This window comes from Staphylococcus sp. MB377 (genome assembly GCF_001922505.1).
Lineage (GTDB): Bacteria > Bacillota > Bacilli > Staphylococcales > Staphylococcaceae > Staphylococcus > Staphylococcus haemolyticus.
The window spans coordinates 1-57,671 of the sequence record NZ_MAON01000044.1 but is presented as its reverse complement, the minus strand read 5'-3'; the positions used below and the strand labels follow the sequence as shown (position 1 = coordinate 57,671).

The window sequence follows — 57,671 nt, the reverse complement described above, 5'->3', positions numbered from 1 at the left end:
AATTGATGAAGATAAACTTCAATCATTTATCGAAACTAACGACAACTTAAAACGTTATGAATTTGATTTAAAACTTATCAATGAAAAACGACCACACATTTTAGATGCCGAGCAAGAGAAATTACTTACTGAGGCTCAAGATGCCCTATCTACACCAAGTAATGTGTACGGTATGTTTAGTAATGCAGATTTAGAATTTGAAGATGCAGTAGATAAAGATGGTGAAAAACATCCATTAACACAAGGAACTTTTATCAAATATTTAGAATCTGATGATCGCGAGTTACGTCAATCAGCATATAATAATTTATATAAAGCTTACGGTGCTTATAATAATACTCTAGGTTCAACATTAGCAGGGGAAGTTAAGAAGAATGTCTTTAATGCTCGAACACATAACTATAAAACAGCTCGTGAGCGTGCGTTAAGTAATAATCATATACCAGAAGAAGTTTATGATAATTTAGTAAAAACTGTGCATAAATATTTACCGTTATTGCACAGATACACGAAACTAAGAAAAGAATTATTAGACGTTGATGAGCTGAAAATGTACGATTTATATACGCCAATGGTTAAGGACGTTAAATTCGAAATGCCTTATGAAGAAGCAAAAGAATGGATGTTAAAAGCGTTAGAACCTATGGGTGAAGAGTACCTTGATGTAGTAAAAGAAGGTTTGAATAATCGATGGGTCGACGTTTATGAAAATAAAGGCAAACGATCAGGCGGTTACTCATCTGGTGCACATTTAACTAACCCATTCATTTTATTAAATTGGTCAGATACTGTATCTGATTTATATACGCTAATTCACGAATTTGGTCATTCAGCACATAGTTATTTCAGTCGTAAACATCAACCATCTAATTCTAGTGATTATTCAATCTTTGTTGCTGAAGTTGCATCAACTTGTAATGAAGCATTACTAAGTGATTATATGGATAAACATTTAGACGATGAACGTCGTTTATTATTATTAAATCAGGAACTTGAAAGATTCAGAGCGACTTTATTCCGTCAGACTATGTTCGCAGAATTCGAACATAAAATTCATCAAATTGAAGAAGCAGGCGAACCATTAACTGCAACACGTATGAATGATGAATATGCTAAATTGAATAAACAATACTTTGGTGATGTTGTTGAAACAGATGACAATATTAGCAAAGAATGGTCAAGAATCCCTCATTTCTATATGAATTACTATGTATATCAATATGCTACCGGATATAGTGCAGCACAAAGTTTAAGTCATCAAATTTTAACTGAGGGTAAACCTGCAGTTGAAAGATATATTAATGAATTCTTGAAAAAAGGAAGTTCTAATTATCCAATTGAGATTCTGAAAAATGCCGGTGTGGATATGACTTCACCAGAACCTATTGAGCAAGCTTGTGAGGTCTTTGAACAAAAATTAGATGCTTTTGAAAAACTTATGAAAGCTTAGAATGACTGTATCCGTTTACAATATGTCAAGTTTGTGACAATTTTGAAATAAGGGGTCTTTAATATTGAAATACCTATATTAGCGTGTTATATTATGAGCATGAAATTAATCACATAACAAACATACCCCTTTGTTTGAAGTGAAAAATTTCTCCCATCCCCTTTGTTTAGCGTCGTGTAATCAGACACGGCGTTTTTTTATGCTCTTTTTTAATAACTACCACTATCAATTAATTCCCCATTGTTGATAAATTTTATCATTGTACTTCGACGCCATTACTATACATTGCAATTGATTTATATAACAATAATAGAAACAGAGTCGTTCAATTTTAAATTGATGGGTACACAAAAATAAGCCATCCAATGCATGAATATAATCATCATTGAATGGCTATTGTTAGCTATCCTATATTCTAGGCATTTTTGATTGCCAAAAATCTCCTTCAGGATATTGAAGTTTTTCTACTTTTTGTTGTAACGCCAATTTCTTAAGTTCTTTTGTCATTAACTTTTCGGGCCACTCATATATGGTCAATAGTTCTTCCATAGTAACGAGTTGTTTCTTTTGAATATAATGCTCAATTTTAGGTGGAAGATTTTTTTCAATTGGCGTACCCATTAATTCATTAATAATATATGTGTAAATGTGATATGGATATAATCCTTCTACTTTCAGGCCTTCCTCATGAATATCTTCACTGAAAAATACGAGTGAAGGTGCTTGCTCAATTTCCATTTCTCGAGCAATGTGTAAATCTATTTTTAAACTTTCGGTTAATTTGCTTTTTTGTAAATCTTCTTTGAATTCATTGTAATCTAAACCTGCATTAATGATGCAGTCACAAATCATTTCTTCCGTAATAATATCCTTCTTAGGAATAATTTCATTTTGCATTAAATGGATGAAACGTTCCGCTCTTAAACGACCTTGTAATTCAGCCGCTTTATAAGCTAAGGCGATATTATCAAAATCAGATGTACTTTGTGCTTGGCACTTAGTAAGTACTTTCAATGAAGGGTTTAGAATATGTCTGATACGGATATATTGATTATATTCAATTCTTAATTTAGAAATAATCGCTGATAATTTAAAGCAATCTGTATTAAATGGATCAAAAAATGAATAAATTTCAATTTTATTTACAGGTGACAGATTAGCATCTTCACGACTTCTATTGTCTACAATTTTTAGTTCTTCAGCCATGTTTTACTCACCTTCAATTATATTTAGGAATTTACCATGTGGTTTGCGGTTAGACGTAAACGTTCATATAAATAGTCTCCAACACCAGCTGGAAACTGTGCTTCGGTTATTGCAGTATGCATATTTTCTAACCATGCATCTCTCTCATAAGTTGTAATTTTAAATTCCATATGTCTTTTTTTTAACATCGGATGTCCATGTTCTTTAGTATATAGGTTCGGTCCACCTAGAAATTGAGTGAGAAATTGCTTTTGTTTTCTACTCGTTTCAGCAAAATCTCCAGGGAACAAATGATTGATTCTGTCATCTTTCTCAACTAGAGCATAGAAATGATCAATCATATTATAAAGTGCTGTTTCACCTATAATATCGTATGGCGTTTTAGACATAATATCACCAATTTCCGTTAATATATTACTAATATAACATGAATTTTTACATTTAAAAGTAATTTGACTTTTTACAGCGACGTACTGCTACTTGTCAATTTGATTCTTATAGTCAAAGAAACGTTGAACTTTATTGTTAGGTACGGTGTGCTTAAGATTAAATTCTTCTAATAAACTATGGAATTTTTTCAATCCATTGTTATAGTCAGTAACTTCAAATTCTAACTCATAATCAACTTTGTCGAAATAATCACTTCGATCTAATACTAACAATTCATTTTTATAGTTCGTTTCTAAACGAGCTGTTCTCAATGCGCCTAATATAGTTAATTCATTGTCATTAATACCATATGATTCGACAATTTCTCGTATATCTTCTGGTAGTGAGTTATTGGATATTATATCACCTGTTTTAGGTATATATTTGACCATATGATTATATTCCATCAAACCTACGTCGGCTGGCACTTTTAAGGTCATTTCATATGTGTCGTTTTTAACACGGATTCGTAATGCAGATTTATGATCTCGCAATATGAAGTTAGGAGTATCAATATAGTAGTTTATTTGAATAAAAGGTTCTTTATGTTCAAAAAAAGTATATTTAAATTTATCGTACACATCTTTACTTAGTAATTGTTTGAATTCTATTTCATTATTTGCTGCCATAATTTGCACCTCTAAATCCATTTATTTTAGTTCATTATGACTGAGTTATATAAATATTTAAAGTAATTATATATGAATGAAAGAGTAAATCTGAGTACATAAGTATAGTTTATAAATTGATTTGATTTGTCACAACATAATGAGCTTCGTTCAATAGTGTATAGACGAGTAAGAAGTGCATTTCAAACGTGTGTTATACAGTTAAATTATGTTAAACTAATAAAGAATAATAAGGAGGAACAAGCATGCGTATTTATGTAAATGAAATTAAAATTAAAGATGATGGCATTTATTGCTACTCAGAAGATCCAACTGATGGATTAGTAGAAGTAGGACAAATGCTTGTTGATAGTGATAATTACGGATTTGCCTACTTATTAGATGACGGACAATCATATGATTACTTGATTTTCGTTCAAGAAACATGGTCCATGTTGCATGAGAATAGAGGCAAGAAACTAATAGTAAACGATGACTTGGTTTTAGAACATTTTCAAGAGGAATTAGATTACATACTTGAGAATGTTGAAGGAAATAATAACTATGGTAAGGAGTTTGTTTCAGCTGTTGAAGAAACTTTTGACCTAAAGTGAAGCGGAGTGAAACAATATGAATCAATGGGATCAATTTTTAACACCATATAAACAAGCCGTTGATGAATTAAAGGTAAAATTAAAAGGTTTGCGTAAGCAATATGAAGTTGGAGAAGATGCTTCACCCATTGAATTCGTTACTGGTCGAGTAAAACCAATTACGAGTATTATTGATAAGGCGAATAAAAGGGGGATACCATTTGATAGACTACGTGAAGAGATGTACGACATTGCTGGTCTTAGAATGATGTGTCAATTTGTGGACGATATCGATGTGGTTGTTAATATGCTTAGACAACGACAAGATTTCAAAGTGATTGAGGAACGTGACTACATCAATAACACAAAACAAAGTGGTTATCGTTCATATCATGTGATTATTGAATATCCAATTGAAACATTAAACGGTCAGAAAGCTATTTTAGCGGAAATACAAATACGAACATTAGCAATGAATTTCTGGGCTACAATTGAGCATACATTAAGATATAAATATGACGGGGATTATCCAGCGGAAATTCAGCATCGTCTTGAGCGTGCAGCTGAAGCGGCATATCTTCTAGATGAAGAGATGTCTGAGATTAAAGATGAAATTCAAGAAGCACAGAAATATTATTCTCAAAAACGTGCAAAAAAACATGACTAATGAGGTGTGGGGATGCGTTATACTATCTTGTCTAAAGGTGATTCAAAATCCAATGCTTTAAAGCATAAAATGATAAATCATATGAAAGATTTCCACATGGTAGAAGATTCCGTTAATCCAGAAATTGTTATTTCTGTAGGTGGAGATGGAACTTTATTACAAGCCTTTCATCAATACAGCCACATGCTTTCTCAAGTGGCATTTGTAGGTGTACATACAGGACATTTAGGTTTTTATGCTGATTGGTTACCTCATGAAGTTGAGAAATTAATTATTGAAATTAATAACTCTGAATTTCAAGTCATTGAATATCCATTATTAGAAATTATTGTCAGATACAATGATAATGGTTACGAAACACGTTATTTAGCTTTAAATGAAGCAACAATGAAAACGGAAAATGGTTCAACACTTGTAGTTGATGTGGGCATTCGTGGTAAGCAATTTGAACGTTTTAGAGGTGACGGTTTATGTATATCAACTCCTTCAGGTTCAACTGCTTATAATAAGGCATTAGGTGGAGCACTAATACATCCCTCACTTGAAGCTATGCAGATTGCAGAAATAGCCTCTATCAATAATAGAGTATTTAGAACAGTGGGTTCACCACTTGTTTTGCCAAAGCATCATACATGTTTAATTACACCTGTTAATCATGATACCATTTTAACAACAATTGATCATGTTAGTTTAAAACATAAAAATGTCAATGGTATTCAGTTTAGAGTGGCTAATGAGAAAGTGCGTTTTGCTAGATTTAGACCTTTCCCATTTTGGAAAAGAGTACATGATTCTTTCATTGAAAGTGAAGATGGACGATGAAATTTGAATACGTGATACAGCATAATGAAATGCTTAAGTCTTTTTTGCAGCGTCATCAATATTCTAAAAAGACAATTAGCGCCATTAAACATAATGGCGCTTTAATTATTAATAACAGTCATGCAACTGTCAGAAAAATGATGATGCCAGGTGATGAGTTAACTATTGCGTTACCTGATGAAACACCTAGCTCATATTTGATTCCATCACGTAATCCAATTGAAATATTGTATGAAGATGATTATTTAATTATTGTGTCAAAACCAAACTATTTAAATAGCACTCCGTCAAGAGAACATCCGCACGATAGTTTGATAGAACGTGTACTTTATTATTTAAATGTTGGTCAGTTAATCGATACATTGATCGTACCGCATATTGTTACACGTTTAGACCGTAACACTAGAGGCATTGTAATATTTACTAAGCATGGGCATATCCATCATTTAATGACGACGAGTGCAATAGATAAAAGGTATATGTGTGTATGTTATGGTCAAATGCTATTGAATGGTGTTATAGAAGAACCGATTGCTAGAGATAGCCAGAGTATTATTACTAGGAAAGTTGATGCTTCAGGAAAATACGCAAAGACTTCATATGAAACAGTAATGGCCAAACCTGAAGCGAGCTTATGTGAAATTAAATTACATACTGGAAGAACGCATCAAATACGCGTTCATTTTAATTATATAGGACATCCTCTTGTTGGTGATGATTTATATGAAGGAAGTCATCCTGAAATTCATACGCAATCTTTACAATGCTATAAAGTGACATTCATACATCCAATTTATAATAGAGAAATTGAGATAGAAATAGATTATAAATGGCTACAAAACATTTTTGCAGAATTATAATAAGATTTGGAGGTGTTGACGTTGTCATTAGAAACAGAAAATAATGACTATAATACTGACGAAGTGTATAACCAAAATTTGTTAGATGATCTATTAAAACAAGACGATATTGATCGTTTTAGAGAAGAATTTCTAGCAATGCACGAATATGAACAAAGTGAATATTTTGAAGACACTACGAATGAAAATAGACAAAAGATATTTGAATTTTTATCACCTCAAGAAGTAGGGGAATTCTTTGAACAATTAGAAATAGATGATGAAGCATATGAGGACCTTTTTGATACGATGAATGCACATTATGCTAGTAAAGTTTTAGAAGAGATGTCTTCGGATAATGCTGTAGATATATTAAATGAACTTTCGAAACCGAAAGTAGCTAGTTTGCTAACGTTAATGAACCGTGACGATGCTAATGAAATTAAGCATCTATTACATTATGAAGAAGATACAGCTGGCGGTATCATGACGACGGAATATATCTCATTAGATGCCAATACTCCAGTTAAAGAAGCATTAATGTTAGTAAAAGAACAAGCACCAGATGCCGAAACGATTTATGTTATTTTTGCCATTAATACCGATGGACAATTAGTTGGAGTATTATCTTTAAGAGATTTAATTGTAGCTGAAAATGATGCATATATAGAGGATATAATGAGTGGGCGTGTGATTAGCGTTAATGTAGCAGATGACCAAGAAGATGTAGCTCAAAAGATGAGAGACTATGACTTTATTGCAATGCCAGTAATAGATTATCAACAACATTTACTTGGTATTATTACAATTGATGATATTCTAGATGTTATGGATGAAGAGGCAAGTGAAGACTACTCTCGTTTAGCTGGGGTATCTGATATTGACTCAACAAATGATTCTGTTGTGAAGACTGCTACTAAACGATTACCGTGGCTTATCATTCTTACATTTTTAGGAATGATTACCGCTACTATATTAGGTGGTTTTGAGGCAACATTATCACAAGTTGCATTATTAGCTGCATTTATACCTATTATTAGTGGTATGTCCGGAAATTCTGGTACACAATCACTTGCGGTGTCTGTACGTAATATCTCTACTGGGGAAATTGATGAACAAAGTAAATTTAAGGTTGCATTGAGAGAAGCGGGAAGTGGCTTGCTTTCAGGATTAGTTTGTGCCACTGTTTTATTTATTATCATCGTTGTTATATATAGACAACCATTTTTAGCACTAATAGTTGGAGGCAGTCTTACTATTGCAATGACGGTTGGTACGTTAGTTGGTTCTATGATTCCGTTATTTATGAATAAACTGAATATTGATCCAGCCGTAGCCAGCGGACCATTTATTACAACAATTAATGATATTGTAAGTATGTTAATTTACTTTGGTTTAGCAACAACATTCATGTCATATTTAACATAGGGGGACAAAATGGAGTTCTTTTCACTAGTCATTGTAGTTCTAGCAGCATTTTTTACACCAATTATTATAAATAGACTGAACATCAATTTTTTACCAGTGGTTGTAGCCGAAATCATCATGGGTATTATTATTGGACAGTCTTTCTTAAATCTAGTACATAAAGATAGTATGCTTAATATATTATCAACGTTGGGCTTTATCTTTTTAATGTTTTTAAGTGGTTTAGAGATTGACTTTAGCACTTTTAAAAAAGATAAGAGAAATCGACAAGGTACGAACAAACATGAAAAAGATGTACCAAGCCATCTTAATTTAGCGCTAACCGTATTCGCATTTATTATGATTATATCAGTAATATTAGCTTACGCGTTCAAATGGTTAGGACTCGTAGATGATGTGTTATTAATGATAATTATCATATCAACGATATCACTAGGTGTCGTAGTGCCTACTTTAAAAGAAATGAATATAATGCGTACAACTATCGGTCAATTTATATTATTAGTAGCCGTATTGGCTGACCTAGTAACGATGGTACTGTTAACTATTTACGGTGGTATCAATGGTAGTGGTAATGGTTCAGTTTGGCTTTCAGCAATTTTACTTGTATTTACTGCTATTTTCTATATACTAGGCGTTGTATTTAAGCGTATGAAATTTTTACATCGCTTAATTGGTGGTACTACACAAATAGGTATAAGAGCAATCTTTGCATTAATTATTCTATTAGTTGCACTTGCAGAGGGTGTAGGTGCTGAATATATACTAGGCGCATTCTTAGCTGGTGTGGTTGTATCCTTACTGAAACCAGATGAAGAATTAGTGCATACACTCGATTCATTTGGATACGGGTTCTTTATACCAATCTTCTTTATTATGGTTGGTGTTGATTTAAATATTCCGTCATTAATTAAAGAACCATCATTATTATTAATTATTCCAGTGCTCATTCTAGCTTTTATTATTTCAAAATTAATTCCAGTTTTCTTTATTAGACGTTGGTTTGATAATAAGACAACGATAGCATCAGCATTTTTACTTACTTCAACATTATCATTAGTTATAGCATCTGCTAAAATTGCAGAGCAATTAAATACAATATCATCTGAAATGTCAGGCATTTTGATTTTAAGTGCAATCATCACGTGTTTGTTTGTACCGATTATTTTCAAGAAAGTGTTTCCAATTCCAGATGAGGCTAATCGTAAAATTGATATTGCATTAATTGGCAAGAATCAATTGACGATTCCAATTGTGCAAAACTTGTCACCACACTTATATAATGTGACATTATATTATCGCAAAGATTTAGGAGATAAGCGTAATTTATCTGACCATATAACTGTTGTAGAAATAGCGAATTATGAAGAACAACTCCTAGAAAGATTAGGGCTATTCAATCAAGACATCGTAGTTTGTTCTGCTAATGATGATAGTCTTAACCGTGATGTGGCAAAATTAGCCAAAGCACATGATGTTAAACGCGTAATTTGTCGACTTGAAAATAGTAACGAAGATGAAGAAATGAAAGGTGAAGGTATTGAAGTATTCAGTAATTTCATTAGTAATAAAATCTTCCTACAAGGCTTAATTGAAACACCAAATATGTTAAACATTTTAAGCAATGTTGAAACATCATTGTATGAAATTGAAATGTTAAATCATCAATATGAAAATATTCAACTACGTAATTTCCCATTTGGTGGAGATATTATCTTCGTTCGAATTATTCGTAATAATGAATCAATCGTGCCTCATGGTGATACACAACTTAGATACAAAGATAGACTTATCGTAACGGGTTCAAAAGAATACGTAGATGAATTAAAATCAGATCTAGAATTTTATTATTGATTTAGAAAAATCAATAACAGGCGTCAGGGGTGGGACAGAATTCTTTTTAAATTCATGGTCCCACCCCAACTTGTTTATCTTGTAAAATTTCTTTATAAAAATCTTTCTTGCTAGGGCACCGCTCGAGAGGATGACTATAACTGAGAATACGCAATTTTTTGGCTCTCTCAGTTCAGTCAGCTTCTGCGAATTTGAAAAATAGCATCATTATATTATTTATGGACCAAGCTCTCATGTATGACCAGGTAATAATATTGCTTTATCATTATGAAGCAAAAATGGTAAAATGATAACGTTAGATTAGTCTACATTGTTTGTACAGTGAGATTAAGATATAAAAAACGATGATTAAGGAGTTATTTCGAATGATTAATCTTGAAAATAAAACCTTCGTAATTATGGGTATTGCTAATAAACGTAGTATCGGATTTGGTGTTGCAAAGGTATTAGATCAATTAGGGGCTAAACTTGTTTTCACATATCGTAAAGACCGTAGCCGCAAAGAATTAGAAAAATTATTAGAACAATTAAACCAAGAAGATCCAAAATTATATCAAATCGATGTTCAAAAAGATGAAGATGTAGTAAATGGTTTCGCTAAAATTGGCGAAGAAGTAGGCAATATTGATGGCGTTTATCACTCTATCGCATTTGCAAATATTGAAGACTTACGTGGACGTTTCTCTGAAACATCACGTGAAGGTTTCTTACTTGCGCAAGATATCAGTTCATATTCATTAACAATTGTTGCGCACGAAGCGAAGAAAATAATGCCAAACGGTGGTAGTATTGTTGCAACAACATACCTTGGTGGTGAATTTGCCGTTCAAAACTATAATGTAATGGGTGTAGCTAAAGCAAGTTTAGAAGCTAATGTTAAATATTTAGCTTATGATTTAGGCCCAGACAACATTCGAGTAAATGCTATTTCTGCTGGTCCAATTCGTACATTAAGTGCTAAAGGTGTTGGTGGTTTCAACACAATCCTTAAAGAAATTGAAGAACGTGCACCATTAAGACGAAACGTGGATCAAGAAGAAGTAGGTAAAACAGCTGCTTACTTATTGAGTGATTTCTCAAGTGGCGTAACTGGTGAGAATATCCATGTAGATAGTGGTTTCCACGCAATAAAATAATAAATTAATTCAATTACTTGGTGTGTATAGCACCAAGTTTTTTTGTTTACAAAAAGAAGTGAACTTGAATGCATTGTAAATTCAAGTTCACTCCTGAAACGTTTTTTAAATTTATATTAATTTAGTCTTTAACGTCGCTATTAACTTTATCAATAATGCGTTGACGATATTTAAAGACATTGCTCGCAATAGTCTTAAGTACTGCATAGAGTGGTACGGCAATTAAAATAAGTGTGAAACCACCTAAATCTCCTGCGGCTAAAATAACAACAATTATTGTAAGTGGGTGAATACTTAAAGATTTACTCATAACATTTGGTGTAATCACATTACCCTCAAGTTGTTGAGCGATTAATGTAACAACACAAACCCAAATAAATGTAGTAGGACTATCTATGATACCGAGCACAGCTGCAGGTGCAAATGATAACCATGGTCCTAAGAAAGGTATTAGGTTAGCTACACCAGCAAATAGTACTAATAAAGGTGTATATGGTAAACCAATAATGGTATAACCAATATATAAAATGACACCTAAAATAACACTTACAGTCACTTGTCCTTGAATGTATGATTTTAATGTGAAGTTTAAATCTTTCATTAAGTCGACTACAAATACTTTACGTTCTCCCTTGAAAAATTTAGCAAGAGCAGGAATAAATTTTTCATGATCTTTTAACATGTAAATTAAGAAGAACGGTACCATGATAAGTAAGAAGACAGTTGAAATAAATGACGTTAAGTATGTAAATGAATTAGCCAAAATTCCAGTCATACTATCACCAATTGATTTTACAGCAGAATTAATTCTATCTGTTACATCGCTTGGAAGTTTATCCATTTGCGTAAGTGAGAAGTTAACAATTTGTTCAGCTTCTTTTTGCAGTGATGGTGTTGCTTTGATTAAACTATTCACGTTAGAGATAATAATTGGTGCTATAAATGCGACTACGATAGCAATAATAGCAATTAAACCAATAAAAATTGTAGTGATACTTGCCCAACGCGGGAAACCCCACTTTTCAAGAATACTTTGGAAAGGTAAGCAGATATAGAATAAAAATCCGCTAATCATAAATGGAAGAAATACAGAACCGATAATGGTTACAATAGGTGCAAAAACACTTTGTACTTCCATAAACAATTTAATTAGCACGAACAAGATAACTAGGGCAATTCCTGTTCGGAACCAAACTTTGTTAAGCATAAGCTTACGTCCTCCTATTTTCATTTGATCATTATTTAATTAGTATATATCAATTAAGACGCGTTAAAAAGGGAAATTTTGACTTCTAGAGAGATACACTGAGATTAATGAAGTTCATATTTAATATTGTAATTAATAAATATAGAGCTACATTTTGAAAAAAGTGTTATAACTATGTATAAATTACCAAATTTCGTGAGTATGAAACATTAGATTTTTATCAGAGATTTAAAAGTCATCATTATCTTGATACAATAAGTATATTCTATTTAGGGGGCGTCAATATTATGTCGAATTTCAAATCAGGCAAAATTAATAAATATATATTACATAGTAATATCTTAGAAAGAGATGTTACATTATCAGTATATTTGCCTGAAGATTACTCTGAATTATTTAAGTATCAAGTCATTATATGTTTTGACGGGCTAGATTTTTTAAGATTTGGAAGACTTCAACGTGAATATGAACGGTTGAGAAGAGAAGATGAAATTCAACGAGCCATTATAGTTGGATTTCATTATGAAGATGTTGATAAACGTAGAGAAGAATTTCATCCACAGGGTACTAGAAGTCATAAAACCGTACAAGCTATTGGTAAAGAATTGCTGCCATTTATTGATAAGACGTTTCCAACTTATAAAGTAGGTAATGCCAGAATTTTAATAGGAGATAGTCTTGCTGGTAGTATAGCACTTTTAACCGCATTGACTTACCCAACTATTTTCAGTCAAGTAGCAATGCTTAGCCCGCATTCAGATGAAATTGTAATAGATAAATTTAATAAGTGTATACAATATAGTGAATTGTCTATTTGGCACGCTATTGGTTTAGAAGAAGAAGATTTTGCTTTGCCAACAACTGGAGAACGTGCAAACTTTTTAACACCAAATAGAGATTTAGCAACAGTCATTAAAGACAAAGAGCTCACATATCATTATTTAGAATTTGAGGGTGGACATAACTGGAAATCTTGGAAACCGCTATTATCAGACATACTTAAATATTATTTAAGCGATGAAGTAATTACACAAGAGTCAAATGAAGTTTAATTACTTGTATTTTTAATAGTATCATCAATGCTAAGATTTAATTGAGATAATTAAATGTACAATACTACGAAATAAAATGTTTAGATAATGTAAACATTTTCAAAAAATTCTGCTAACTAATAACGTAATATATAGAATTTTGCTATAATAGTAATATGTTAAACAAAGGAGGAATTTCAATGAATATAGGATTAGCATTAATTCCGTCAAAATCATTTCAAGATGAAGTGAATGGTTATCGTAAACGTTATGATACTGAGTATGCACGTATCATGCCTCATATTACGATCAAATCACACTTTGAAATCAATGATGATGAATTAGATTCAGTAAAAGAAGAAGTTAAAAAAAGATTAGAAGGTTTTGGACCTGTAGATGTTCATGCTACAAAAGCTTCAAGCTTTAAACCAACTAACAATGTAATTTATTTTAAAGTTGCTAAAACTGATGAATTAGAACAACTTTTCAATTTATTTAATACTGAAGATTTTCATGGTGAAGCTGAGCATCCATTCGTGCCACACTTTACGATTGCTCAAGGTTTAACAAGCCAAGAATTCGAGGATATATTTGGTCAAGTAGAATTAGTAGGGGTAGACCTTAAAGAAAAAATTGAAGAACTATCATTATTACGCTATGACGAAGAAGAGGATAAATGGAAAGTGATTGATTCTTTCAAGTTAGCGTAAAATTAAATAATATGTAAAATAAAAATCTAGCTAATGTACAATGTATGATGTACATTAACTAGATTTTTAGTATTTTATCTACTTTTTATTAGAAACGATTTGCTTTGCCTCGATACTTTACAAAATAAACACCGTAGAATATCGCTAATACTAAAAAGATTGTTGCAGAAAAATAAAATGTATTATTTAAACCATTAGAAAACTGAGCGATTAAGCCTCCAAATAAAGGACCTATCATAGAACCAAATCCTTGAACACTATTAAATACGCCCCAAGTTTCTTCTTGTTCAGCGGGTTCAATTTGCCCTGCCATAAATGTATTCCATGCAGGCAATAATATCCCATACATTAAACCTATAAATATCGCTACAATCCAAACGATAAGGATATTTGTTACTAAAGATAAACCAAAGATAAACGCTGTGAATAGTATAAAGCCTGTAAAAATAACTGCATACATAAAGCCGTTACTATTTTTATCAATAATCTTAGATAAAAATAACATTGCAAAGGCACAACCGGCGCCACCTATAGCGATGGCAATGGTGTACTCAATAGTACTTACGCCTACTACCTTTGTAGCATATGTAGGTAGTATAGGTAGTAATGCTGAAATAGAAGCACCTTGTAATAAAATACCAGGGAATAACACTAAGTGACGTTTCATAACATTAACGATTTGTTCTAATTGTTCACTAACAGGTTTAGTATTGTAATTTGTTAATTTAATATCAACAAAATAATACAATACCCATGCAATGACTACAACAAGTGACATCATAAATGCAAATCGAGTAGGATGTAATTTAACTAGAACATTCATAAATGCCCATCCTACGAGTAATCCTAATAACCAAGCAAAGTAAACATAGCCCATTTGTTTACCACGTTGTGCTTCCTCTACACTAGATAACATGATAACCCATATAGGACTAACAGCAATACCCAACATGATAGCACTCAAAATGATAACTATTGGATTAGTTGGGAACCAAATGACTAAGAATAAACTAATAAAAGCTAATAAAAAACCTAAGGTTAATACTAGCTTAGTACCAAATTTTTTCAAAAGAAATCCGATGACAAAATTCGTTGCCGCATCGGATATAAAGTGAATTGATAATGCCGCTGAAGTCACTGCAACAGCAATAGAGGTAACGGTTGGTAAATAATTAACGTAACTTAATACATACATTCCCCGTGCAAACTCCATTAAGAACAAAATAACGAGCATTATCTTGAAGTTCTTACTAATTCCTTTATTACTTAACGAAGAATCTGGCATATAAAGGAACCTTTCCATATATTTCTTGTTGTTGTGATGAACTGTCTAAGATATTTAATAAATCGGTACATAGTCTATAAGTTGAATGGTTAACCTTTTCTTCAGTCATTTTATTAGTCATAGCTTGTAAGCGGTACTCGTGATTTGTTAAATCAGAAACAATATCTATAGCTTCTTCAGGTGTATTCGCGATTTTGCCATATGATTTATCTTGGAAATATAATGCATTTTCAAGCTCTTGACCTGGAGCCGGATTCAAGAAGATCATTGGTAAACTACGTGTTAAACCTTCGGAAATCGTTATGCCACCTGGTTTTGTAATCATAAGTTGACTTGATGCCATCCATTCATTCATATGTTTTGTATATCCTAGAATAAGGACATTGTCATATGATTTAAATTGCATTTCTAAAGTACGTTTTAACCCTTTGCTACGACCACAAACCATTACGATTTGTGATTGTGGACTTTTCTGAAGGATGTTATCAATCATATAGTCAAATCCTTTTGATACACCAAATGCCCCGGCAGACATCAGAATAGTTGGTTTATCAGGATTTAAATTATGTTTCTTCAACCAAGCAACTTTATCGATGTCAGATTCAAATTTATCGGAAATAGGTATTCCAGTCACTTTTATATCAGAAGCAGGGATACCAACATTTACGAAATCACGTTTGGTATCGTCAGTAGCTACATAATATCTATGAGAGTTAGGCGTTATCCAGTTTTTTTGTAGACGGTAATCTGTCATAACAGTTGCGATTGGAATATTTATGTTAAATTGCTCTGTTAGCACTGACATTACTGGAGTAGGGAATGTCAATAAGATTAAGTCTGGTTTTTCTTTAAGTAGTAGATTGATTAATTTATTTAATCCATAATATTTATAAAAACATTTATCTAATTCATCAGGGCGACTATAATAAAAGTTTTTATACATATTTCTAAAATACTTAAAGCTATTGATATACCATTTTTTGCAAATAGAAGTTAAGATTGGGTGTGCTTCCATAAACAAATCATGCTCAATAACTGATAGATGAGACAAGTTCATTTCATTGAGTTGATTAACAACACTTTGTGTCACTTGTAAATGTCCATTTCCAAATGAGCCGGTAATAATCAATATCTTTTTATTTTGAGTAACCATTAATAGTCACCCTCCATTAATTTAAATTTAAAACACGCAATAACGCATTCTGATTTAACTATAGTAGCAATAAACATACTTGCATAGTTATCATAATATATATACCCTTTTTTGAAAGTATAAAATTCATTTATAGTGCATTATAGCATATTAAGGAATTTAACATCATCTTTATATAACTATCCTAGCATTAATAGATTTAAAAGTATTGAATTAAAGTGATATATATAGGAAATTTTAAAATAATTAACTATTAATTAATAATTCCTTCAATTATATTAATGAAATCTTTAGTTTGAGGTGTAAAACATATCAAGTTCGTATTAAATCTAATCAATATTTTAATGATTATAAATTTATCAACAACTTCAAAACGTGTATAATAAAATTATTGTAAAAAAAGGAGCGATACATTTTGAATGCGAATGAGTTGTTCGAAAAAATACGAGTTAAACAAGTAATAGGTACTTTAGATATAAATGTTACTGATATCACTACAGATTCACGTACCGCTAGTGAAGGGAGTATATTCGTCGCATCAAAAGGCTATACAGTTGATAGCCATAAATTTTGTCAAAATGTTGTTGATCAAGGTGCAAAAGTCATTGTGGTTAACCATCAACAAGACATTAACAGTGACGTGACGCAGGTTATCGTACCAGATACATTAAGAGTTGCTAGCCTGTTAGCACATACTTTATATGATTATCCTAGCCATCAATTAACTACAATAGGTGTAACAGGCACTAATGGCAAAACTTCAATTGCTACTATGATTCATCTTATTTATAGAGGTTTAGGTAAAGGAAGCGCATATTTAGGAACAAATGGTTTCCAAATAAATGAACATAAAACTAAAGGTGCCAATACAACACCAGAAACAGTGTCTTTAACTAAAAAGATTAAGCAAGCGGTTGATGAAAATGCGGAAGCTATGACTATGGAAGTATCTAGTCACGGTTTATCACTAGGGCGATTAAGAGGTGTAGAATTTGATGTTGCGATATTCTCAAATTTAACTCAAGACCATTTAGATTTTCATGGCACAATGGAAGCCTATGGACATGCTAAATCATTGTTATTTAGTCAACTGGGAGAAGACTTATCGAAAGAGAAATATGCAGTTTTAAATAATGATGATGATTTCTCCAAATATTTAGCATCAGTTACACCATATGAAATATTTACATATGGAATAGACCATGACGCTCAATTTATGGCTAAAAATATTCAAGAATCTTTACAAGGTGTTCAATTTGATTTCGATACGCCTATAGGTACATACAGTGTTAAAACACCATATGTAGGTAAATTTAATATTTCAAATATTATGGCTGCCATGATTGCCGTCTGGAGTAAAGGAATATCTATGGAAGATATCGTCAGAGTAGTTGAGAATTTAGAGCCAGTTGAAGGGCGTTTGGAAGTTCTAGATCCTTCGCTACCAATTGATTTAATTATTGACTATGCGCATACTGCTGACGGAATGAATAAACTTATAGATGCAGTAAAACCCTTCGTGAAACAAAAATTAATCTTTTTAATTGGAATGGCTGGAGAACGTGACTTAACTAAAACACCTGAAATGGGCGCAGTAGCTTGTAGAGCAGATTACGTAATATTTACGCCAGATAATCCTGCTAATGATAATCCAAAAATGTTGACTGCTGAACTAGCAAAAGGCGCAACTCATGATCGTTATGTTGAATTTGATGACAGAGCTGAAGGGATCAAACATGCCATTGATATAGCTGTACCGGGCGATACAGTTGTATTAGCTTCTAAAGGAAGAGAACCATATCAAATCATGCCTGGACATATTAAAGTGCCACATAGAGATGATTTAATTGGACTTGAAGCGGCATACAAAAAATTTGGCGGTGGCCCAAGTGAAAATTAAACAATTATCTATAAATGACGAAATTGTTAATGTTTACTTTTATATAATTGAAGATAAAAATCAAATCATGTTGGCTATTCCAGATATATTTTGGTCAATAGAACTTGATTTGGATATGGACAGTAATGAGGTTAAGGAAGAATTGGTAATGCAATTATTTGCTTTTATCGAGGAAAATGAAGCAAACAAAATTGCTTCGAATTTAACAAACTGGATTGTGAATGATTTTAAAGGAGATTAATAGATGAGTTTAAAAGAAGAAGTTGAATCAAGAAAAACGTTTGCCATAATATCTCACCCGGATGCTGGTAAAACGACACTGACTGAGAAGTTATTATATTTTAGTGGTGCAATTAGAGAAGCGGGTACAGTTAAAGGTAAAAAAACAGGTAAATTTGCAACTAGTGACTGGATGAAAGTGGAGCAAGAACGTGGTATTTCAGTAACGAGTTCAGTGATGCAATTTGACTATGATGATTACAAAATTAATATATTAGATACACCAGGACACGAAGATTTCTCAGAAGATACTTATCGTACTTTAATGGCAGTAGATAGTGCAGTGATGGTTATTGACTGTGCTAAAGGTATTGAACCTCAAACTTTAAAGCTATTTAAAGTTTGTAAAATGAGAGGAATTCCAATTTTTACATTCATTAATAAATTGGACCGCGTAGGTAAAGAGCCATTTGAATTATTAGATGAGATTGAAGAAACATTAAACATTGATACTTACCCTATGAACTGGCCAATTGGTATGGGTCAAAATTTCTTTGGTATTATCGATCGTGAGTCTAAATCTATAGAGCCATTTAGAGATGAAGAAAATGTTTTACATTTAGATGATGATTATGAACTACAAGAAGAGCATGCTATTCGTAATGACAGTGCATTTGCTCAAGCTATCGAAGAATTTATGCTTGTAGAAGAAGCAGGTGAAGAATTTGATAATGATGCGCTATTAAATGGTGAATTAACACCCGTATTCTTTGGTTCTGCATTAGCTAACTTCGGTGTTCAAAACTTCTTGAATGCATATGTTGATCATGCACCGATGCCTAATGCACGTCAGACAAATGAAGAAGTTGAAGTAAGCCCATTTGATGATGAATTTTCTGGATTTATTTTCAAAATTCAAGCTAATATGGACCCTAAACATCGTGATAGAATTGCATTTATGCGTGTTGTTAGCGGTGCATTCGAACGTGGTATGGATGTAACATTACAACGTACGAGCAAAAAACAAAAAATTACGCGTTCAACATCATTTATGGCTGACGATAAAGAAACTGTTAACCATGCAGTAGCTGGAGACATCATTGGTTTATATGATACAGGTAATTATCAAATTGGAGATACTTTAGTTGGTGGCAAGCAAAAATATAGTTTCCAAGATTTACCTCAATTCACACCGGAAATATTTATGAAAGTTTCAGCTAAAAACGTAATGAAGCAAAAACATTTCCATAAAGGAATTGAACAGCTTGTTCAAGAGGGAGCAATCCAATATTATAAAACGCTTCACACTAATCAAATTATTTTAGGTGCCGTTGGTCAATTACAATTTGAAGTGTTTGAACATCGAATAAAAAACGAATATAACGTTGATGTTGTTATGGAACCTGTTGGTAGAAAAATTGCGCGTTGGATTGAAAACGAAGATGATATTCAAGATAAAATGAACACGTCTCGTTCAATATTAGTGAAAGATAGATATGATAATTTCGTCTTTTTATTCGAAAATGAATTTGCAACACGCTGGTTCGAAGAAAAATTCTCAGAAATTAAATTGTATAGTCTTTTATAAGATTATGATTGAAAATAATGGGTATTTAAAAATATCTCTTTAAATAGACAATTTGTTAAACGTTAATTGTTTATTTATATTAAGTATAGTGTATAATACACTTAACAAATGAATACCTATGACAATCTGTCAGAGGGGAGTAACTTGAAGACCATTAACTACTTGATGGTTAGCGCTTTATCGTCATTACGAAGTATTATCTTCCGGTAAAGTGGGCATTTATTTGCTAAGTGAGACCTTTGCTATTATTTAGCATAGGTCTCTTTATTTGTATTAAAACAAAAAGGAGCTGTCCACTATGGATCCGAGTTTAATTTTACCTTACCTATGGGTAATTCTCGTTCTTGTATTTTTAGAAGGGCTATTAGCAGCTGATAATGCGGTTGTAATGGCTGTTATGGTAAAACATTTACCACCTGAACAACGTAAAAAAGCGTTATTTTATGGTTTGCTAGGTGCATTTGTATTCCGTTTTCTTGCCTTATTCTTAATTAGTATTATCGCAAATTTCTGGTTTATCCAAGCACTTGGTGCCGCGTATTTAATTTTTATGTCAATAAGAAATCTCTGGCAATTCTTCCACAAAAAACATGAAGATCAACCTGAGGGTGACGACCATCATTTTGACGAGTCTGGCGTAGAGAAAAAAGTCGGACCTATGCAATTTTGGGGCACTGTTTTAAAAGTTGAATTTGCAGATATAGCTTTTGCAATTGACTCAATGTTAGCAGCGATGGCAATTGCTGTAACATTACCTGAAGTTGGCATTCATTTTGGTGGCATGGACCTAGGTCAATTCTCAGTAATGTTTATTGGCGGAATGATCGGTGTTATTCTAATGCGTTTTGCCGCTACATGGTTTGTTGACTTACTAAATAAATATCCTGGATTAGAAGGAGCTGCCTTCGCAATTGTAGGTTGGGTAGGTATTAAATTAGTTGTTATAGTACTTGCTCATGAAGATATAGGTATTTTACCTGAAGATTTCCCTCATAGTACATTATGGCAAGCTATCTTCTGGACAGTTATGATTCTTTTAGTCGTAATCGGTTGGTTAACGTCAGTACGTAGCAACAAGAAGAAAGCCAATAAATAGTATTAAATAAGTGATTCGAGCCTTTTAGATTTGATGTGTATCATCAAGTTTAAAAGGCTTTATTATTATAAATTGTGCAATTTAGTGATTTGATAAGAAAAATTCAATTTTGAACCTTCAATTCATTGCTAATTGGCGATATTGATATTAAACTTTAGTTAATGAATAAATTAAATAATGCCACAACCACAAAACATAATTTAACGTTAGCATGATAGATTGTGAGTTAGTCGATAGGAGTGGACACCTTTGGATAATGATAAAAAACACGTAATACCACGTGAACAGTATCGTCGAAAACGACATGAGTATTTCCATAATGAAGAACGCGAAGAACGATTAGAACGTGAGAGAGAACAACGTGAGAGACTTGCCAAAAAAGAGCAAGAACAAGCAAAAGTTAATGAAGAACGTGTTAAAGATAACATGCGAAAAGCAAGAATTGAGAAATTAACACAAGAAGAAATTCACCAGCAACAACATCTAGCTAAATTACGATCTGATAATGAATCTGATCAAGAATTAAATGATACTAACACGCATCATTTAACACTACCTGAAGAGCAACAACTAAAAAATGAACATAAAGAAAATAATGATAAGGTAACTAAACCTACTGACGAAGTGGAAAAACAAGAGAAAGAAGACAATAATTTTACTCCTTCCAAACATGCTGAAATAGAACCCAAATATAGTAGAGTTGAAAAGAATAAAGGAAAACAACAAGTTAATATTAATATAAGTGAAGTTAATCATCTTGATAAAAGTGAACAAACTAAAAAACAAAAAGAGACTAAATCATCATCGAAAGACGTTTTAGAAATAAATGAAAGTCGAAAAATTGAACAAAAGGAACAAAAAGCAAGTTCTAATGAAAATTCTAACCAGGAATTAAATTCACATACTAAAGATAAAAGCAATGAAGTTGAAGATAATCAAGACATAAAGAGTGCATCTAGTCAAAATTTAGCTCATTCTAATAAGTCAGAAGAAAATGAACACTCAGAAGATAAGCCTAAGAGCAATGATACGATGGACAAAGTAAAAGACTTTTTAAAATTGCATTGGCTTAAAATAGTCATAGTAGTTGCAATCATATTAATTGTTATACTAATTAGTGCAATTATCTCAACGATTAATCAAAATAGTAGTATTGAACAAAGTAGTAACAATGATACGAAATACACAACAACAATGAAGAATGCAGAAACAGCTGTTAAATCAGTGGTAACAATTGAGAATGACACACCTAAGAACATAACAACACAAACAATTGATAAAACAAATACAAACTCAAATAATGAAGTTGGTTCAGGTGTCGTCTACAAAGCTGTAGACGATACTTTTTTTATTTTAACCAATACACATATAGTTGGAAGTAATAAAAGAGTAAACATTACATATGATGATGATAAAACAGCTACTGCTACAGTTGTTGGGAGAGATATGTGGTCAGATATTGCAGTGCTTAAAGCAACGATAAAAAATAAAAACGTGCAGCCAATTAAAATAGGTCATTCAAAACATTTAAAGCTAGGTGAATCCATCCTAGTTGTTGGTAATCCACTTGGAAATGATTTTAAAAATACAGTGACGAAAGGTATTATTTCCGGATTAAATAGGGCAGTACCTGTCGACTTCGATAAAGATAATAAGAATGATGAATTGGTTAATACATTTCAAATTGATGCTTCAGTTAACCCAGGTAATTCAGGAGGTGCTGTCGTCAATAGAGTTGGAGAATTAGTAGGCTTAGTATCGTTAAAAATAAATATGCCTAATATTGAAGGCATGGGCTTTGCAATTCCAATTGATGATGCACGAGAAATTGCTGAGGAATTAGAGAAAAATGGTGAAATTCAATATCCTAATACTGGTATTGGAATTAAAAATGTTTCAGATTTATTACCTTATGAAAGAAATTTATTAAAAGTGCCCGAAGATGTTCAAAACGGAATCGTAGTAGAAATGTTAAAAGAAAATGGTTTAGGTAAAAAATCAGGTTTAAAAATTGGTGATGTAGTTGTAGAATTAGATAGTAAATCAATTCAAAATAATTTACAGTATAGACAAATAATTTTTAATCATAGACAAGACTTAAAAACATTGTCGGCTGAAATTTATAGAGAAGGAAAATCTCAAGATATAAAAATAAAATTGAAATAATGTTGAGGTGACAAATGAGTGTCTATTTTCAGTAAGTTATTTAAAAAATCTAGCCCTCAACAGGGGATAGTTTTATATTATTTGATAGCCATAGTTGTCGCTTTTTTATTATTAAACCTCCCATTTGTGCATAAACATGGTGTTGATGTTAGCCCAATCGATACGCTATTCGTTGCTGTATCAGGGATTAGTGTTACTGGACTATCTCCCGTTAACATAGTAGATACATATTCAACATTTGGCCAAATTATTATATTAATCATACTTAATATAGGCGGTATTGGCGTCATGGCGATTGGTACAGTACTATGGGTTGTGTTAGGGAAACATATAGGTATCCGCGAACGCCAATTAATTATGTTAGATAATAATAAAGATACAATGAGTGGAACCGTTAAGCTGATATTAGAAATCATCAAAACGATATTAACAATAGAACTTATAGGTGCATTGTTATTAGCTTTTTATTTCTATAGAGATAATCCAGATTTAAAAAATGCACTCATGCAAGGTTTATTTGTGTCTGTCTCTGCTACAACTAACGGTGGACTAGATATCACAGGGCAATCATTAATACCTTACGCTAAGGATTATTTTGTTCAAACGATTGTCATGTTTCTAATCGTATTAGGATCAATAGGATTTCCTGTATTACTTGAAATCAGAGCATATGTAAGGAATAGAGTCAGTCATTTTAGATTTTCACTATTTACCAAAATAACTACATGCACATATCTATTTTTATTTGTTTTTGGTGTTTTAGCCATATTAGCATTAGAACATCACCATGCTTTTAAAGGATTAAGTTGGCATCAATCCTTATTTTATTCATTATTTCAATCTGCAACAACACGTAGTGCTGGATTACAAACCATTGATGTAACAAACTTTAGTGATGCAACGAATGTAATTATGAGTATCCTCATGTTTATTGGTTCATCTCCAAGTTCAGTTGGTGGTGGTATACGTACAACTACATTTGCGATACTAATTCTCTTTGTAATTAATTTTAATAATAATGCTGAAAAAACAGCTATAAAAGTATTCAATAGAGAAATACATGTAGTTGATATTCAACGTTCATTCGCCGTATTTACTATGGCGTCAATTCTAACTTTCGTAAGTATGATTGTTATTCTCGCTACTGAAAAAACAAATTTAACATTTCTACAAGTATTCTTTGAAGTCATGTCAGCCTTTGGAACATGTGGTCTATCTTTAGGTGTTACAGACGATATTAGTGGACTTACTAAAGTAATACTAATGATATTAATGTTTATAGGTCGTGTTGGTTTAATTTCATTTATTATTATGATAGCTGGACGTAAAGAACCGGATAAATACCATTATCCTAAAGAACGTGTTCAAATTGGTTAAATAGATTAGCATTCACAGAAATTATTAATTCTGAGAATGCTTTTTTGATTAGAAATAAATAGCAACTACAGATTAATAAATGTTAAACTAGCTTTAAATAAGGGGTGTGTAAATTGGAGAAAAATGAACATATAAATATAGATATCTTGGCAACATCCGATATGCATAGTCATTTTATGAATGGAGATTTTGGATCAAATATATATCGTGCTGGTACCTATGTTAAAAATATTAGAGAAAACAATGATAAAGTCATTTTATTAGATAGTGGGGGAAGTGTAGCTGGCTCATTGGCTGCGCATTATTATGCTATTGTCGCACCCTATAAACGTCATCCTATGATTAAATTAATGAATGCTATGCAGTATGATGCTAGTGGTATAAGTCCGGATGATTTTAAATTTGGATTATCATTTTTGACTAAAGCAGTATCACTATCAAGGTTTCAATGGTTATCTGCGAATATAGAATTTGCATTAACAAAGGAACCATACTTCTCAACACCTTATATAATTAAAGAATACGATAATGTTCGAATCGCAATTGTAGGTTTAACTGCAGATGGATTAATGAAAAACGAATTCGCTGAAATGGAGAAAGAGGTTAGTATTGAAAAAGCACTATTATCTGCTAAACGCTGGATTAGATATATACATGAAAGTGAACATCCTGACTTCTTAATTGTAATCTATCATGGAGGACTATATAAAATAAATCAAACGAATACAAGACATAGAAAAGGTTCTCATGAAGCGGAAAAAATAATGAAGGAAATAGGTGTGATCGATTTAATGATAACAGCGCACCAGCATCAAACGATTATAGGTAATGATTTTGAAACAGTGTATGTTCAAGCAGGACAAGATGCTCAAGAGTTAGTACACGTCAAAATTAAATTTAAAAAACGTACGAACTCGTTCGAAAAAGAAGATATTGAATCTACAGTAATTAATTTAAGTGAGTATCCAGAAGATCAGGAATTACTTGAGACAACGTATTATGATCGTAAAGCCTTAGAACATTGGTCAAAGGATATTGTTTCAGAGAATAAAGTCGATTTACAAGTTAATGGCTTGGAAGACTTACTAAGTAGTCCACACCCATTTATACAATTATTACATGATAGTCTACATTTAGCCTATGAGAATAATATTACTTGTATTAACGTGCCTAAAAATGGCGAAAAGGGATTAAAAGGTATAGTGACTAATGAGGGTGTCTATAATGCTTATCCACATCCTGATAAAGCAATAGATATAACACTTAGAGGCCATCAAATTAAAAAGATGCTTGAATATACTTATTCTTATATTCAATTTGAGCAAGATCAATTAAGTATGACTATTATTGATGAAACATTATGTACATTGTGGCAAGGATTTGATTATGAGGTAGATATGTTAGCGCCTCGTTTTGATAGAGTTAATATAAAAAATATTGAGTTAGATGAAAAGTATAGAGTTACAATGACAGATTATTGTTATAGAAATTATCGTCAATACTTGGAAGATGAATCAATACTTCATTCCACATATGATCGACCGATGAGTTCACTTATCGCTGAAAAGCTAAATCAACCTAATTATTATTTAAAGTTGGACTCTAATTTTTCAGTAACGTATTAAAAATAGTACTCATATAAGTAAACGTATTTAAATTGTAACTTACTTCAAAAAAACTTTTCTTAGTTAAAACTAAGAAAAGTTTTTTATCCATGAAATATTAATAATAGTATAATTGCCACAATTTGTCCTAAAGAGGTAGTTACGATGCGACGCGTATATTGATAACTCAATGATAATACTAATTGAGCTACAAAAATAAATGCTACTATCCACCATTTATCTAAATAAATAAATAAAGAACTAGAACATAATGCAGTAATCAAGATGATTAACCAAGTAGGCAATTTAAATTGAGTCAGTTCTTTTTGCAAAACAGTTCTCATGTATAACTCATGACAAGGAATTACAAAAATTAACGTCACTAACATTTGCCATTTGAAATAAACACCTGTTCTTGATAATTCTTTAATAAGTTCTGCATATGTTATTTGTGGTGAAAGTAATGAAAAAATTAATTGTATTATAACCAAGACGATACCTGTAGCGATACCAACTCCGATAGAAGTTAAAAGTCTTTTAGATTCTATGTCCCTTTGGTAAAATACATAACTAATGCCTGCAATTAACATAATACCAGTGTATAGATACCAGTATTCTTGATGCTCTCCCCACATAACAAATAAAATCAAATGGAATACAATGAAACTTGCTATAAACCAAATTAAAGCTTTTGATATATTTTTCATTTTAATGTATACCTTCTTATTCAACGATAGTATATCGTCTATGATTAATAACTGTTTTTTCTGGTAAGTCTAATTCATTGAAGTTATCCATAATTGTTAAGTCTACAATAACTGAATTGTCATTAATTTTCTCAACACGGCCTCTTAAACCGTCATAAAATTCTACGATATTTCCTACTTCTGCAACAGTCATACGGAGTCCTCCTAAATTCATAACTAGGCTATATTGTACTAAAAATTTGCATAATAATAAACAAATATATGCTAAAAATGGCAAATAATATTTTAATTATGAAAATAATGTCAAATTTGAGTAAATAATTGGCAAAATAACTAAATATAAGGCATAACTAAACTAAGGGCATATACGAGAGAGTCAAAGGAGAGATATAGATGAAATTTGTAAGCAATAATAATATTATTGATCCTACAATTAACCTTGCCATGGAAGAGTACGTGTTAAAACATTTACCTTCGGATGACAGTTACTTTCTATTTTATGTAAATGGACCGTCTATCATTGTCGGAAAAAATCAAAATACTATAGAAGAGGTTAATAAACAATATGTAGATGAAAATAACATACATGTTGTACGCCGTATTTCAGGTGGTGGCGCTGTATATCATGACCAAGGAAATCTAAATTTTAGTTTTATTACAGATGATGACGGTAATAGCTTCCATAATTTTAAAAAGTTTACAGAGCCAATTGTACAAGCACTTCAATCAATGGGTGTAGATGCTGAAATGACTGGTCGTAATGATATTCAAGTAGGGCAAGCTAAAATTTCAGGGAATGCCATGGTTAAAGTTAAAGATAGAATGTTTAGTCACGGTACATTAATGTTAAATAGTGACTTGGGAGAAGTACAAAATGCATTGAAAGTTAATCCTAAAAAAATTCAATCTAAAGGTGTTAAGTCAGTGCGTAAGCGTGTAGCAAATATCGATGAATTTTTAGAAGAATCGATTTCAATTGATGACTTTAAACAAATCATTCTAAAAACAATTTTTGGTGAACATGAAGTTGAAGAATATAAGTTAACAGACGAAGATTGGAAGAATATAGAAGCATTAAGTAATGAGAAATACCGTACCTGGGAATGGAACTACGGTCGAAATCCTAAGTATAATTTTGAACGCGATGAAAAATTTGAAAAAGGATTTGTACAAGTCAAATTTGATGTTAAAAAAGGCAAAATTGAACATGCTAGAATATTCGGAGATTTCTTTGGTGAAGGTGATGTAACAGAGTTGGAGAACGCACTTGTAGGTGTGTTGCATGATTACAATCACATTAAAGAAGCAATGGAAGAGTTTGATTTCTATCATTATTTCGGCGCTATTGAAAAAGAAGATATTTTAAAATTGATGTCTTATTAATATAACTAAGCGGCTATATAGGATTTAACCTATAGCCGCTATATTTTTATTTATTTAAATGATCTATAGCATATTGCGCTTCTTCTTGCGTGAACTTTTCACCGTAGCTAGAAGTGAGTTGATCATAAATTGCATCATTAGACATATCTTGTTGATTTGCATAATCCTTAGCTTTTTCTAAAGCATTTTTCTTATAATCAACTTTAAGATTATCAATTGCATATTGAGCAGCATCTTCTGGGAATTTTTCTCCTGCATCAGATGTTAATTGATCATAAATACCTTGTTTAGACATGTGCATAACATCAGAATATGTCTTAGCTTTATTAAGAGCCGATTTTTGTTCTCTAGTAGCATCAGAATCATTTGAACTTTGTTGCTCAGTATTATTAGAATTAAGACTATTATTAGAATTACTAAAAGAAGCAGTACAAGCTGATATTCCTATTATGATAAGGATTAATAAAACTAGGCAACCACCACAACCACCACATCCCCATAACCATCCTTTTTTCTTATTGGACTTATGCTGTTGGTAATCTTGAAATTGTTGCCATTGTCTTTGCGCTTCATTGCTCTCAAAATGTCGATCAGCCATTATTTAACATTCTCCTTTAAAATTTATATTTTATACAAATAAGTATATTATATAAATTAGACATATGGAACGAAATATTTTTAAATTTTAAAGTTTTAATATTTTAAATTAATGTAAGTTTTAACATTAAATTAATGCTAAAGAGTAAATTAATAATTTAATAGATAATTTATTTGAAAATGCAAAAGGAGTAAATTAGATTTTATGAGTGGAAAATAGAAATGTAAAAAACCCTCCAATAAATGGAGGGTTTAAAATGACGGAAACGGAGGGATTCGAACCCTCGCGCCGCTCTCGCGACCTACACCCTTAGCAGGGGCGCCTCTTCAGCCAACTTGAGTACGTTTCCATATGGCTCCGCAGGTAGGATTCGAACCTACGACCGATCGGTTAACAGCCGATAGCTCTACCACTGAGCTACTGCGGAATAATATGTATTTATATAATGTATCTCTATGAGCACAAATATTATTATATCAATAAACTTAAAATTTGCAAGGGATTATATTTAAAAAATATACGGAACATTTACACTATATTAATATAAAAGTCCCGTATGATTTAAAATTAAACGTAAAACTATTTATCTTGTAATAGTGAATAATGTGAAAGTGCTTCGAAAATATTTAAAGTCGTTTTTTCATAATCAATTGGCATTTCTGGATTGTTTGACTTCATACGAGATTGTTTATCGACCATGTAATAATAAAAAATGCAGTTAGAGTATTGGTGCCAAATACTGTGGTAGGAAACATTAAGTGTTAATGTTTGATGATTTGCAAAAATAATTTTACATTTTCGATTTTTAAGAGGCTTAATTTCATGTACATAATGCATATTAATCCACATGTTTTCTTCTAAACGGTCTGAATGCGTAGGGAAAAAATAAGTGGGGAAGAGAGGAGTCAATAAAATAGGTGGTTTACTAGTAATGCCGGCAATTCGTTGTGTTTCGGATTTCTTACTAATATAGCTATTACCATAAAATTTACATGAGCGTTCGACGATTTTTTGAGTTTTGAATGGGCTTGAAACTATTGTAGAATCATATTTCCATATTTCAGATCCTTTTGTTTGCTCATAATCATCAATGACGGGTTTGATTATCATATCTCCTTTTCGAATAATATATACAGTATTTTGGCTTTGAGAAATATTTGTCATCTCTTAACCTCCTTAAATTTATATCATTATTAAGCGCTAAAAACTCAACGATTAATAATATAAATTTATTATATAAAATTTTTATATGTTGTCAAGGTAATCATTACATATAAAATTACACTTATTTTTGCGAAAAGTCAGAATATTCTATTGATTTAAAAAATATAAGCTTGTATACTATCCTTATACAAAAAAAGAAAGGCAGTGATTACAATGAATCACAAAACGAATGTCAAAAATACGACACTAGAAGATTTTGTAACGACAGTTAATGATTTAGGCGTTGAGCTAGTCATTGAAGAGGCGCTTCGTCAAGGACGAAAGAAACAGTTAATGAAATTGATTGATGATGCGTTGATTAATAAGAACCAGGAAGATTTTATTAACTTTACTAATGAATATAAAAATCTGGAGGCATTTCTCAATGAGTAAATTAGGATCCTGTAACTCATTATAAAAGGTCTATTCACTACTTAAATCAAAGTTAGCGAATAGACCTTTTTATATTTTATTTTTGACCACCGTTTGATTTTCCCTCAATTTTATTACGAATCCATTTTACTAAATATCCTGTTATAACAATTCTAAGTACGCGTTTGATAATATTCATACTAGCTTACTCCTTTTTTTATGTTTATTTGAGTTTACCCGTTCTACACATTATTAAAGATAATTTCTAAAATTACTGATTAAATTTTTGGATGGCGGTTATTTGGTATAAATATATAGCCATTTTCATCAGCTTTAGTTGTAAAGATTATGATAATACCATGGATAATTGAAATAATGGTTGGAATAGTAGTCCAAAAGAACACTAAATGAAGCACGCCTTGCCACACTTTGTCTGCGTAAAATTTATGAATGCCGACACCACCCAAAAATAAAGAACATAATACATATAATGTTTTATTAACTCTCATAACTATGTTACCTCCTTAATCTCATATTTTAAGCATTTCAAAAATTAAATCAAATATTACTGAGGTGATTGAAAAAATGATTATAATTACAATTAAAATGTTTTAATTTGCTGCAATTAATTTATTAATATTTGTAAATTTTATATAATAAAGTTAACAAATTTATGGAGAGGAGAATGGTAAATTGATCAGAAAAGCACGTCCGAGCGACAGTAAGCAAATAGCGGAATTATGTTATATCATTTGGCATGATATGGAACTAGATATTGTACAAGAAATCACTAAAGAACGTGTTATTCATGCAATTGAAGAAAGTATAGTCAATATTAATTATAGAACGAATTATAATAACATTTGGGTATATGAGCAAGACAATCATGTTGCAGGATGCATCATAGCATATAAGGGTGATAAAGAATTAGAGTTAGAAGCAGCATGGAATAAATTGCCGTTGGAAGAGGACATAAAAGCAATAGGTACGCCATTACCTTTGAAAGAATCTAAAGATGATGAATGGTACATTGAGGCTGTTGCAACATTCTCGGAATATAGAGGACAGGGTATTGCAACTAAATTATTTAATTATCTAATATCTACATACCCGGATAGAAAGTGGAGCTTAAGTTGTGACTACGATAATCCAAGAGCTAAGAAATTATACGAACGTTTAGGTTTTAAATGGACTGAGGATATAGAGTTGTATGGCCATCAATATTTACATATGGTCTATTCATCATAGGCAAAAAATAAAACGGAGGAGACAGAAACTATAATTAGTTTCATTGACTCACTCCGTATCATCTTACAATGAAATATTTTAAATTTATCTGAGGATATATTAAATGCCACCTAATAGGGCACTAATATAAATACCTAAAGCGTATAATACACCAAAAATTGTGTTTGTTTTTCCAGTTGCAGCCATAGCAGGCATCATACTTGCAGGTGTATCATTCTTTTTGAAACGACGAATGGCTTTAACTGGCATAGGGAATGATAACAAGACAAGTAGATAAAATAGTGAACCACCATCTACAAATAATGCAGTATAGACAACGAAAACGTATGCAATGATATACATAACTGTCATAAATGTAATTGAGGCGCGTTTACCTAATAAAATAGGTAGAGTTTTACGTCCACTCGCTTGGTCTTTGACTCTGTCGCGTATATTATTAGCCATGTTAATTAGACCAATTGTAATTACTATTGGAATACTAATCCAAACCACAAAGCTATTGATATTGCCAGTTTGTATGAAGAACGCTAATAAAATAATAATCATACCCATGAATAAACCAGAAAACAGTTCACCAAAAGGCGTCCAAGAAATTGGCATTGGACCACCTGTATATAAATAGCCAATTGCCATACAGACGATTCCTACTGGAATGATCCAAAATGAACTATTCGCTGCTAAAAAGATACCAAGCAATGCAGCAACGATATAAAAAGCAATTGCTAGATTCATGACAAGTTTTGGACTCATACCATTTCTTACGATAGCACCACCGATACCAACGGAAGTGTGATCATCTAAACCTTTTTTAAAGTCATAGTATTCATTAAACATGTTTGTTGCAGCTTGGATAAGTAAACAAGCGATTAACATTGCAATAAATAACATGAATTTGATGTTATCTTGACTACCTAATAAAAAAAGTTTTGCAGTTGAAGTACCAACTAAAACTGGTACAACAGCAGCAGTTAAAGTATGAGGTCGCATCAAATGCCAATATTTTCTAACAGTAGAATATTGTTGATATTGATTTGCCATAATTTAATCTACCTCTTATTGTATTTTTTTAACATATGTATTTTAAAGGAATAGTAAATAAAGGTCAATCAAGGTAAAATATTTCTCTAGAAGATTAAGCAATTATGCCACCATAAATAGTTAAAAATGATACAATATTGTAATGAGAAAAAATAGATAATGAAAGAAGTGAAATGAATGGCTGCGAATATAAAGGAAGATGACATTATTGAGTCAATATATGAAAGTAACAAAAGCTGGGTATCTGTTGAAGTGAAAATTGATAGAGAACTTACACCTGATGAATTATTCAATTTAACAGAATCTCAGGCAGGAGATCGCTTTTATTTTCGCTTAAATGATAATACGTCTTCATTTTTCGGCTATCATGCTGTTCAAAGATTCAAAAATAACTTTGATAATAAGCAATCGATCTTTCGTGAGTGGGAAAAATTTAAAAAAGATATTGAATTGGTACACCCGGATATAGAAAAGCATCATTTGAAAGTCATTGGTGGATTTCAATTTTCTAGCCATAAATCTGATGATGAATGGCGTGAATTTGGCATTAATCATTTTGTGATACCTCAAGTTTTAATATCAAATATCGGACAAACTACTTATCTGACATATACAGTTGAAAGAGCCCAATTTGATATTGAACAGTTTAAAGAAGTAGTAAATTACTTTGAAGAAACTCAAATTGCTAAAGCTGAACCTGTTGAAACAATGGGGAATATCTTACGAATGGAAGATATCTATGTTGATGAGTGGAAAGAACTCGTTAGTGATGCGATTGCTCAGCTTGATGAAACTAAAAAAATCGTTCTTGCAAGACGTCGTATGATTAAATTTGATAAACCAATTAATATACCTTATGTGCTTAATCGAGCATTACAAAGTGAAAGAAACAGCTATTTATTCATTTTAGAATCCAATCAATCTGTATTCTTTTCACAAACGCCAGAACAACTTTTAAAAGTAGAAGACGGTGTTCTATCTACAAAAGCTGTAGCTGGTACAATTAAGCGATCTAACGACATAGACGAAGATGAAAGAAATATACAAGCATTTCTAAAAGATAAAAAGAATTTAGGTGAACATGATTTTGTAGTTAAAAGTATTCTAGATGACATAACGCCTTATGTTGATAATATTGAATATAATCATTCACCTAATATTTTAAAAAACGACCATCTATATCATTTATATACTCAAATTCAAGGTCAGTTAAAAAACAATTCCTTTATAGGATTAATTGATGAAATGCATCCTACACCAGCTTTAGGTGGCTACCCTAAAAATGAAGCACTTAAATTTATTGAAGAAAATGAATTTGGAACACGAGGCTTATATGGCGCACCAGTTGGTTATATCGACATGAATGATGATTGTGAATTTATTGTAGCAATACGCTCAATGTTAATAAAACAAAATCAAACCACGTTATTTGCAGGGTGTGGTATCGTAAAAGATTCTGACCCTGATAGTGAGTTAGCTGAAACTGCAGTTAAATTTTCACCGATGATGAATGCTTTAGGAGTAGTGGATAAGAATGAATCATAATGACGCACTAACAAAACAAGTATATACATTTGCTTCGGAGTTATATGCCTATGGCGTACGTGAAGTTGTAATTAGTCCCGGCTCAAGATCAACGCCATTGGCCATTGCTTTTGAAGCACATCCTAATATTAAGACATGGATACATCCTGATGAACGTAGTGCAGCGTTTTTTGCTTTAGGCTTAATAAAAGGTAGCGAACGCCCTGTAGCTATTTTATGTACCTCTGGCACTGCGGCGGCAAATTATACACCAGCAATTGCAGAGAGCCAAATCAGTCGTATACCTTTAATTGTATTAACAAGTGATCGTCCACATGAATTAAGAAGTGTGGGGGCACCACAAGCAATTAATCAAGTTAATATGTTCGCAAATTATGTTAATTTTCAATTTGATATGCCTGTAGCAGATGGTACTGATTACGTGCTAGACGCAATTTATTATCAAATGCAAATTGCAAGTCAGTATCTATATGGTCCACATAGAGGTCCTATTCATTTTAATTTACCATTTAGAGAACCATTAACACCTAACTTAGAAAGACAAAAGTGGCTAACATCTTATTCTAAAAAGCTGCCGCATTATCAAAAAAATATTAATGTTCAAGACATCAGACATATATTAAAAGAGAAAAAAGGGTTAATAATAGTTGGTGATATGCAACATCAAGCTATCGATCAAATACTTACTTATGCGACCGTGCATGACATACCTATACTTGCAGATCCATTAAGTCAATTACGTAAGTATAATCATCCAAATGTGATTACGACATATGATTTATACTATCGTGCAGGTCTCGACTTAGATGTTGATTTCGTAATAAGAGTTGGTAAACCTGTTATCTCAAAAAAATTAAATCAATGGCTTAAGCGCACAAATGCATATCAAATTTTAGTGCAGAATAATGACAAGATAGATGTATTTCCAACGCCACCGAGTATTTCATATGAAATATCTGCAAATGATTTCTTTAGAAATCTTATCGAAGAAACAGCTGTCGATCGAAAAGACTGGATAAACATGTGGCGAACACTTGAATCACAGGCTAGAAATACAATCGATAAACATATGACAAATGCAACAGATGAAGCGGCATTTGTAAAAATATTAATTGATAAATTAACTAAAGACGATGCTATTTTTGTAAGTAACAGTATGCCAGTTCGTGATGTCGATAATCTACTTTATAATAGTGAAGTTGAAGTATATGCTAATCGCGGTGCAAATGGTATCGATGGAGTTGTATCAACTGCTATTGGAATGGCTGTACACAAGAAAATCACTTTGATAATCGGCGATTTAGCATTCTACCATGACATGAATGGTCTTTTAATGGCTAAAATTAATAATATTAATTTAAATATTGTTTTACTTAATAATGATGGTGGCGGTATATTCTCATATCTTCCACAAAAAGCATCTGCTGAAGCATATTTTGAACGTTTGTTTGGAACGCCGACTGGATTGAATTTTGAGTATACAGCCTTGCTTTATGATTTTACATTCAAACGATTTAATAATGTGGCAGATTTCACTCAAGAAAAGCTATCACATATGAATTCACATATTTACGAAATGGTAACAAATCGAGATGACAATATGTCACAACATCAAATTCTATATAAGAAATTGAGTGGTATTCTAAATGTTACACTATAACTTCTATCAATCACAAAATAATTCAAATCAGTTATTAGTACTTTTACATGGCTTTATTAGTGATAGTCGTACGTTTAATGATGATGTTCAATATTTTTCACAAGAGGCTAATGTTCTTACAATCGATTTACCAGGGCATGGACAAGATCAATCACCAATTGATGTAACTTGGGACTTTCCATACATTACGACACAATTAGATGAGTTATTAGATATATACAAATCTTATGATATTACTTTACTCGGATATTCAATGGGTGGCAGAGTGGCATTGTATTATGCGTTGTACGGGAAATGCTCTTTGTCAAAATTGATAATTGAAAGTAGTTCTCCAGGAATTAAAGATGAAAATAATCGACATGAGCGTCAACAAATAGATGCAGCAAGAGCAAAAGTATTAGATATTGCTGGGTTAGAGGTATTCGTTAATGATTGGGAAAAATTACCATTATTTTATACGCAATATGAACTAGATAAAGATAAAAAGTCGGCTATAAGAGAAATGCGATTATCCCAAGATCCACATAAATTAGCAAAAGCTTTGCGTGATTATGGCACTGGTCAAATGCCTAATTTATGGGAACAAATTGGTAATATTCAAATACCTTGCTTTATTTTAACTGGTGAATTAGACCAAAAATTTGTGAAAACTGGACAAGCTATGAATAAGGATATGAAATACAGTCAAATCCATACTTTTTCAAATGTAGGTCATACAATTCATGTGGAAGATAAAGCGGAATTTGATACAATAGTATTAGGTTTTTTAAAGGAGGAGCAAAATGAATAGACAGTGGGAAACACTTAGAGAATATGATGAAATAAAATATGAATTCTACGAAGGAATTGCTAAAGTAACGATTAATAGACCTGAGGTAAGAAATGCATTTACACCTAAAACAGTAGCTGAGATGATTGATGCATTTAGTCGTGCACGTGATGATCAAAACATTTCTGTAATCATCTTAACGGGTGAAGGTGACAAAGCATTTTGTTCTGGCGGTGACCAAAAGAAACGTGGACATGGTGGCTATGTAGGCGAAGACCAAATCCCACGTTTAAATGTATTAGATTTACAACGTTTAATCCGTGTCATTCCTAAACCAGTTATCGCAATGGTTAGAGGTTATGCCATCGGTGGTGGTAACGTATTAAACGTAGTATGTGACCTAACAATCGCTGCTGATAATGCTATTTTCGGACAAACAGGTCCTAAAGTAGGTTCATTCGATGCTGGTTATGGTTCTGGTTACTTAGCAAGAATCGTTGGTCATAAAAAAGCACGTGAAATTTGGTACTTATGTCGTCAATATAATGCACAAGAAGCTTTAGACATGGGCTTAGTTAATACAGTGGTACCATTAGATCAAATCGAAGATGAAACAGTTCAATGGTGTAAAGAAATTATGAAACACTCTCCAACAGCTTTACGTTTCTTAAAAGCTGCTATGAATGCGGATACTGATGGCTTGGCTGGATTACAACAAATGGCTGGAGATGCTACATTACTTTACTACACTACTGATGAAGCTAAAGAAGGTCGTGACGCGTTTAAAGAAAAACGTGATCCAGACTTTGATCAATTTCCTAAATTCCCATAAATCAGTAACGGTAATATAAAAAAGTATAATTTTAGGACACTTATATAGTGATAAACTGATTGACAGTTAACCACTATTTTAAGTGTCCTTTTTTAATTAAAGTTATATACTGTAATTTGCTTTTAAGAATCTTTCTAATCGACGCATACCCTCTTTTAAAACATCCATGTCATATGCATAAGAGATACGAATATAACCTTTACCCATATCGGTGAATGATGATCCGGGAACCATTGCTACGTGTGCTTCTTCAAGCACTTTGACGCAGAAATCGAAATCATCAGAAGTATAGTTACGAATACTTGGGAATATATAAAAAGCGCCTTCTGGTTGAGCATCCAATTCGAAACCCAATTCTTTTAATTTACTTACTAAATAGTTACGACGCTCTATATAAGCTCGGTTCATATATTGAGGCGCATCTAATCCTTCATTAAGTGCAGCAATACATGCGATTTGTGACGGTACATTTGCACATATACAATTATATGCATGCATAAATGTTAACTTTTCAATTAGGTACTCAGGACCTAGTAAGAAGCCTATACGAATACCGGTAGCGGAGTGAGACTTACTTAACCCACCAATAAGTAATAGTTGATCACGAATTTCCTCAAATTCTGCAAATGAGACATGATTACCTTTGAAAGTATTTTCTGCATAAATTTCATCGCTAATAATAAAAATTTCTTTTTGTTTCAAATAATTTACAATGTCTTTTACTTCATCACGTTCTAATATCACACCAGTTGGATTCGTAGGATAATTAAGCAAAATTGCTTTTGTTTTATCAGTGTAATGTTGCGCAATTAATTCTGGAGTGATTTTAAATTCTGTATTTGTAGTATCTATATAAATAGGCTTACCACCTAATGTTTCAACTAAAGGAATGTAGCCTGCATAAATAGGTCCTGGAATTAATATCTCATCTCCAGGTTCGATAATACTTCGCAATGACGTATCAAGTGCTTCACTCGCACCATTCGTAATAATGATTTCCTCTTCACTATAATAAAAACCGTACTTATTTTTGAAATAATTACTTATTGCCTGTCGAGTTTCCGGCAATCCCTTATTGTGTGAGTAACTAGTTTTATCTTCTTTAATCGCATTGATGTATGCCTCTTTTACCATATCTGGCATAGGAAAGTCGGGTTGACCAATCGTTAAATTCACACAATCATCAATGTGCTTCATACGATTAGAGAACTGACGTATACTTGGTGCTCTTAAAAATTTGGAATTCGTATTTAAAGATAGTTTCATTTTTTACACCTCAAAAAACCAAATTATAGTAACTTTAAATGTTACTACAAAATTTTAGAATAATCTTATAATAACATATTTTTTAGTCACCATAATTTGGTAAGTCCTTTTGTATTTAACTTTTCATTATCCTCTAAAAGAAGAAGGTTTCTTTAAATTAATCAAAGGATTCGTCCATTTACAAACAAGGTTCGTCGATAGTAAATATACAATTAATACTGAAATGAGAATTAAATAACCGTAAGTGAATACTGATATATGATCTTTAAAAGGATATATTTCCAATCCTCTAACTATACCTATAACTAAACCATGTAATAAATAGACGTACATTGTGCGATTTCCTATATAAGTATAAACACGTTTATGATTACTCATTAAATTGAGGAATGAGAACATAGCTACAAAGATAACGAAGTATAGCAATAGTCTTTTCAATGGGCTGTACACATTTTCATTATTATTTTCAAGTGAAGTATAGGGACTACTACCTAAAAGCCAATCTGAATTGATTGGGTGTATATAGTAGACGATGAAAAATATAATAAGTACAATGATTGAAATTAGCCTTAATTTTTTATTTCTCAATAATTGAGTATGAGCTCGCGTTGTTAAATAACCAACATAAAAAATCGGGAAAAATACGATTGTTCTTGAAATACTCATATAACCATTGATATCATCAGAAAAACCTGCAAGTATTGAAATAATCAAAGCGACAGGTAATACATAATATGCTTTATAGCGACGTACTATGACAAGGATGACATGGAAACAAAATAATGTAAGTAAGAACCACAAAGCAAATACAGGATTAAAAGGGTCCATTTGAATTGCATCACTTTTACCAGTTACAAAATAATAGATAGAAAAGAATGCATAAAATATAGCGTAAGGTGCAATTAACTTTTTAGCTACATTCTCTAGGTAATGTGGTTTATCTAAATGTTTCGCAAAGTATCCAGAGATAAATAAAAACGATGGCATATGGAAACTATAAATTAACAAATATAATGCAGATAAGTATTTACTTTCAGAAGTATAAGGTTGAATCATATGACCGAATACGACTAAAAAGATAAGGATGGCGCGCGCGTTATCGAAAAAGTAATCTCTTTTTGTATCCATCGACATACGATTGTCTCCTTTTTTAATTAATAACTGTATTTAATTTAGTATATATTAACATTGAAATGCAACAATTTAGGATGAAATGTTGGGTAATAACTATTATTTGTATGTAAATTCTATTTGATTTTAAAAAAATAGATTTAAATATGAATAGTATTTGCATAATAGGAAGAGCAAGTTATCACATTAAAGGAGTGGATTAATATTAACACGTTAAAAGACATCATTAAGCTGATACATCCAATGGTAGGTGGGAGTATCATCGGTCGAATCATAGCAAAGGAATCACAACAGGACTACAAAATTTTAGAAAACCACCATTTTCTCCACCTACAAAAACATTTCCGATTGTATGGCCAATATTATATTTATTAATGGGCGTTTCTTATTTAATCACTACTAAAAATAAAAAAAGACAACTCGAATTAAAGTGACACATTATACGCAGTTAACTTTAAACTATTTGTGGTCGATACTTTATTTTAAAAAGAAAGTAAGAGGTATTGCATTAATTGAAAGTATCATGTTGTTTATCTCAGTAGTTGCTAATGCAGTATCAATGTTTAAAATACATCGAGTGACTGGATTATTACAGATTCCATATGTACTTTGGTCTGCATTTGCAAGTTATTTAAATGCAGGTAATTATTACCTTAATAAGGACAATCCAAACTATAAATAGCAATGGAATATATCAATGATTCATAGTTTAAATATATATTCAGCGAGATGCTTTAAAACTTAATGAAATTAAAATTGAATTATTTAGAATTGTATTGTGACAAAATATTGAAAGTACATGACATATAAAAAATCATAGTATAATAGTATTATCAATTATAAATGTGGAGTAGAACAACAATGTATAATCAACTAGAAAAACTTATTACACTAACTAATAATGACCTTAATTTGGTTAATAGACGTTTTGGACAGCGTACAGATATTACAAATGATCAATTAGAACTATTGAGAATTTTATATAGTTATGATCGATTGTCGCAATATGATTTAACGATGAAGATTAGTAGAGAGCAATCCATTGTATCTAGATGGATTAAGAAATTAGTGCAAAAAGGATATATAACTAGTCAACAGTCTCATGAAGATTTACGTTGCAAAGACTTATGCCTAACAGAAGAAGCTCGTAATTTGATTCAACAAATCAATACGGCAAGATGTGAGTTAATAGAAGCGCGTTGTCAGTGTCTAAGTAAGGAAGAAATACAAAGTTTAAATCAACTATTAGATAAGCTAAATAGTCGTCACATATATATTTAAATAAATGAGTCCTATTGTCTTAATGAATTTAGCCAAATGATCATTATAGCGATAGGGCTTTTTTAGTACAGTTAAATGGGCACAAGAATATAATTTTTAATTGAATATTTAAAATTGTACGAACTAGCAACATATATATAATAAAATAATTATAAAAAGACAATTTCTATAGTGTATCAATAGAAATTGTCTTTTTAATTTGTCCAAGAACTTAATGTCCTAGAATCTTGGTTATTCAAATGAGAATTTTATGTCTCATTCATTTTATTAGTAAATATAGTTATTTATTTGCTATAGCTTGAGATATCAAAATATTTACCAACAGCTTTAATTTCATTATAAAGTTGTTTTAAATATTGAGCGTTAGAATTAGCCCAATTAATATCAGTTGCATATTGGTGTGTAGCAGGGTGGTCTGGATTCCAACGCATTTTATATAGCGTATTTTGGCCTGCTTTAATATAGTCTTTACCTATAAATTTAGCACCACCAATAATCGCTTTAGATACTGAATTCCAACCAGCTTGCTTAGCATAATTAATACCTTTATATAGTGGATTAGCATCAAAAGCGGCTATACCAAATACATTATGATATTTTGTAGCACTATTAGTAGTAACATAGTTATTTACGATGTTTGCACCTTTAGCTAATTGAGATTGACCATTACCAGTTTCAATTAATGCATGTGCAATTAAGTAAATTTCATTGATACCTGAAGTAGCAGCAGCTTGACTGAATGCTTGACCTTGATTTTCAAGAACACCTTTACCTTTAAGTAATTGATTCAAACTTGCTACAGAAAGATTTTGCGGGCGATCTAAGCGTAAGAATTGGTATTTAAGCGTATCATCTTTAGCTAATTTTTCTGTGTTCATAGCGTTTTTAATTTCACTATAAGTTGCGTTTGACCAACCATAACCATTTCTTTGAACTTGTGGTGGAGCCCCGTACGCATTTTGTTGAAGTGATACAGCTTGATTTAATGTTCTATATGATTTTGAATATTTAACTAATTCTTTTTTCAAATCAGTATCTTTAATCCATACATATTTGCCATTACTTAATTTACCATAATACCAAGTTTTACCATTAACGACTTTACGAATTGTTACTTGGAAAATTTGTTCATTAAAAGCTTTTAATGAAGTTGCTTTAGCTGTACTAGGGTCATCATAGTAATAACCATTAGTTGTGTTGATAATAAATTCATATTGATATTTTTCACCATTATCTGATGAAGTATTTGATGAAGTTAAGTCATTCTTAGCAATCCAACCAGTTTTACCGTTAACAGTACCGTATAGATAAGTTGTGTTTCCAATAACAACTGATTTAGATACTTTAATTGATTTATTAGCTAAATCTTTATTATCTAAACGTTGTTGGTTTGTACCCCACGCAATTGAGTATAGACCATTATTTTTGTTGTTAATTTTATAAGTACCTGATGTTTTTTGTTCAGAACTAGAGTTTTGAACTTTCAAGTCTTTGACATTGAACCAACCTAAAGGTGTATTTGTCGTAGTATTTTGAAGTAACACATAAGTATTACCATCAATTGTTTTTTCTTTAGAAACGTTGAAAGTACGATTAGCATACTTAGTTGCATTTTTACCTGTTTTATCATAAACAGTTGCACGTGCACCGCTGTTGTTCGCATTAACTTGAGCTACTTTTGACACAGTTTGAGTTGATGCAGTAGATGGTTTAGTAGCTTTAGTGTTTACAGCAAATTTAGCATTTACTTTAGGTGTTTGTTTAACATCAGTTGATTTAATCCAACCCCAAACATTGTTGATTACACCGTGTAAGTACGTTTCGTTACCAACTTTAAGGTTATCAATTGATTTTAACTGTTTACCACTTGAAGGTACTGTAGCTTTAACTTGTTTAGCTGTTCCCCAAGGTGTGTCGTAAATATTTGCATTTCCATTAATATCGTAATAAGTGGCATTAGTTTTGTTAGGTGTTGTAGTTTTAACAGAAATTTCTGAAACAGGTACCCAACCACGTGAAGTATTACCATTATAATCAGAAATTAAGTAATAATCTTTATTGTTCAACGTAGCTTTCTTAGTTATGTTGTACGTTTTTCCACCAATAGTTGCGTTAGCTTTCACATTTTTATCATAAACAGTTGTATACGTTCCTTTATTCTTAGTAGAAACCTGACCTAATGTATTCTTAAGATTCGATACTTTTAAAGTATTATCTACAGTAGGTGTTTTACTTTCAGAAGATGGTTTAGTTATATTAGATAGAAATGCTTTGCTAACCCATCCATTTTTACCATTTAAAGAGCCATATAAATAAGTGGCTGTGCCAACTTGTTGAGACTTTGTTGCTTTAAATGGTGCTGTATTAGATTTTAAAACAGTTCCAGCTACTTGATTATAGTTACCCCATGGCACTGTATATAGCGTAGCACCTGATTTTATATTATATGATTGGTTTATTTTTACAGGAGATTTTACTGTATTATAAACGGTTTCTCCTTGCTTAACCCAACCGTACACTTTACCACTATTGTAGTCAGATAATAGATAATACTTATCTTTACCAAGTGTGGCAGATTTAGTTACAGATAAAGTGTTATGAACTTGGTTGGTAGCTTTACCTTTATCATCATAAACTGTTGTGTAAACACCACTATTATCAGTTTTAATTTGAGCTAAGCCACTATTTGACTTAACAGTTAATTTTGGTGATGTAGTAGTGGAACCATTATTACTTGAACCACCTTTATTGGTATTAGATGAGCTACTACTTGAAGTAGTACCCCAAGGTGCTACTTGGCCTGTTTTAATTAAATATTTTTCATTAATTAAATCGTATAATTCATTATAAGTATAATTATGGCTTTGTAGGTAAGCGTGTGGGTCAGAATGGTCTGTACCACCTAGGAATCGACTAATTGCATAGTGAGTCCAAACTGTACCTTGACCATCATTTTCAGCACTATTAGGTGTTAATCCATAATATTGTAATTGTGTTGCAGCATAATCTGCATAGTTATTCATTGATTTAGCGAATGAAGCATAGTCATGTGTATGAACAATTTCAACATTTATAAAACGATCATTAGCATTTGGACCCGCACCCCATGATAAGTAGTCAGTAGGGGCAGTTTCTATAATACGGTTACCGTCTACAAATGCATGAACGAAAGCTGAGTTGTAATTGTTTTTCATGTAATTAATTTCACCATCAATAGTTGAGTTATCATTAGCCGTTTCATGAACTACAATACCTTCAGGTTTACCTACACCATTACGATATCCATATTTAGGGAAATAAGATGAATAATTTTCTTCGATTTTAGATGCTTGTAAGTTATTCGAACGAATATAATTGTTGATTGATGAACTTACTTGTGGTTTATATTTCGGTAAAGATGATGTAGTTGCTTTAGCTGCATAACGTTTAACTGTTTTTACTGAAGTTGCTGGACCACCTTTGCCACCAACAGATCTAAATTCAGAATAACCTGATTGAGTACTGTTAGATGTAGATGTTTGAGTTGTTTTTGATGCTGATGCATTCTTAGTATTAGCTTCTTGTGATGTTTTAGCTTGATCTACGTTTACTTGAGTTGCATTATTATCATTATTACTATAAGTACTAACTTTCTTATCACTGCTTTGCTTAGACTCTATTTGGTTGTTAGACTGAGTCACTTGATTAGATTGTGATGGAGTAACAGATGATGAATTCAATTGATTTTTATTTGATGAAGTTAAACTATTCTCTTGTTGTGAGTTAGAACTACTTTCATCAATTTGATTATTAACATATTGTGTAGTGTTTTGATTAATATTAACAGATGTATCATCATTTGACTGAACTTGAGATGATGGTAAAGTGTTTTTAGAAGCTTGCAATGTTTTCTTATTAGCATCAGTATTACTTTGTGTGTTATTGATATTAGTATTTTGATCAGATTTATTTGAAGATGAAACTTCTTGCTTGCTATCTTTAACCTTAGCTAGCTCACTATTTGAATTAGTAGCGTTTGTGTTAGCAGTACTTTGATTTTGCGTACTTTGTTGATCTTGTGAAGTCTGTTTTGTTGTAGTTAAATTATCTAATTTAGCATCATACGTTTTGCTTTCTGTAGCAACAGATGCTTTAACATCAGAAGGATTTTGATACGTTTGTACCCCTGATACACTTTGAGCTGAATTAGTTACTTCTTTTTTAGCTTGCTCAGCATTTTCTATATTCTGTTGATCATCAATAACATTATTTGTATTATTCGAATTTTGATTCACTTCAGCTGCATGTGCATGTTGTGAAGTAAATGCAGCACCAAATAATGTGATCGCAATCATCGAAGGAAATTTTAAATTAAACTTTTTGGTCATTTTGTTACTCCTCGTTATTATTAATATTACAAATTCATTATAGTATTTAAATTAAGGCTATGATTAGATTTAACTTATTTGTAAACTAACTTTAATACTTTCTTACATATAGTAAACAAATTATGATTTTACTAAGGAATACATTACGAAGCACAGATAATTTAAAATACATTAGTTTAAGCTACTATTAAAAAAATGAGATAGTCTATTTAATTAATTACAAGTACTCTATGAATTTAGAATATAAATAGTTTAAATATTCTTATACATTTTTATATGATCGATATTTTCCTCAATAAAAACTGGGCCCGTTTGAATATAATCTAGTTTCTCATAAAAGCCTTGAGCTTGTACTTGAGCATTTAAAACTAATTGATTGTATCCCTTATCTTTTGCAAAACGTTCAATAGCGTGCATCATTGTTTTGCCATACCCATCTTTTCTATAAGGTTTTAAAATAGCAACTCTTTCTACTTTTGCTGCGTTGTTATAAGGTCTAAATCTCGCACATGCAAAAGGTACATGATTTTTGTCGTAGCCAATAATATGTGTAGATTCTTCCTCAAATGAATCTAATTCATTTTCCAAGGGAACACCTTGTTCTTTCACAAATACTTCTCTTCTAATAAAAAAACATTCTGATAACATATCTTTGTTTTTTACTATTTCAAACATCTTAATTCCCCCATATATATGTAATTATTAAAAGTTACAAAAATTAAATTTATAAAAGTATAAAGTTATTCTATATGATTTAAAGATATAAAAAACTCCTTTTTACAACAAATTTGTAAAAAGGAGTGGAAATTGTTTTATTATAAGGCTTCTTGGCGAACAATCGCACTGTACTGCCAAAATATTCTCATTTGAGCAATATTCCAATTATTCATGCCCATTGTAAAACCTGAAGGCTTGAATAATGTTACATCAGTAACTTCTAATGCTGCCGCAATAAGATATTGAAGAGGAACGCTAATACTTTGCATTGTCTCAGTAATACCATTTTCATCATAAACCCATGAGAACGGTAAATCCGATTCAAAAACATCTACTTTATTGAAGATTTCTGGTAAAGCAAGAATGTAGCACGCACCACTTACAATTGGATTAACAGAATTTTCACCATAGTAGACTAATAATGCTTCAAAATTTTCACGATGTTCATGATTAACGTAAAAGAATTCACTTCTAAATAATGCCATGTCTTTGCTATGAATAATTTGTTGCTCTAAAACATTAAACATACCATTAATGTTAGCAGCTTTTTCATATGTTTTACGTGACATAGTTTGTACTCCTCTCAATTAGTAAATTTGATTCATTTGATCTTGATTGTTATTGAATGAATCAGAACTATTTGTCTGATTGTAGTTATCATTTTGAGTACTACCTTGACTACTTTGGTCAATACCTTCATTTGAGTTTGAACTATTTTCTTCAGATGATTGTATATTATTATTGTTATCTGAATTTGTTGAATCATCGATGTTATCATCAGAAGAAGATGAATCTTTTTGATTATTTTTCAATAAAGACTGATCAAGAGGTGTAAGTGGTACAAGTGTACCGTAATGTTTAATAACGCGTTGATCTAAGAATTCATCCTTATTTGTTATTTTAGATAGTCCTAAATCAGAACGCAATATATTTGAATATTTCATAATACTACTAACGCTCGGATTATAATAGTAAATATTTTGTAAGTAATCATCTTTACCCTTGAGTTGAGACTTTTTAAATTCAATGTCATCAGATAAGTACATAGATGCTAGAGATTTGATTTCAGAAGAAGTTAAATTATGTTTCGCATTTTTCCCAACTATTTGTACTAAATCATCTAATTTATCATATGAATCAAGGCTCTTAGCTTTTTGGAATAATAATTTAATTAAATCCATTTGTCTTTCGCCACGTTTTAAATCAGAATCGTGATGTCGTGTTCTTGCAACGGCTAGCGCTTCATCACCATTAAGTTTTTGATAGCCTTTTTTAATTTTAATTCTACCGCTATCGTCTGTATTAGGCTCATTTAAGTCGTAAGGAACGTCATAATAAATACCACCAAGTTCATCAACTGCCTCAACGAAGGCATCCATATTTACTCGTACATAATAATCAACAGGAACGTTTAATGTCGCCTCGACAGAATCCATAGCAGCTACAGGTCCTCCGTATGCATGTGCGTGAGTTATCTTGTCGTAATAACCAACTTTTGGTATATAACTAATCGTATCACGTGGGATACTAAGTAATCGTATTTGACGCTTTTCAGGACTGAAGGTAGAAAGAATCATAGAATCCGTTCTTGAATGTTCTGTAGTTTGGCCATTTTTACGACGACCTTCATTATCATCAATTCCTAAAAATAAGATTGAAACTGCATCTTTAGAAGGGTTTACTTTTCCTTCACGTATGTTTGATTGACGCTTCGAATCAGATTTATCATATGAGGCTTGCATTGCACTTTCAGAAGTTTTATACAAATTGATGATAAAAATTACAGGAACAACGATTAGTACTAGTGTAAGTAGCATCATAAAATATTTTAAAAATCGGTTCATAGCATTTGCTCCTATACATATTATCTTTTATAAGAGATTTTATGATTTGAAAAATAAAAATTGTTACATTTTTATTTAACATGAAGTATAAAATCAAAAATAAATTTATATTTTTTGCTTGTATTCAAAGTTGTAAGGATGGTGTAATTATATATAATGTATACTCTCATACCCTTAAATTGTATTACTTTTTGGAGAGAATTACAACTTTAAGTTTAATACAAAATTTACATTATTAAAATAGAATTTACAAAAGATGGTTAAGCAATATTAGATAATACTTTATCATACTAAAGTACGATGTAATAAAAAATTATAACTGTATGATTAAAGAAAGATGAATTCAATGGTGTTGTGTTATATAATATAAAATATTAAACGAATAAAAAATGATTTAGATAGAATAGGTTTTAATTTAGATATACTTCTATATTAGACGTAAGAGGGACTCCATGAAAAATAACAAATTAAAAATTATAGCTTTTATTTTAGTATTAATTGTTTTAATACTTCTCATTATATTATTCGTCATTAAAATTACTAACTATAGTATTAAGGACAGTGAATATAACAATGTTAATGATAACAAGGCTTATATAGAACATCGTGATAAAAACTATAAAACAGTTGATAAGCTCAAAACGGTTCAAGCAAAAGATGATAATATTGAACAAATTAATACGTATTTAAAAAATGTTCATTTCAATGGATCAATTACAGTTTTAAAAGATGGAAAATTAATGCTTGATAAAGGGTATGGTTATCAAAATATTAGCAGTAAGAAAAAAAGCAATGCAAATACGATGTATTTAATTGGATCAGCTCAAAAATTCACTACTGGCTTAGTACTCAAGCACTTAGAATTATCAAACAAAATTAATATTAATGACCCTGTTACTAAGTATTTGCCGTGGTTTAAGACAAATAAAACAATTACATTGAAAGATTTAATGTTACATAGAAGTGGTTTATATAAATTTAATGCTAATCCTAATACAAAGAGTTTAGATGGGGCAGTTCATGATATTCAAAGAAGAGGGATTAATAGTAAATATTATCATAAGCATTTATATAACGATGCTAACTATCTAGTTCTTGCGCAAGTTATAGAAGCAGTAACACATCATTCTTATGTGGAAAATTATTATAAATTACTAGCAGAACCCTATCATTTAGAGCATAGTGCTTTCTTTAATGAAAAGCCTTATAAAAAGGATATGGCCACTGGATACAAAGTAAAAAATAATAAACTAAAAACGATGAATCCGAATGTATTAGGTCAATATTATGGTGCAGGAAATTTATTTATGTCTACACATGATATGGCTAGATTAGTTAATGATTTACAGCAAAATAATATTTTCAATCAAGCAGTTACAACATCATTACTTCAAGAAATTGGGAGCACTAAATATCCAGAATCTTATAGATATGGATTCTATTCGACTCCTCAAGTCAATCGAATTAATGGTGTGTTTTTCGGTCAAATATTTACGGTATATTTTAATGAAGATTATATTATTGTACTGGCTACGAATAAAGTTGATTATTCTAAAGTGTCAAATGAGTCAATTATTTCTCATATTTATTATCAATTACTTGGTCAAAATATTTATGAAACCAAATAAAGAGAGCTATAACGAAATGTAATAAAGATGCATTTTGTTATAGCTTTTTTTAATTAAAATGAATTATTTAATTGTGTCTTTAAATATTGAGCAGTAGTTCTTATTTAGACTTGAAGTAACAATTTTACAATTTGGATAGGGGGAGTCGTAATCAACAACTGTAGCTCCCTTGGTCAATGTGCCATGTAATTCAATTCGTACACTAGCTAGTATCGTTTCATAGCTTTCAGGATCAAGTAAATATAATACTGTGAAGACATCATATAATTTTAACCCTTTAGCGAAGTCTTTCTCTCTATAATGTTGAAAGATTTGATAGAGCATTGAACTTGTTCTACTCATATGTTCAAATGACGCTAAATAGTCATGAGTTAACAGCGATTGTCGTGCTAAATCAAGTCCAATCATAGTGATGGGAAGGTTACTCTCAAATACAATATGCGCTGCTTCAGGATCACTATAGATATTAAACTCTGCAAGTGGCGTTACATTACCTCGTCCTGAACTTCCTCCCATTAAGACAATTTCTTTAATATGATCTTTAACTTCAGGAAACGTACTTATCAATAGAGCAATATTCGTAAGTGGACCTAACGCTATAAGCGTAATAGGGGTGTTTGAATGTAAAAGTATCTCCTTCATTGCAGTTATTGAGTTAGTAGAAGCTAATTGGTCATTTGATATAGATGGGAAGTCGTATCCATCCATACCACTTTCACCATGAACTTGGCTTGCATCTATTGCTTTATTAATTAACGGTTTTGCAGAACCTCTGTGAACAGGTACGTCACTATTGAAGAAAGCTTTCAATTTCAGAGCATTAGCAGTCGTTTTTTCTATATTGACATTTCCATTGACTGTGGAAATCATTTTTACATCGAAGAATGGATGTAATAGGGCAACACTCAATGCAGCAGCATCATCAATTCCTGGATCAGTATCTATGATTATAGGTAAAGTCATTATTCAAATGCATCTCCTTCACAATAAATGATTTAAATTAAAGATAACTTAAATCAGGTATGAAATGAAAGCATAAAGAAAGAACCTGTTTGAAACTTTGACGAGTTTCATAACAGGTTCTTTGTGTGAGATAAATATTAAATTATAAGTGGTGAGAATGTCCACCTTGCATAACCCAATACGTACCAATAACAGTCACTAATGTGATGATAATCGCAAAGATAACTTTGAACGATTGTACTTGACCATCTTTACCTTCAGTTAAGTGCATGAACATTAATAATTGAACTGCAGCTTGAATAAATGCAAAGCCAAAGATGATTGTTGTTTTAGCATGGAATGTCATGTTTGTGTATAGAGTTACGAAAACTGCTAATAACGTCAAGACGATTGAGGCAATAAAGCCGACTGTATGTTTTACGATTGTATTCATCCGCTATACACCATCCCTATCATATATACGGCAGTGAAGATGAAGATCCAAACAACATCTAAGAAGTGCCAGTATAAACTTACAATGAATAATTTAGGAGCATTAAATTTATTAAGACCACGTGTAGCCACTTGAATTAATAAACAAATGATCCAACCAATACCTAATGATACGTGAGCACCGTGTGTACCTAATAGGATGAAGAAACTAGACCAATAAGATCCAATTTGTGGTGTTACACCTTCAGAAACATAGTGAGCAAATTCGTAAATTTCGAATCCAACGAACACTAGACCTAAAAGGACAGTAAGAATCATCCAGAACATCATTAAGTTTTGTTTTTCTTTACGCATGTAATAAATTGAAATACCACATGTGTAAGAACTAATTAATAAGGCAAACGTCATAATTAATACAAGCGGTAACTCGAATAATTCTGTTGTCATTTTGCCAGCATAATCGCCACCATGTTGCAACGTTAATAACGTTGCGAACAAAGTACCGAATAATGAGAATTCGGCTGTAAGGAAAATCCAGAAGCCAAGTTTATTTAATTGACCTTCGTGCGTACGTGAATCAACAGTATTTGTATCATGACTCATGACCTACAGCCTCCCTTTCTTTAATACGAGCTTCTCTTAAACGAGCTTCATTTTCAGCAACTTCAGAAGCAGGGATATGATAACCATGATCTTGTACGAAACTTTGGTAAACTAATGAACCAAGAATACCTACTAAGCAGATTGCAGCAGGGATTACAGTTTCGAAGATTAAGAAGAAACCACCTAATAACATGAATATACCCATAATTACACCTGTATGTGTATTGTTTGGCATATGAATGTCTTTATAATTATGGTTATCTAAATAATGACGACCATGTTCTTTCATATCAACAAATGTATCATAGTCATTCCAATCTGGAGTGATAGCAAAGTTGTATTTAGGTGGAATTGCAGAAGCAGTAGACCACTCTAAAGTACGTCCAAGACCATCCCAGTTATCTCCAGTAGCTTCACGTGGAGCTTTGATATGACTGTATACAATGCTTACTACTAAGAATAGGAAACCAACAGCCATTAATAATGCACCAATAGTAGAGATTAGGTTTAATAACCACCAACCATCAGAAGGCATATAAGTGTATAAACGACGAGGCATTCCGTCTAATCCAAGAATGAATTGTGGTAAGAAACATACGTTAAATCCAATCATGAATAACCAGAAACACCATGCATTTAGTTTTTCGTTTAATTTGTAACCCATCATCTTAGGATACCAGAAGATTAAACCAGCTAGGCAGGCAAATACAACACCAGTAACCAATGTATAGTGGAAGTGAGCTACTAAGAAATAAGTATTATGGTATTGATAGTCAGCTGATGCCATCGCTAACATTACACCTGTAACCCCACCTAATAAGAAGTTAGGGATGAAGGCTAATGAGAATAGCATAGGTGACTCGAACGTAATACGTCCTTTATATAATGTTAATAACCAGTTAAATAATTTAACCCCGGTTGGTACACCGATTAACATTGTTGAAATTGAGAAGAATGAGTTGATTAAAGCACCATTACCCATTGTGAAGAAATGGTGAACCCAAACTAAGAAACTTAAGAATGCGATACCAGCAGTTGCCCACACCATACTTTGGTGTCCGAATAAACGTTTACGAGCAAATGTTGGAATAATTTCTGAATAAATACCAAATGCAGGCAAGATAACGATATAAACCTCAGGGTGCCCCCATACCCAGAAGAAGTTTGCCCATAACATTGGCATACCGCCATCGGCAACTGTAAAGAATGCAGTTCCAAATACACGGTCAGTAGTCATTAATGCAAGTACAACTGTGAATACTGGGAACGCAAGAATTACGATTAAAGTCGTAATAAATGTTGTTACAGTAAACATAGGCATTTGCATGAATTTCATTGTTGGTGTTTTACATCTAAGTATTGTTACGAAGAAGTTAATACCAGTCATTAAAGTACCAATACCTGAAATTTGAATTGCGACTAGGTAATAGTTAACACCTGGGCCTGGACTAAATTCACCAGCTAATGGTGCGTAGTTTGTCCAACCAGCCGCTGGTGAACCACCAATAATGAATGAAAGGTTGAATAATATCATACCAACGAAGAATAACCAGAAACTAATGTTATTCATAACTGGGAACGCCACATCACGAGCCCCAATTTGTAGTGGAACGACTAAGTTCCATAAACCAAATACGAATGGCATAGCCATAAAGATAATCATGATAACGCCGTGCGTACTGAAGATTTCATTATAGTGATTTGATTCCAAGAAAGTATTATCTGGAATTGTTAATTGAGTACGTAATAGTAATGCATCAATACCACCACGAACGAACATAAGTACGGCACAAATTAAGTACATTAAACCGATTTTTTTATGGTCTACGGATGTGAACCATTCTTTGTAAAGATATTTCCATAACTTGAAGTAAGTAATTACTGCGATTAAACCAATAACTAGGAATGGCGCACCAATTTGTGCCATTGTAATCATCCAGTTACCTTTAACGAGCAATTGATCCCATGGAAAATTCATTAATGTCCACCTCCATGATCATTGTCTGCTTTGCTACCAAATTTAGACGCATTTTCGTCTTTTGCACTTTTACTGATTTTTTCCATTTCCTTAGAGTTATGATCTTCTTCTTTCTTGAATTCATTATCATAAGGATCATTGTTACCAAGAATCATAGGTTTCATACCATGACGCTTATAGTTAGCGTTAGTGATTTGAACCTTACGAGCTGGTTTTTGTGGTTTATCAGTAACATCTTTGTACAAGTCTTTCTCAGCTACAAAGTTAGGATCTTTTTGAACATAATTGTAACGTTTGTAAGCGTAGAAGATGTACTCTGGATCAGCTGCAGGGTCAACGAATGCCATATGCGTACCACTGAATGTCAATTCTTTATTAGGTGTACTTGGTAAGAGTTGTTTATCAAACTCATCTTGGCTAAGTGTTTTCTTGCTCTTAGCATCTTTAACCCAAGAATCGAATTCACTTTGGTCTACAGAGTGTACTTTAAACGTTTGGCGAGAGAAACCTTCACCATTGAAGTTTGAGTTACGACCTCTGAAAGTACCTGTTTGATCAGCTTGTAAAGTCCAATCCATTGTCATGCCAGTCATGGCATATTTTTGACCACCTAGTTGAGGAATCCAGAAACTTGTCATCGTATCCATAGATTGTAATTTGAATACTACAGGACGGTTTTTAGGAATAGTTAAAGTATTAACCGTTTCAACTTTTTGTTCTGGATAAGCGAAGAACCATTTATATCCAGCACTTACTGCGTATACAACCACTGGATCTTCCTTACTTTCTGGTGGTTTCTCATAATCGTATAAAGTTTTAACTGTTGGAATAGATAAAGCAATTACGATAATGATAGGTACCACAAACCAAATTGTTTCAATTAAAGAATTGTGGTGCATCTTACCAGTTTCGCTGTTTTTATTGTAGCTATACTTGAAAATAAAAATAGCGAACATAGTAAGTACAACAGCAACAATAACAAGCATGAAGATGATTGAATAGATAATCAAGAACTTCTGACTACTTGCTACTGGCCCTTTTGCATTAAATACTTCAACATTCGAACAACCACTAAGTAAAATTAGCGTGCCGAACATTAGAAGTAAAGACTTAAATTTTGACACTTTTTTGACCTCCTAATACTACAAATGTAGGGCTTATCATTAATTTTAGTTTATTACGCAATATTTACAAGTACTTATCCGAAAAAAATTATAATTATATATAGGAAACAACTAGAAACAATAGGAATGACGGGGAATGTAAGATTTGTTAAAATTATGTGTCTATTATGTGAAAAATGACAAATTTAAGTGATATACGCATATAGTTGAGAAATGTTATCATTTTCAATGTTTTCAAGTGTTTTTGACACAAAAAAAGATGAGATTATTCATCTCATCTCAAAAATTTGTCATATTATTTAACTTCTATGTATCGAGTTGAAGTTTCTTCTGCACCATCTGAATCAATGACATTATATTTCACTTTATATTTGCCTACTTTAGAAGTATCAACATGACCATCTACAGTGATCTTATGTGTTAAATCACCATCTTCTTTATCATAAGCACTAATTCCATTTAGTAGATTATAATTTTGGCCTTTTTCGATTACGATATCATTCACACCTCTAAGCTCAGGGGAGTGATTAGTTGTTGCTTCTGCACTTAAGTTGGGGGTAACTAGAGTTGCGGAGACGCCTAGCGCTGAAAGTGACTGGATTAGTTTATTCATTAAGTTAACCTCCGTTAAAAAAATAAAGTCATTGACTAATTTAATTAAACTATACAATATATTCTGAAAATAAACATCATACTATAGTCCTAATATATCGTATTATTTTAAGAATTTAAATAATAAGAGGAAAAATATATATTAAGATTATGTAAAATGAACAATTTGTGAATTTAATTACAATTGATTTAAAAATTTTGCAAATTGGAATAGAATGAATTTGGAAAGGTTTGAAATATTTAACTAAATGGGAGTGACTTTCATGTTAAATGAAAAAGAAAAAGGCATTATCAAAGAAACGGTACCAGTATTACAAGAGAAAGGCACTGAAATAACCTCATATTTTTACAATAGAATGTTCAATCAACATCCAGAATTAAAAAATATGTTTAACCAAACGAACCAACAAAAAGGATTTCAATCAACTGCATTAGCGCAAAGTGTTTTAGCGGCAGCTGTTAATATTGATAATTTAGGCAACATCATGCCTGTAGTTAAAGAAATCGCTTATAAACATTGTGCATTAGAAGTTCCGCCAGCAGGTTATGACATTGTTGGAGAAAATTTAATAGAAGCAATAAAGGCAGTAGTAGGACTAGAAGATGATCATCCAATCATACAAACTTGGAAGAAAGCTTATCAAGAAATCGCAGATGTGTTTATTCAAGTTGAAAAAGATATCTATGCTAGTATGCTTTGGGAAGGTTTCCAACCTTTTGAAATTGAAAAAATCGAACAATTATCTTCAGATATCAAAGCTTTCACAGTTAAATCTACTGACTATGATTTAAGTCAATTTACACCTGGTGAATACATCACTGTGGATGTAAGTAGTGAAAAAATGCCATATCGCGCAAAAAGACATTATTCAATTGTATCTGGAGAAAACGAGCGTTTAACATTTGCTGTTAAACGTGATGTGACAACTGACCATGAAGGTGAAGTTTCAACTATATTGCATGATGAATTAAAAGAAGGAGACAAAATTAATTTATCAGCACCTGTAGGTCCATTTGCGGTTGCAAATCCTGAAAAGCCTCAATTATTTATTGGTGCGGGTATCGGTGTTACACCATTAGTTTCAATGTTTAATGAAGTGGTTGTTAAAGATAGTAATGCTCAATTTATTCAAGTAACTGGAGATGTCAACGATACACCATTCACTTCATATTTAGAAAATATTAGTCAAAAATCAGACAAAGCAAAATATGAACTTTATGATCGCGAAAAAAATGGCTATTTAACTAAAGAATACTTAGAAAAATATATAAGTGAAAATACAGAGGTTTACGTTTGTGGTGGTGCTAAATTTATTCAATCTGTTATTGAAGTATTAAAAGCATTAGATGTTGATCAAAGTCATATTCATTATGAAACATTTGTACCAAAATTAAGTGTTGCAGTTTAATATTGAAATAGATATTTATTAATAAGATTTTGTATAAATTATGGCTCTACGTCAAATCGGACTGATGAGTCCAAATATTGAGATTAAGCAACCTTAGGTTGTTTAATCTCTTTTTTTGTTGTTGAGGCAAATAGTCGCGAAGTTATAATAATTCGATTACGCAAATTATCATAATTTCTATAACCAAAAGATACCCTTTTAATGAGTTTGATTTTATTATTAATTCCTTCTAACGGACCATTGGTCAGGTTAGAATATGTCATAGTATTTTCAATGAAAGCTGCTAAGCGTCTTAAAGTTCTAATGACTGGGCGTAATTTAGGACACACATCTGAAAGATGAATAGAAAAGAGTTTATGACTAAATTTCTCTATTTGATTTTCTTTTAATAATCTTCTTAGCTCATGAACGTAGTGATATGTATTAAATAATTCAACATCTACACCTAATAAGTAATTTATAATGCCTTTTTCGGTTTTCCACTCTTTAAATAAATGGACTTTATGATAATTAAATGCTTCTAGCGTTTCAAAAGGTTTAAGAAATAGTTTCCAATAACTTTTATATTTATTATAAAGCGGTCTATTAGAGGT

The 57,671-nt window shown here is 31.7% G+C and carries 53 protein-coding genes, 2 tRNA genes and 1 pseudogene (1 of these 56 running past the window's edge); 28 read left to right on the top strand and 28 right to left on the bottom strand.

The window, feature by feature from the left end:
• Positions 1–1,450 carry the 3' portion of an oligoendopeptidase F gene (pepF, locus tag BB045_RS08845; protein WP_070581478.1) on the top strand. 359 nt of this gene lie to the left of the window's left edge, so only the last 1,450 of its 1,809 coding nucleotides appear in the window; its start codon lies off the left edge, out of view; its stop codon occupies positions 1,448–1,450.
• A 408-nt stretch (positions 1,451–1,858) separates the two neighbouring features.
• On the opposite strand, the gene yjbH is transcribed toward pepF, so the two are convergent.
• The 3 genes from yjbH to BB045_RS08830 all read right to left on the bottom strand — a co-directional run bounded on the left by yjbH (position 1,859) and on the right by BB045_RS08830 (position 3,714).
• Positions 1,859–2,656, bottom strand: coding sequence for a protease adaptor protein YjbH (yjbH, locus tag BB045_RS08840; RefSeq protein WP_070581477.1), 798 nt, complete (start codon positions 2,654–2,656; stop codon positions 1,859–1,861).
• Between the two features lie 23 nt (positions 2,657–2,679).
• Entirely contained in the window at positions 2,680–3,045 is a 366-nt protein-coding gene (locus BB045_RS08835) for a truncated hemoglobin YjbI (RefSeq protein WP_070441354.1), read from the bottom strand.
• Positions 3,046–3,132: 87 nt separating this feature from the next.
• Positions 3,133–3,714: a CYTH domain-containing protein gene (locus tag BB045_RS08830; RefSeq protein ID WP_070581476.1), complete on the bottom strand. Its 582-nt coding sequence runs from the start codon at positions 3,712–3,714 to the stop codon at positions 3,133–3,135.
• Positions 3,715–3,959: 245 nt separating this feature from the next.
• Between BB045_RS08830 and BB045_RS08825 the strand changes: the two genes are divergently transcribed.
• The 7 genes from BB045_RS08825 (at position 3,960) to fabI (ending at position 11,032) form a co-directional block, all read left to right on the top strand.
• The gene (locus BB045_RS08825) at positions 3,960–4,307 is read left to right on the top strand and encodes a UPF0738 family protein (protein ID WP_011276223.1); all 348 of its coding nucleotides are present in this window, start codon (positions 3,960–3,962) and stop codon (positions 4,305–4,307) included.
• 16 nt (positions 4,308–4,323) lie between these two features.
• Complete coding sequence (gene yjbM / locus BB045_RS08820) at positions 4,324–4,953, top strand: GTP diphosphokinase (RefSeq protein WP_011276222.1); 630 nt, start codon at positions 4,324–4,326, stop codon at positions 4,951–4,953.
• A 12-nt stretch (positions 4,954–4,965) separates the two neighbouring features.
• Positions 4,966–5,775: an NAD kinase gene (locus BB045_RS08815; protein ID WP_070441351.1), complete on the top strand. Its 810-nt coding sequence runs from the start codon at positions 4,966–4,968 to the stop codon at positions 5,773–5,775.
• Entirely contained in the window at positions 5,772–6,635 is an 864-nt protein-coding gene (locus BB045_RS08810) for an RluA family pseudouridine synthase (RefSeq protein ID WP_070441348.1), read from the top strand. Before BB045_RS08815 ends, BB045_RS08810 begins: the two co-directional genes overlap by 4 nt.
• Positions 6,636–6,656: 21 nt before the next feature.
• The gene (gene mgtE / locus BB045_RS08805; RefSeq protein WP_070485483.1) at positions 6,657–8,042 is read left to right on the top strand and encodes a magnesium transporter; all 1,386 of its coding nucleotides are present in this window, start codon (positions 6,657–6,659) and stop codon (positions 8,040–8,042) included.
• Between the two features lie 9 nt (positions 8,043–8,051).
• On the top strand, positions 8,052–9,896 hold the full coding sequence (locus tag BB045_RS08800; RefSeq protein ID WP_070581475.1) for a monovalent cation:proton antiporter family protein: 1,845 nt from the start codon (positions 8,052–8,054) through the stop codon (positions 9,894–9,896).
• A gap of 365 nt (positions 9,897–10,261) precedes the next feature.
• Positions 10,262–11,032 carry an enoyl-ACP reductase FabI gene (gene fabI / locus BB045_RS08795; protein ID WP_037535483.1) on the top strand — a complete coding sequence of 257 codons (771 nt, stop codon included), beginning with the start codon at positions 10,262–10,264 and terminating at the stop codon, positions 11,030–11,032.
• Between the two features lie 121 nt (positions 11,033–11,153).
• Here the strand turns inward: fabI and cozEa are convergent, their stop codons facing one another.
• On the bottom strand, positions 11,154–12,239 hold the full coding sequence (cozEa, locus tag BB045_RS08790) for a lipoteichoic acid biosynthesis protein CozEa (RefSeq protein WP_075140687.1): 1,086 nt from the start codon (positions 12,237–12,239) through the stop codon (positions 11,154–11,156).
• A gap of 287 nt (positions 12,240–12,526) precedes the next feature.
• Between cozEa and BB045_RS08785 the strand changes: the two genes are divergently transcribed.
• Entirely contained in the window at positions 12,527–13,291 is a 765-nt protein-coding gene (locus BB045_RS08785; RefSeq protein ID WP_070581474.1) for an esterase family protein, read from the top strand.
• 179 nt (positions 13,292–13,470) lie between these two features.
• Positions 13,471–13,980 (top strand): YjcG family protein, encoded by a 510-nt coding sequence (locus tag BB045_RS08780; RefSeq protein ID WP_070581473.1) that lies wholly within the window; start codon positions 13,471–13,473, stop codon positions 13,978–13,980.
• A gap of 88 nt (positions 13,981–14,068) precedes the next feature.
• Here the strand turns inward: BB045_RS08780 and ltaA are convergent, their stop codons facing one another.
• Positions 14,069–15,265 (bottom strand): lipoteichoic acid biosynthesis MFS flippase LtaA, encoded by a 1,197-nt coding sequence (gene ltaA / locus BB045_RS08775; protein ID WP_070581550.1) that lies wholly within the window; start codon positions 15,263–15,265, stop codon positions 14,069–14,071.
• A complete protein-coding gene (locus tag BB045_RS08770; RefSeq protein ID WP_037557760.1) occupies positions 15,243–16,418 on the bottom strand; it encodes a diglucosyl diacylglycerol synthase in 1,176 nt (391 codons plus the stop codon). Before BB045_RS08770 ends, ltaA begins: the two co-directional genes overlap by 23 nt.
• A 415-nt stretch (positions 16,419–16,833) precedes the next feature.
• On the opposite strand from BB045_RS08770, the gene BB045_RS08765 reads away from it, so the two are divergent.
• From BB045_RS08765 to BB045_RS08735, 7 genes are all read left to right on the top strand, one after another.
• Positions 16,834–18,318 (top strand): UDP-N-acetylmuramoyl-L-alanyl-D-glutamate--L-lysine ligase, encoded by a 1,485-nt coding sequence (locus BB045_RS08765; RefSeq protein WP_070581472.1) that lies wholly within the window; start codon positions 16,834–16,836, stop codon positions 18,316–18,318.
• A complete protein-coding gene (locus BB045_RS08760) occupies positions 18,308–18,559 on the top strand; it encodes a YueH family protein (protein ID WP_070581471.1) in 252 nt (83 codons plus the stop codon). Before BB045_RS08765 ends, BB045_RS08760 begins: the two co-directional genes overlap by 11 nt.
• Positions 18,560–18,562: 3 nt before the next feature.
• Positions 18,563–20,125, top strand: a complete 1,563-nt coding sequence (locus BB045_RS08755; protein ID WP_070581470.1) for a peptide chain release factor 3 — start codon at positions 18,563–18,565, stop codon at positions 20,123–20,125.
• Between the two features lie 298 nt (positions 20,126–20,423).
• Positions 20,424–21,221: a TerC family protein gene (locus BB045_RS08750; protein WP_070581469.1), complete on the top strand. Its 798-nt coding sequence runs from the start codon at positions 20,424–20,426 to the stop codon at positions 21,219–21,221.
• A 249-nt stretch (positions 21,222–21,470) separates the two neighbouring features.
• A complete protein-coding gene (locus BB045_RS08745) occupies positions 21,471–23,387 on the top strand; it encodes a S1C family serine protease (protein ID WP_075140686.1) in 1,917 nt (638 codons plus the stop codon).
• A gap of 18 nt (positions 23,388–23,405) precedes the next feature.
• Positions 23,406–24,764, top strand: coding sequence for a TrkH family potassium uptake protein (locus BB045_RS08740; protein ID WP_070581467.1), 1,359 nt, complete (start codon positions 23,406–23,408; stop codon positions 24,762–24,764).
• A 113-nt stretch (positions 24,765–24,877) separates the two neighbouring features.
• Positions 24,878–26,389, top strand: a complete 1,512-nt coding sequence (locus BB045_RS08735; RefSeq protein WP_070441306.1) for a bifunctional metallophosphatase/5'-nucleotidase — start codon at positions 24,878–24,880, stop codon at positions 26,387–26,389.
• An 83-nt stretch (positions 26,390–26,472) separates the two neighbouring features.
• Here the strand turns inward: BB045_RS08735 and BB045_RS08730 are convergent, their stop codons facing one another.
• Complete coding sequence (locus tag BB045_RS08730) at positions 26,473–27,075, bottom strand: CPBP family glutamic-type intramembrane protease (protein WP_011276203.1); 603 nt, start codon at positions 27,073–27,075, stop codon at positions 26,473–26,475.
• A 16-nt stretch (positions 27,076–27,091) separates the two neighbouring features.
• Positions 27,092–27,268, bottom strand: a complete 177-nt coding sequence (locus tag BB045_RS08725; RefSeq protein ID WP_070441302.1) for a YkvS family protein — start codon at positions 27,266–27,268, stop codon at positions 27,092–27,094.
• A 200-nt stretch (positions 27,269–27,468) separates the two neighbouring features.
• On the opposite strand from BB045_RS08725, the gene lplA reads away from it, so the two are divergent.
• Positions 27,469–28,458 (top strand): lipoate--protein ligase, encoded by a 990-nt coding sequence (lplA, locus tag BB045_RS08720; protein WP_070441299.1) that lies wholly within the window; start codon positions 27,469–27,471, stop codon positions 28,456–28,458.
• A gap of 46 nt (positions 28,459–28,504) precedes the next feature.
• Here the strand turns inward: lplA and BB045_RS08715 are convergent, their stop codons facing one another.
• The 4 genes from BB045_RS08715 to BB045_RS08700 all read right to left on the bottom strand — a co-directional run bounded on the left by BB045_RS08715 (position 28,505) and on the right by BB045_RS08700 (position 30,220).
• Positions 28,505–29,056 carry an Ltp family lipoprotein gene (locus BB045_RS08715; RefSeq protein ID WP_070441296.1) on the bottom strand — a complete coding sequence of 184 codons (552 nt, stop codon included), beginning with the start codon at positions 29,054–29,056 and terminating at the stop codon, positions 28,505–28,507.
• A gap of 260 nt (positions 29,057–29,316) precedes the next feature.
• Positions 29,317–29,405, bottom strand: a tRNA-Ser gene (locus tag BB045_RS08710).
• 3 nt (positions 29,406–29,408) lie between these two features.
• A tRNA-Asn gene (locus tag BB045_RS08705) sits at positions 29,409–29,483 on the bottom strand.
• A gap of 152 nt (positions 29,484–29,635) precedes the next feature.
• Positions 29,636–30,220: a competence protein ComK gene (locus BB045_RS08700; protein ID WP_011276196.1), complete on the bottom strand. Its 585-nt coding sequence runs from the start codon at positions 30,218–30,220 to the stop codon at positions 29,636–29,638.
• Between the two features lie 213 nt (positions 30,221–30,433).
• On the opposite strand from BB045_RS08700, the gene BB045_RS08695 reads away from it, so the two are divergent.
• Positions 30,434–30,652 carry an IDEAL domain-containing protein gene (locus BB045_RS08695; RefSeq protein ID WP_070441293.1) on the top strand — a complete coding sequence of 73 codons (219 nt, stop codon included), beginning with the start codon at positions 30,434–30,436 and terminating at the stop codon, positions 30,650–30,652.
• A 76-nt stretch (positions 30,653–30,728) separates the two neighbouring features.
• Here the strand turns inward: BB045_RS08695 and BB045_RS12445 are convergent, their stop codons facing one another.
• Together BB045_RS12445 and BB045_RS08690 are read right to left on the bottom strand one after the other, a co-directional pair.
• Positions 30,729–30,830: an SAR1012 family small protein gene (locus tag BB045_RS12445; protein WP_011276194.1), complete on the bottom strand. Its 102-nt coding sequence runs from the start codon at positions 30,828–30,830 to the stop codon at positions 30,729–30,731.
• A 79-nt stretch (positions 30,831–30,909) separates the two neighbouring features.
• Positions 30,910–31,140, bottom strand: coding sequence for an NINE protein (locus BB045_RS08690; protein ID WP_070441290.1), 231 nt, complete (start codon positions 31,138–31,140; stop codon positions 30,910–30,912).
• 184 nt (positions 31,141–31,324) lie between these two features.
• Between BB045_RS08690 and BB045_RS08685 the strand changes: the two genes are divergently transcribed.
• Positions 31,325–31,879 carry a GNAT family N-acetyltransferase gene (locus tag BB045_RS08685; RefSeq protein WP_070441287.1) on the top strand — a complete coding sequence of 185 codons (555 nt, stop codon included), beginning with the start codon at positions 31,325–31,327 and terminating at the stop codon, positions 31,877–31,879.
• A 99-nt stretch (positions 31,880–31,978) separates the two neighbouring features.
• On the opposite strand, the gene BB045_RS08680 is transcribed toward BB045_RS08685, so the two are convergent.
• Positions 31,979–32,917 (bottom strand): 1,4-dihydroxy-2-naphthoate polyprenyltransferase, encoded by a 939-nt coding sequence (locus BB045_RS08680; protein WP_070441284.1) that lies wholly within the window; start codon positions 32,915–32,917, stop codon positions 31,979–31,981.
• Between the two features lie 177 nt (positions 32,918–33,094).
• On the opposite strand from BB045_RS08680, the gene BB045_RS08675 reads away from it, so the two are divergent.
• From BB045_RS08675 to menB, 4 genes are read left to right on the top strand one after another with little or no spacing between them, the layout of a single operon-like run.
• Positions 33,095–34,462, top strand: coding sequence for an isochorismate synthase (locus BB045_RS08675; RefSeq protein WP_075140685.1), 1,368 nt, complete (start codon positions 33,095–33,097; stop codon positions 34,460–34,462).
• Entirely contained in the window at positions 34,452–36,122 is a 1,671-nt protein-coding gene (menD, locus tag BB045_RS08670; RefSeq protein ID WP_075140684.1) for a 2-succinyl-5-enolpyruvyl-6-hydroxy-3-cyclohexene-1-carboxylic-acid synthase, read from the top strand. Before BB045_RS08675 ends, menD begins: the two co-directional genes overlap by 11 nt.
• Complete coding sequence (gene menH / locus BB045_RS08665) at positions 36,109–36,912, top strand: 2-succinyl-6-hydroxy-2,4-cyclohexadiene-1-carboxylate synthase (RefSeq protein WP_075140683.1); 804 nt, start codon at positions 36,109–36,111, stop codon at positions 36,910–36,912. Before menD ends, menH begins: the two co-directional genes overlap by 14 nt.
• Positions 36,905–37,723 (top strand): 1,4-dihydroxy-2-naphthoyl-CoA synthase, encoded by an 819-nt coding sequence (menB, locus tag BB045_RS08660; RefSeq protein ID WP_075140682.1) that lies wholly within the window; start codon positions 36,905–36,907, stop codon positions 37,721–37,723. The genes menH and menB overlap by 8 nt, the downstream gene beginning before the upstream one ends.
• 102 nt (positions 37,724–37,825) lie before the next feature.
• On the opposite strand, the gene BB045_RS08655 is transcribed toward menB, so the two are convergent.
• The gene (locus BB045_RS08655) at positions 37,826–38,989 is read right to left on the bottom strand and encodes an aminotransferase class I/II-fold pyridoxal phosphate-dependent enzyme (RefSeq protein WP_070581464.1); all 1,164 of its coding nucleotides are present in this window, start codon (positions 38,987–38,989) and stop codon (positions 37,826–37,828) included.
• Positions 38,990–39,115: 126 nt separating this feature from the next.
• The gene (locus BB045_RS08650; protein WP_070441270.1) at positions 39,116–40,123 is read right to left on the bottom strand and encodes an acyltransferase family protein; all 1,008 of its coding nucleotides are present in this window, start codon (positions 40,121–40,123) and stop codon (positions 39,116–39,118) included.
• A 240-nt stretch (positions 40,124–40,363) separates the two neighbouring features.
• Between BB045_RS08650 and BB045_RS08645 the strand changes: the two are divergent.
• Both BB045_RS08645 and BB045_RS08640 read left to right on the top strand, forming a co-directional pair.
• Positions 40,364–40,802 (top strand): annotated as a pseudogene (locus BB045_RS08645) (TspO/MBR family protein).
• Positions 40,803–40,981: 179 nt separating this feature from the next.
• The gene (locus tag BB045_RS08640; RefSeq protein ID WP_037535525.1) at positions 40,982–41,401 is read left to right on the top strand and encodes a MarR family transcriptional regulator; all 420 of its coding nucleotides are present in this window, start codon (positions 40,982–40,984) and stop codon (positions 41,399–41,401) included.
• 284 nt (positions 41,402–41,685) lie between these two features.
• Here BB045_RS08640 and BB045_RS08635 read toward each other — a convergent pair whose 3' ends face one another.
• The 4 genes from BB045_RS08635 to BB045_RS08620 form a co-directional block, all read right to left on the bottom strand.
• A complete protein-coding gene (locus tag BB045_RS08635) occupies positions 41,686–45,768 on the bottom strand; it encodes a glucosaminidase domain-containing protein (protein WP_070678330.1) in 4,083 nt (1,360 codons plus the stop codon).
• Between the two features lie 252 nt (positions 45,769–46,020).
• On the bottom strand, positions 46,021–46,443 hold the full coding sequence (locus tag BB045_RS08630; protein ID WP_070441264.1) for a GNAT family N-acetyltransferase: 423 nt from the start codon (positions 46,441–46,443) through the stop codon (positions 46,021–46,023).
• A gap of 140 nt (positions 46,444–46,583) precedes the next feature.
• Entirely contained in the window at positions 46,584–47,054 is a 471-nt protein-coding gene (locus tag BB045_RS08625) for a DUF2538 family protein (protein ID WP_070441261.1), read from the bottom strand.
• An 18-nt stretch (positions 47,055–47,072) separates the two neighbouring features.
• Positions 47,073–48,329: an LCP family protein gene (locus BB045_RS08620; protein ID WP_070441258.1), complete on the bottom strand. Its 1,257-nt coding sequence runs from the start codon at positions 48,327–48,329 to the stop codon at positions 47,073–47,075.
• Positions 48,330–48,781: 452 nt separating this feature from the next.
• Between BB045_RS08620 and BB045_RS08615 the strand changes: the two genes are divergently transcribed.
• A complete protein-coding gene (locus BB045_RS08615) occupies positions 48,782–49,957 on the top strand; it encodes a serine hydrolase domain-containing protein (RefSeq protein ID WP_070441255.1) in 1,176 nt (391 codons plus the stop codon).
• A gap of 63 nt (positions 49,958–50,020) precedes the next feature.
• Here BB045_RS08615 and rihC read toward each other — a convergent pair whose 3' ends face one another.
• The 6 genes from rihC to BB045_RS08585 form a co-directional block, all read right to left on the bottom strand.
• Positions 50,021–50,920, bottom strand: a complete 900-nt coding sequence (gene rihC, locus BB045_RS08610; protein ID WP_070441252.1) for a ribonucleoside hydrolase RihC — start codon at positions 50,918–50,920, stop codon at positions 50,021–50,023.
• Positions 50,921–51,062: 142 nt separating this feature from the next.
• On the bottom strand, positions 51,063–51,353 hold the full coding sequence (qoxD, locus tag BB045_RS08605) for a cytochrome aa3 quinol oxidase subunit IV (protein ID WP_011276176.1): 291 nt from the start codon (positions 51,351–51,353) through the stop codon (positions 51,063–51,065).
• Positions 51,350–51,955 (bottom strand): cytochrome aa3 quinol oxidase subunit III, encoded by a 606-nt coding sequence (gene qoxC / locus BB045_RS08600; protein ID WP_037535537.1) that lies wholly within the window; start codon positions 51,953–51,955, stop codon positions 51,350–51,352. Before qoxC ends, qoxD begins: the two co-directional genes overlap by 4 nt.
• Positions 51,945–53,933 carry a cytochrome aa3 quinol oxidase subunit I gene (gene qoxB / locus BB045_RS08595; RefSeq protein ID WP_070581460.1) on the bottom strand — a complete coding sequence of 663 codons (1,989 nt, stop codon included), beginning with the start codon at positions 53,931–53,933 and terminating at the stop codon, positions 51,945–51,947. The genes qoxC and qoxB overlap by 11 nt, the downstream gene beginning before the upstream one ends.
• Complete coding sequence (qoxA, locus tag BB045_RS08590) at positions 53,933–55,057, bottom strand: cytochrome aa3 quinol oxidase subunit II (protein ID WP_070441247.1); 1,125 nt, start codon at positions 55,055–55,057, stop codon at positions 53,933–53,935. The genes qoxB and qoxA overlap by 1 nt, the downstream gene beginning before the upstream one ends.
• 295 nt (positions 55,058–55,352) lie before the next feature.
• Positions 55,353–55,670, bottom strand: coding sequence for a DUF5011 domain-containing protein (locus BB045_RS08585; RefSeq protein WP_011276172.1), 318 nt, complete (start codon positions 55,668–55,670; stop codon positions 55,353–55,355).
• A 262-nt stretch (positions 55,671–55,932) separates the two neighbouring features.
• Between BB045_RS08585 and BB045_RS08580 the strand changes: the two genes are divergently transcribed.
• The gene (locus BB045_RS08580) at positions 55,933–57,078 is read left to right on the top strand and encodes a globin domain-containing protein (RefSeq protein ID WP_070441244.1); all 1,146 of its coding nucleotides are present in this window, start codon (positions 55,933–55,935) and stop codon (positions 57,076–57,078) included.
• Positions 57,079–57,161: 83 nt separating this feature from the next.
• Here the strand turns inward: BB045_RS08580 and BB045_RS08575 are convergent.
• On the bottom strand, positions 57,162–57,671 hold a 510-nt coding region (locus tag BB045_RS08575), incomplete at its 5' end, for a transposase (protein ID WP_142236918.1).

Bases quoted from the DNA above. Each gene is read 5' to 3' on its own strand.
- BB045_RS08585 (WP_011276172.1), bottom strand. From the start codon at position 55,670: ATGAATAAACTAATCCAGTCACTTTCAGCGCTAGGCGTCTCCGCAACT.
- BB045_RS08815 (WP_070441351.1), top strand. From the start codon at position 4,966: ATGCGTTATACTATCTTGTCTAAAGGTGATTCAAAATCCAATGCTTTA.
- BB045_RS08690 (WP_070441290.1), bottom strand. From the start codon at position 31,140: ATGAGAGTTAATAAAACATTATATGTATTATGTTCTTTATTTTTGGGT.
- BB045_RS08725 (WP_070441302.1), bottom strand. From the start codon at position 27,268: ATGACTGTTGCAGAAGTAGGAAATATCGTAGAATTTTATGACGGTTTA.
- BB045_RS08750 (WP_070581469.1), top strand. From the start codon at position 20,424: ATGGATCCGAGTTTAATTTTACCTTACCTATGGGTAATTCTCGTTCTT.
- BB045_RS08580 (WP_070441244.1), top strand. From the start codon at position 55,933: ATGTTAAATGAAAAAGAAAAAGGCATTATCAAAGAAACGGTACCAGTA.
- BB045_RS08835 (WP_070441354.1), bottom strand. From the start codon at position 3,045: ATGTCTAAAACGCCATACGATATTATAGGTGAAACAGCACTTTATAAT.
- cozEa (WP_075140687.1), bottom strand. From the start codon at position 12,239: ATGCTTAACAAAGTTTGGTTCCGAACAGGAATTGCCCTAGTTATCTTG.
- BB045_RS08625 (WP_070441261.1), bottom strand. From the start codon at position 47,054: ATGTCACGTAAAACATATGAAAAAGCTGCTAACATTAATGGTATGTTT.
- fabI (WP_037535483.1), top strand. From the start codon at position 10,262: ATGATTAATCTTGAAAATAAAACCTTCGTAATTATGGGTATTGCTAAT.
- BB045_RS08615 (WP_070441255.1), top strand. From the start codon at position 48,782: ATGAAAAATAACAAATTAAAAATTATAGCTTTTATTTTAGTATTAATT.
- BB045_RS12445 (WP_011276194.1), bottom strand. From the start codon at position 30,830: ATGAATATTATCAAACGCGTACTTAGAATTGTTATAACAGGATATTTA.
- lplA (WP_070441299.1), top strand. From the start codon at position 27,469: ATGAAATTTGTAAGCAATAATAATATTATTGATCCTACAATTAACCTT.
- BB045_RS08630 (WP_070441264.1), bottom strand. From the start codon at position 46,443: ATGTTTGAAATAGTAAAAAACAAAGATATGTTATCAGAATGTTTTTTT.
- BB045_RS08620 (WP_070441258.1), bottom strand. From the start codon at position 48,329: ATGAACCGATTTTTAAAATATTTTATGATGCTACTTACACTAGTACTA.
- yjbH (WP_070581477.1), bottom strand. From the start codon at position 2,656: ATGGCTGAAGAACTAAAAATTGTAGACAATAGAAGTCGTGAAGATGCT.
- BB045_RS08810 (WP_070441348.1), top strand. From the start codon at position 5,772: ATGAAATTTGAATACGTGATACAGCATAATGAAATGCTTAAGTCTTTT.
- BB045_RS08640 (WP_037535525.1), top strand. From the start codon at position 40,982: ATGTATAATCAACTAGAAAAACTTATTACACTAACTAATAATGACCTT.
- BB045_RS08650 (WP_070441270.1), bottom strand. From the start codon at position 40,123: ATGTCGATGGATACAAAAAGAGATTACTTTTTCGATAACGCGCGCGCC.
- BB045_RS08700 (WP_011276196.1), bottom strand. From the start codon at position 30,220: ATGACAAATATTTCTCAAAGCCAAAATACTGTATATATTATTCGAAAA.
- yjbM (WP_011276222.1), top strand. From the start codon at position 4,324: ATGAATCAATGGGATCAATTTTTAACACCATATAAACAAGCCGTTGAT.
- BB045_RS08800 (WP_070581475.1), top strand. From the start codon at position 8,052: ATGGAGTTCTTTTCACTAGTCATTGTAGTTCTAGCAGCATTTTTTACA.
- qoxB (WP_070581460.1), bottom strand. From the start codon at position 53,933: ATGAATTTTCCATGGGATCAATTGCTCGTTAAAGGTAACTGGATGATT.
- BB045_RS08730 (WP_011276203.1), bottom strand. From the start codon at position 27,075: ATGAAAAATATATCAAAAGCTTTAATTTGGTTTATAGCAAGTTTCATT.
- menB (WP_075140682.1), top strand. From the start codon at position 36,905: ATGAATAGACAGTGGGAAACACTTAGAGAATATGATGAAATAAAATAT.
- BB045_RS08780 (WP_070581473.1), top strand. From the start codon at position 13,471: ATGAATATAGGATTAGCATTAATTCCGTCAAAATCATTTCAAGATGAA.
- BB045_RS08715 (WP_070441296.1), bottom strand. From the start codon at position 29,056: ATGGCTGATCGACATTTTGAGAGCAATGAAGCGCAAAGACAATGGCAA.
- BB045_RS08825 (WP_011276223.1), top strand. From the start codon at position 3,960: ATGCGTATTTATGTAAATGAAATTAAAATTAAAGATGATGGCATTTAT.
- ltaA (WP_070581550.1), bottom strand. From the start codon at position 15,265: ATGCCAGATTCTTCGTTAAGTAATAAAGGAATTAGTAAGAACTTCAAG.
- qoxC (WP_037535537.1), bottom strand. From the start codon at position 51,955: ATGAGTCATGATACAAATACTGTTGATTCACGTACGCACGAAGGTCAA.
- BB045_RS08755 (WP_070581470.1), top strand. From the start codon at position 18,563: ATGAGTTTAAAAGAAGAAGTTGAATCAAGAAAAACGTTTGCCATAATA.
- BB045_RS08695 (WP_070441293.1), top strand. From the start codon at position 30,434: ATGAATCACAAAACGAATGTCAAAAATACGACACTAGAAGATTTTGTA.
- menD (WP_075140684.1), top strand. From the start codon at position 34,452: ATGAATCATAATGACGCACTAACAAAACAAGTATATACATTTGCTTCG.
- rihC (WP_070441252.1), bottom strand. From the start codon at position 50,920: ATGACTTTACCTATAATCATAGATACTGATCCAGGAATTGATGATGCT.
- BB045_RS08770 (WP_037557760.1), bottom strand. From the start codon at position 16,418: ATGGTTACTCAAAATAAAAAGATATTGATTATTACCGGCTCATTTGGA.
- BB045_RS08635 (WP_070678330.1), bottom strand. From the start codon at position 45,768: ATGACCAAAAAGTTTAATTTAAAATTTCCTTCGATGATTGCGATCACA.
- BB045_RS08680 (WP_070441284.1), bottom strand. From the start codon at position 32,917: ATGGCAAATCAATATCAACAATATTCTACTGTTAGAAAATATTGGCAT.
- menH (WP_075140683.1), top strand. From the start codon at position 36,109: ATGTTACACTATAACTTCTATCAATCACAAAATAATTCAAATCAGTTA.
- BB045_RS08655 (WP_070581464.1), bottom strand. From the start codon at position 38,989: ATGAAACTATCTTTAAATACGAATTCCAAATTTTTAAGAGCACCAAGT.
- qoxD (WP_011276176.1), bottom strand. From the start codon at position 51,353: ATGAATACAATCGTAAAACATACAGTCGGCTTTATTGCCTCAATCGTC.
- BB045_RS08675 (WP_075140685.1), top strand. From the start codon at position 33,095: ATGGCTGCGAATATAAAGGAAGATGACATTATTGAGTCAATATATGAA.
- BB045_RS08830 (WP_070581476.1), bottom strand. From the start codon at position 3,714: ATGGCAGCAAATAATGAAATAGAATTCAAACAATTACTAAGTAAAGAT.
- BB045_RS08785 (WP_070581474.1), top strand. From the start codon at position 12,527: ATGTCGAATTTCAAATCAGGCAAAATTAATAAATATATATTACATAGT.